Origin of the sequence: Streptomyces sp. PKU-EA00015 (assembly GCF_013387495.1) — a bacterium.
GTDB lineage: Bacteria > Actinomycetota > Actinomycetes > Streptomycetales > Streptomycetaceae > Streptomyces.
Genome location: NZ_JABZEE010000050.1, coordinates 57,672 through 113,680, shown reverse-complemented (window position 1 = coordinate 113,680; position 56,009 = coordinate 57,672). Strand labels below are relative to the sequence as shown.

Annotated in this window: 51 protein-coding genes and 2 pseudogenes (1 of these 53 only partly in view); 26 read left to right on the top strand and 27 right to left on the bottom strand. The window is 71.8% G+C overall.

What is annotated here, in order from left to right; genetic code table 11:
- Nucleotides 1-88: 88 nt before the first annotated feature.
- The 3 genes from HW130_RS27830 (at nucleotide 89) to HW130_RS27820 (ending at nucleotide 5,300) form a co-directional block, all read left to right on the top strand.
- On the top strand, nucleotides 89-1,534 hold the full coding sequence (locus HW130_RS27830; protein ID WP_177152490.1) for an FGGY family carbohydrate kinase: 1,446 nt from the start codon (nucleotides 89-91) through the stop codon (nucleotides 1,532-1,534).
- A gap of 104 nt (nucleotides 1,535-1,638) precedes the next feature.
- Nucleotides 1,639-3,372, top strand: coding sequence for an ABC transporter ATP-binding protein (locus HW130_RS27825; protein WP_177152510.1), 1,734 nt, complete (start codon nucleotides 1,639-1,641; stop codon nucleotides 3,370-3,372).
- The gene (locus HW130_RS27820) at nucleotides 3,369-5,300 is read left to right on the top strand and encodes an ABC transporter ATP-binding protein (RefSeq protein ID WP_177152489.1); all 1,932 of its coding nucleotides are present in this window, start codon (nucleotides 3,369-3,371) and stop codon (nucleotides 5,298-5,300) included. The genes HW130_RS27825 and HW130_RS27820 overlap by 4 nt, the downstream gene beginning before the upstream one ends.
- Before the next feature lie 141 nt (nucleotides 5,301-5,441).
- Here the strand turns inward: HW130_RS27820 and HW130_RS27815 are convergent, their stop codons facing one another.
- Nucleotides 5,442-6,581: an RNA polymerase sigma factor gene (locus HW130_RS27815; RefSeq protein ID WP_309140603.1), complete on the bottom strand. Its 1,140-nt coding sequence runs from the start codon at nucleotides 6,579-6,581 to the stop codon at nucleotides 5,442-5,444.
- A gap of 167 nt (nucleotides 6,582-6,748) precedes the next feature.
- On the opposite strand from HW130_RS27815, the gene HW130_RS27810 reads away from it, so the two are divergent.
- Together HW130_RS27810 and HW130_RS27805 are read left to right on the top strand one after the other, a co-directional pair.
- A complete protein-coding gene (locus tag HW130_RS27810; protein WP_309140601.1) occupies nucleotides 6,749-7,360 on the top strand; it encodes a hypothetical protein in 612 nt (203 codons plus the stop codon).
- Nucleotides 7,357-8,337, top strand: a complete 981-nt coding sequence (locus HW130_RS27805; protein WP_309140600.1) for a nucleotidyl transferase AbiEii/AbiGii toxin family protein — start codon at nucleotides 7,357-7,359, stop codon at nucleotides 8,335-8,337. The genes HW130_RS27810 and HW130_RS27805 overlap by 4 nt, the downstream gene beginning before the upstream one ends.
- A gap of 162 nt (nucleotides 8,338-8,499) precedes the next feature.
- Here HW130_RS27805 and dnaG read toward each other — a convergent pair whose 3' ends face one another.
- The 5 genes and pseudogenes from dnaG to HW130_RS27780 all read right to left on the bottom strand — a co-directional run bounded on the left by dnaG (nucleotide 8,500) and on the right by HW130_RS27780 (nucleotide 15,640).
- Nucleotides 8,500-10,410 carry a DNA primase gene (dnaG, locus tag HW130_RS27800; RefSeq protein WP_177152487.1) on the bottom strand — a complete coding sequence of 637 codons (1,911 nt, stop codon included), beginning with the start codon at nucleotides 10,408-10,410 and terminating at the stop codon, nucleotides 8,500-8,502.
- Between the two features lie 34 nt (nucleotides 10,411-10,444).
- A complete protein-coding gene (locus tag HW130_RS27795; protein WP_177152486.1) occupies nucleotides 10,445-11,707 on the bottom strand; it encodes an FAD-dependent oxidoreductase in 1,263 nt (420 codons plus the stop codon).
- 188 nt (nucleotides 11,708-11,895) lie between these two features.
- Nucleotides 11,896-13,305 carry a deoxyguanosinetriphosphate triphosphohydrolase gene (locus HW130_RS27790; RefSeq protein WP_177152485.1) on the bottom strand — a complete coding sequence of 470 codons (1,410 nt, stop codon included), beginning with the start codon at nucleotides 13,303-13,305 and terminating at the stop codon, nucleotides 11,896-11,898.
- 67 nt (nucleotides 13,306-13,372) lie between these two features.
- A pseudogene (locus tag HW130_RS27785) lies at nucleotides 13,373-14,325 on the bottom strand (sirohydrochlorin chelatase).
- 652 nt (nucleotides 14,326-14,977) lie between these two features.
- Entirely contained in the window at nucleotides 14,978-15,640 is a 663-nt protein-coding gene (locus HW130_RS27780; protein ID WP_256356382.1) for a hypothetical protein, read from the bottom strand.
- Between the two features lie 183 nt (nucleotides 15,641-15,823).
- Between HW130_RS27780 and HW130_RS27775 the strand changes: the two genes are divergently transcribed.
- A complete protein-coding gene (locus HW130_RS27775; RefSeq protein ID WP_177152507.1) occupies nucleotides 15,824-16,462 on the top strand; it encodes a vancomycin high temperature exclusion protein in 639 nt (212 codons plus the stop codon).
- Between the two features lie 241 nt (nucleotides 16,463-16,703).
- Here HW130_RS27775 and HW130_RS27770 read toward each other — a convergent pair whose 3' ends face one another.
- Nucleotides 16,704-17,288 (bottom strand): TIGR03086 family metal-binding protein, encoded by a 585-nt coding sequence (locus HW130_RS27770; protein ID WP_177152482.1) that lies wholly within the window; start codon nucleotides 17,286-17,288, stop codon nucleotides 16,704-16,706.
- Nucleotides 17,289-17,471: 183 nt separating this feature from the next.
- Between HW130_RS27770 and HW130_RS27765 the strand changes: the two genes are divergently transcribed.
- A complete protein-coding gene (locus tag HW130_RS27765) occupies nucleotides 17,472-19,574 on the top strand; it encodes a molybdopterin oxidoreductase family protein (RefSeq protein WP_177152481.1) in 2,103 nt (700 codons plus the stop codon).
- Between the two features lie 97 nt (nucleotides 19,575-19,671).
- Here HW130_RS27765 and HW130_RS27760 read toward each other — a convergent pair whose 3' ends face one another.
- The 3 genes from HW130_RS27760 to HW130_RS27750 all read right to left on the bottom strand — a co-directional run bounded on the left by HW130_RS27760 (nucleotide 19,672) and on the right by HW130_RS27750 (nucleotide 21,182).
- Nucleotides 19,672-20,112, bottom strand: a complete 441-nt coding sequence (locus HW130_RS27760; RefSeq protein WP_309140598.1) for a gamma-glutamylcyclotransferase family protein — start codon at nucleotides 20,110-20,112, stop codon at nucleotides 19,672-19,674.
- Nucleotides 20,109-20,450 (bottom strand): divalent-cation tolerance protein CutA, encoded by a 342-nt coding sequence (cutA, locus tag HW130_RS27755; RefSeq protein ID WP_177152479.1) that lies wholly within the window; start codon nucleotides 20,448-20,450, stop codon nucleotides 20,109-20,111. The genes HW130_RS27760 and cutA overlap by 4 nt, the downstream gene beginning before the upstream one ends.
- Before the next feature lie 108 nt (nucleotides 20,451-20,558).
- Complete coding sequence (locus tag HW130_RS27750) at nucleotides 20,559-21,182, bottom strand: NADPH-dependent FMN reductase (protein ID WP_177152478.1); 624 nt, start codon at nucleotides 21,180-21,182, stop codon at nucleotides 20,559-20,561.
- A gap of 251 nt (nucleotides 21,183-21,433) precedes the next feature.
- Here HW130_RS27750 and HW130_RS27745 point away from each other — a divergent pair, with 251 nt between their 5' ends.
- The 3 genes from HW130_RS27745 (at nucleotide 21,434) to HW130_RS27735 (ending at nucleotide 23,268) form a co-directional block, all read left to right on the top strand.
- Nucleotides 21,434-21,937 carry a hypothetical protein gene (locus HW130_RS27745; protein WP_177152477.1) on the top strand — a complete coding sequence of 168 codons (504 nt, stop codon included), beginning with the start codon at nucleotides 21,434-21,436 and terminating at the stop codon, nucleotides 21,935-21,937.
- A 114-nt stretch (nucleotides 21,938-22,051) separates the two neighbouring features.
- A complete protein-coding gene (locus HW130_RS27740; protein ID WP_177152476.1) occupies nucleotides 22,052-22,699 on the top strand; it encodes a class F sortase in 648 nt (215 codons plus the stop codon).
- Between the two features lie 113 nt (nucleotides 22,700-22,812).
- Nucleotides 22,813-23,268, top strand: coding sequence for a MarR family winged helix-turn-helix transcriptional regulator (locus HW130_RS27735; RefSeq protein ID WP_177152475.1), 456 nt, complete (start codon nucleotides 22,813-22,815; stop codon nucleotides 23,266-23,268).
- Nucleotides 23,269-23,279: 11 nt separating this feature from the next.
- Here HW130_RS27735 and HW130_RS27730 read toward each other — a convergent pair whose 3' ends face one another.
- Nucleotides 23,280-24,065: a TSUP family transporter gene (locus HW130_RS27730; RefSeq protein ID WP_177152474.1), complete on the bottom strand. Its 786-nt coding sequence runs from the start codon at nucleotides 24,063-24,065 to the stop codon at nucleotides 23,280-23,282.
- A 202-nt stretch (nucleotides 24,066-24,267) separates the two neighbouring features.
- Here HW130_RS27730 and HW130_RS27725 point away from each other — a divergent pair, with 202 nt between their 5' ends.
- Genes HW130_RS27725 through nirD form a run of 3 tightly spaced genes read left to right on the top strand, consistent with a single transcriptional unit; the run spans nucleotide 24,268 to nucleotide 28,432 of the window.
- Nucleotides 24,268-25,467, top strand: a complete 1,200-nt coding sequence (locus tag HW130_RS27725) for an NAD(P)/FAD-dependent oxidoreductase (RefSeq protein WP_177152473.1) — start codon at nucleotides 24,268-24,270, stop codon at nucleotides 25,465-25,467.
- Nucleotides 25,468-25,469: 2 nt separating this feature from the next.
- Nucleotides 25,470-28,073 (top strand): nitrite reductase large subunit NirB, encoded by a 2,604-nt coding sequence (gene nirB / locus HW130_RS27720; RefSeq protein WP_375256595.1) that lies wholly within the window; start codon nucleotides 25,470-25,472, stop codon nucleotides 28,071-28,073.
- A complete protein-coding gene (gene nirD / locus HW130_RS27715) occupies nucleotides 28,070-28,432 on the top strand; it encodes a nitrite reductase small subunit NirD (protein WP_177152472.1) in 363 nt (120 codons plus the stop codon). Before nirB ends, nirD begins: the two co-directional genes overlap by 4 nt.
- Before the next feature lie 22 nt (nucleotides 28,433-28,454).
- Here nirD and HW130_RS27710 read toward each other — a convergent pair whose 3' ends face one another.
- Nucleotides 28,455-29,450, bottom strand: a complete 996-nt coding sequence (locus HW130_RS27710) for a DMT family transporter (RefSeq protein ID WP_177152471.1) — start codon at nucleotides 29,448-29,450, stop codon at nucleotides 28,455-28,457.
- A 147-nt stretch (nucleotides 29,451-29,597) separates the two neighbouring features.
- On the opposite strand from HW130_RS27710, the gene HW130_RS27705 reads away from it, so the two are divergent.
- Entirely contained in the window at nucleotides 29,598-30,374 is a 777-nt protein-coding gene (locus HW130_RS27705; RefSeq protein WP_177152505.1) for an AraC family transcriptional regulator, read from the top strand.
- Nucleotides 30,375-30,414: 40 nt separating this feature from the next.
- Here HW130_RS27705 and HW130_RS27700 read toward each other — a convergent pair whose 3' ends face one another.
- Nucleotides 30,415-30,837, bottom strand: coding sequence for a VOC family protein (locus HW130_RS27700; RefSeq protein ID WP_177152470.1), 423 nt, complete (start codon nucleotides 30,835-30,837; stop codon nucleotides 30,415-30,417).
- A 291-nt stretch (nucleotides 30,838-31,128) separates the two neighbouring features.
- Here HW130_RS27700 and HW130_RS27695 point away from each other — a divergent pair, with 291 nt between their 5' ends.
- Entirely contained in the window at nucleotides 31,129-32,289 is a 1,161-nt protein-coding gene (locus HW130_RS27695; protein ID WP_177152469.1) for an alkaline phosphatase PhoX, read from the top strand.
- A gap of 206 nt (nucleotides 32,290-32,495) precedes the next feature.
- Here HW130_RS27695 and HW130_RS27690 read toward each other — a convergent pair whose 3' ends face one another.
- The 3 genes from HW130_RS27690 to dusB form a co-directional block, all read right to left on the bottom strand.
- Nucleotides 32,496-33,503 (bottom strand): helix-turn-helix transcriptional regulator, encoded by a 1,008-nt coding sequence (locus tag HW130_RS27690; protein WP_177152468.1) that lies wholly within the window; start codon nucleotides 33,501-33,503, stop codon nucleotides 32,496-32,498.
- A gap of 680 nt (nucleotides 33,504-34,183) precedes the next feature.
- The gene (ppdK, locus tag HW130_RS27685; protein ID WP_177152467.1) at nucleotides 34,184-36,892 is read right to left on the bottom strand and encodes a pyruvate, phosphate dikinase; all 2,709 of its coding nucleotides are present in this window, start codon (nucleotides 36,890-36,892) and stop codon (nucleotides 34,184-34,186) included.
- A gap of 404 nt (nucleotides 36,893-37,296) precedes the next feature.
- Nucleotides 37,297-38,448 carry a tRNA dihydrouridine synthase DusB gene (gene dusB / locus HW130_RS27680; RefSeq protein ID WP_177152466.1) on the bottom strand — a complete coding sequence of 384 codons (1,152 nt, stop codon included), beginning with the start codon at nucleotides 38,446-38,448 and terminating at the stop codon, nucleotides 37,297-37,299.
- A gap of 53 nt (nucleotides 38,449-38,501) precedes the next feature.
- Here dusB and HW130_RS27675 point away from each other — a divergent pair, with 53 nt between their 5' ends.
- A complete protein-coding gene (locus tag HW130_RS27675) occupies nucleotides 38,502-39,923 on the top strand; it encodes an MFS transporter (RefSeq protein WP_177152465.1) in 1,422 nt (473 codons plus the stop codon).
- A 166-nt stretch (nucleotides 39,924-40,089) separates the two neighbouring features.
- Here HW130_RS27675 and HW130_RS27670 read toward each other — a convergent pair whose 3' ends face one another.
- Entirely contained in the window at nucleotides 40,090-40,284 is a 195-nt protein-coding gene (locus HW130_RS27670) for a DUF6243 family protein (RefSeq protein WP_177152464.1), read from the bottom strand.
- Between the two features lie 233 nt (nucleotides 40,285-40,517).
- Between HW130_RS27670 and HW130_RS27665 the strand changes: the two genes are divergently transcribed.
- Nucleotides 40,518-41,537, top strand: coding sequence for an aldo/keto reductase (locus tag HW130_RS27665; RefSeq protein ID WP_256356377.1), 1,020 nt, complete (start codon nucleotides 40,518-40,520; stop codon nucleotides 41,535-41,537).
- Nucleotides 41,538-41,567: 30 nt separating this feature from the next.
- Nucleotides 41,568-42,152, top strand: coding sequence for a TetR family transcriptional regulator (locus HW130_RS27660; RefSeq protein ID WP_177152462.1), 585 nt, complete (start codon nucleotides 41,568-41,570; stop codon nucleotides 42,150-42,152).
- Between the two features lie 9 nt (nucleotides 42,153-42,161).
- Here HW130_RS27660 and HW130_RS27655 read toward each other — a convergent pair whose 3' ends face one another.
- Nucleotides 42,162-42,368 carry a hypothetical protein gene (locus tag HW130_RS27655; protein ID WP_177152461.1) on the bottom strand — a complete coding sequence of 69 codons (207 nt, stop codon included), beginning with the start codon at nucleotides 42,366-42,368 and terminating at the stop codon, nucleotides 42,162-42,164.
- Nucleotides 42,369-42,442: 74 nt separating this feature from the next.
- Nucleotides 42,443-43,822, bottom strand: a complete 1,380-nt coding sequence (locus tag HW130_RS27650) for a glycine--tRNA ligase (protein ID WP_177152460.1) — start codon at nucleotides 43,820-43,822, stop codon at nucleotides 42,443-42,445.
- Between the two features lie 144 nt (nucleotides 43,823-43,966).
- On the opposite strand from HW130_RS27650, the gene HW130_RS27645 reads away from it, so the two are divergent.
- Genes HW130_RS27645 through HW130_RS27630 form a run of 4 tightly spaced genes read left to right on the top strand, consistent with a single transcriptional unit; the run spans nucleotide 43,967 to nucleotide 47,160 of the window.
- On the top strand, nucleotides 43,967-44,950 hold the full coding sequence (locus HW130_RS27645) for a metal ABC transporter substrate-binding protein (protein WP_177152459.1): 984 nt from the start codon (nucleotides 43,967-43,969) through the stop codon (nucleotides 44,948-44,950).
- 47 nt (nucleotides 44,951-44,997) lie between these two features.
- Nucleotides 44,998-45,780 carry a metal ABC transporter ATP-binding protein gene (locus HW130_RS27640; RefSeq protein ID WP_177152458.1) on the top strand — a complete coding sequence of 261 codons (783 nt, stop codon included), beginning with the start codon at nucleotides 44,998-45,000 and terminating at the stop codon, nucleotides 45,778-45,780.
- A gap of 2 nt (nucleotides 45,781-45,782) precedes the next feature.
- Entirely contained in the window at nucleotides 45,783-46,673 is an 891-nt protein-coding gene (locus tag HW130_RS27635) for a metal ABC transporter permease (protein WP_177152457.1), read from the top strand.
- A 55-nt stretch (nucleotides 46,674-46,728) separates the two neighbouring features.
- Nucleotides 46,729-47,160, top strand: a complete 432-nt coding sequence (locus HW130_RS27630) for a Fur family transcriptional regulator (protein ID WP_177152456.1) — start codon at nucleotides 46,729-46,731, stop codon at nucleotides 47,158-47,160.
- Between the two features lie 366 nt (nucleotides 47,161-47,526).
- Here HW130_RS27630 and HW130_RS36590 read toward each other — a convergent pair whose 3' ends face one another.
- From HW130_RS36590 to recO, 4 genes are all read right to left on the bottom strand, one after another.
- Nucleotides 47,527-48,066 (bottom strand): YcxB family protein, encoded by a 540-nt coding sequence (locus tag HW130_RS36590; RefSeq protein ID WP_177152455.1) that lies wholly within the window; start codon nucleotides 48,064-48,066, stop codon nucleotides 47,527-47,529.
- A gap of 79 nt (nucleotides 48,067-48,145) precedes the next feature.
- Entirely contained in the window at nucleotides 48,146-48,667 is a 522-nt protein-coding gene (locus HW130_RS27620; RefSeq protein WP_177152454.1) for a YcxB family protein, read from the bottom strand.
- A gap of 34 nt (nucleotides 48,668-48,701) precedes the next feature.
- Nucleotides 48,702-49,547: an isoprenyl transferase gene (locus HW130_RS27615; RefSeq protein WP_177152453.1), complete on the bottom strand. Its 846-nt coding sequence runs from the start codon at nucleotides 49,545-49,547 to the stop codon at nucleotides 48,702-48,704.
- Nucleotides 49,548-49,561: 14 nt separating this feature from the next.
- Entirely contained in the window at nucleotides 49,562-50,308 is a 747-nt protein-coding gene (recO, locus tag HW130_RS27610) for a DNA repair protein RecO (RefSeq protein WP_177152452.1), read from the bottom strand.
- A 125-nt stretch (nucleotides 50,309-50,433) separates the two neighbouring features.
- Here recO and HW130_RS36265 point away from each other — a divergent pair.
- A pseudogene (locus HW130_RS36265) lies at nucleotides 50,434-50,520 on the top strand (VapC toxin family PIN domain ribonuclease); the annotation flags it as partial.
- Between the two features lie 82 nt (nucleotides 50,521-50,602).
- Nucleotides 50,603-51,115, top strand: a complete 513-nt coding sequence (locus HW130_RS27605; RefSeq protein ID WP_177152451.1) for a DinB family protein — start codon at nucleotides 50,603-50,605, stop codon at nucleotides 51,113-51,115.
- A gap of 6 nt (nucleotides 51,116-51,121) precedes the next feature.
- Here the strand turns inward: HW130_RS27605 and HW130_RS27600 are convergent, their stop codons facing one another.
- Nucleotides 51,122-51,337, bottom strand: a complete 216-nt coding sequence (locus HW130_RS27600; RefSeq protein ID WP_177152450.1) for a hypothetical protein — start codon at nucleotides 51,335-51,337, stop codon at nucleotides 51,122-51,124.
- 399 nt (nucleotides 51,338-51,736) lie between these two features.
- Between HW130_RS27600 and HW130_RS27595 the strand changes: the two genes are divergently transcribed.
- A complete protein-coding gene (locus tag HW130_RS27595; RefSeq protein WP_177152449.1) occupies nucleotides 51,737-53,104 on the top strand; it encodes an FAD-dependent oxidoreductase in 1,368 nt (455 codons plus the stop codon).
- Between the two features lie 65 nt (nucleotides 53,105-53,169).
- Here the strand turns inward: HW130_RS27595 and HW130_RS27590 are convergent, their stop codons facing one another.
- On the bottom strand, nucleotides 53,170-54,009 hold the full coding sequence (locus HW130_RS27590; protein WP_177152448.1) for a serine protease: 840 nt from the start codon (nucleotides 54,007-54,009) through the stop codon (nucleotides 53,170-53,172).
- A 255-nt stretch (nucleotides 54,010-54,264) separates the two neighbouring features.
- Between HW130_RS27590 and HW130_RS36260 the strand changes: the two genes are divergently transcribed.
- Nucleotides 54,265-54,402 carry a BBE domain-containing protein gene (locus HW130_RS36260; protein ID WP_375256594.1) on the top strand — a complete coding sequence of 46 codons (138 nt, stop codon included), beginning with the start codon at nucleotides 54,265-54,267 and terminating at the stop codon, nucleotides 54,400-54,402.
- A gap of 159 nt (nucleotides 54,403-54,561) precedes the next feature.
- Here HW130_RS36260 and HW130_RS27580 read toward each other — a convergent pair whose 3' ends face one another.
- The gene (locus HW130_RS27580; RefSeq protein ID WP_177152446.1) at nucleotides 54,562-55,221 is read right to left on the bottom strand and encodes a response regulator transcription factor; all 660 of its coding nucleotides are present in this window, start codon (nucleotides 55,219-55,221) and stop codon (nucleotides 54,562-54,564) included.
- Nucleotides 55,218-56,009, bottom strand: partial view of a sensor histidine kinase gene (locus HW130_RS27575; RefSeq protein ID WP_375256593.1) — the 3' portion only. Its footprint extends 441 nt past the window's final position; 792 of the gene's 1,233 nt are visible here — the last part of the coding sequence; its start codon lies off the right edge, out of view — the gene reads right to left on this strand; its stop codon occupies nucleotides 55,218-55,220. Before HW130_RS27575 ends, HW130_RS27580 begins: the two co-directional genes overlap by 4 nt.

Here is a 56,009-nt window from a genome sequence, read left to right as displayed (position 1 = left end):
CCGGTGAACCGGCGGCATCGCCGTTTTCCGGCGCCTGCCGGCTGCACATGGGACGAGACCGCTCCCGGCGTACGGCAGAATTCCGGACATGGGGATAGTCGCCGGATTGGACAGCTCGTCCGCGTTCACACGCATCGTCGTCTGCGACGCGGACACAGGCGCAGTGCTGCGCCAGGGATACGCGCCGCATCCCGTCGAGCCCAAGGCCACCGAGATCGATCCACAGGCGTGGCTGCTCTCGCTCGGCGAGGCGGCCGGCGGCGGTCTGCTGGAGGGCGTGGAGGCCATCGGCGTCTCCGCCCAGCAGCACGGCCTGATCACGCTCGACGCGCAGGGCGGCCTGGTGCGGCCCGCACTGCTCGGCAACGACAAGCGGGCTCAGGTCGCGGCGGCCGATCTGATCGACGCGCTCGGTGGGCGCCAGGCGTGGGCGGAGGCCGTCGGATCGGTTCCGCAGGCCGCCCAGCCCGTGGCCAAGCTGCGCTGGCTGGCCCGGAGCGAGGCGCAGGCCGCGCAGCGGGTGGCGGCCGTGATGCAGCCGCACGACTGGCTGGTGTGGCAGCTGCTCGGCCGCCCCGCCCGCCGGACCACCGACCGCGGCGGCGCCTCCGGCACCGGCTACTGGTCGGCCGGCACCGGCTCCTACCGTCCCGACCTCGTCGAGCTCGCGCTCGGGCACCCGTGTGCGCTGCCCGAGGTGCTGGGCCCCGCCGACGCCGCCGGGACGACGCCGGAGGGGCTGCTGATCTCGGCGGGCACCGGGGAGACCATGGCGGCCGCATTCGGGCTCGGCGTCGGCACCGGCGACGCGGTGGTGTCGCTGGGGGCCTCCGGTTCCGTGATGGCCGTGCACCACGAGGCGCTGGCCGACCCGACGGGAATGATCACCTCCTTCGCCGACGCGACGGGGATGCACCTGCCGGTCGTGCACACCCTCAATGCCGTACGGGCACTGCGCGGCACGGCCGAGCTGCTGGGCGCGGCCGACCTGGCCGAGCTGTCGGCGCTCGCCCTGAAGTCCACTCCCGGCTCGTCCGGCCTGGTGCTGCTGCCGTACCTGGAGGGCGAACGCACCCCCCAACTTCCCTACACGGCAGGCACCTTGAGCGGGCTGCGGCGTGAGTCGATGAAGCCCGAGCACCTGGCCCGGGCCTCGTTCGAGGGCATGCTCTGCTCGCTGGCCGACGCGCTGGACGTGCTGCGCGGGCGCGGGGTCGACGTGCGCCGCGTGTTCCTGCTCGGGGCGGCCGCCGAACTGCCGGCCGTCCAGGCCATCGCCCCCTCCATCTTCGGGACGCAGGTCGTCGTGCCGCAGCCCGCGGACTACGCGGCCCTGGGCGCGGCCCGGCAGGCCGCGTGGGCGCTGGGCACCGCGCGGGGGACGCTGTCCCCGCAGGCGCCGCCGGCCTGGCAGGGCGCCGCCGCACAGGTCTTCGAGCCGGGCGAGGATGCCGCGGTGGGCAAGGCGGTGCGCCAGCAGTACGGGGCGACGCGGGACCAGATCCACCCGGGGGCGTTCGGCTCCGCGGTATGACAATCTGCTTTTGACTCGGGCTTGGGGAAAACCCTTGGGGGTTCGGCGGCCGGGTGCCGGAAGATGAGGTGACCGCCGATCTTGCCGAGCCCGAGAGACCGCACGTGCTGATAAGACTGCTGCGGACCTACCTGAGTCCGTACAAGAAACCGATCGCCCTGCTGGTGGTGCTGCAACTGCTGCAGACCAGCGCCACCCTCTATCTGCCGACCCTCAACGCCGACGTCATCGACAACGGTGTCGTCACCGGGGACACCGGGCACATCCTGACCGTCGGCGCGCTGATGATCGGCATCAGCGTGGTCCAGGTGCTGTGCAACATCGGGGCCGTCTTCTACGGCGCCCGGACCGCCGCCGCCCTCGGACGGGACGTGCGGGCCGAGGTGTTCGCTCGGGTGCAGAGCTTCTCCGCCCGCGAGGTCGGCCACTTCGGTGCGCCGTCCCTGATCACGCGGACGACGAACGACGTCCAGCAGGTCCAGATGCTTGTGCTGATGGCGTTCACGCTGATGGTGTCGGCGCCGATCATGTGCGTCGGCGGCATCCTGATGGCACTCGGGCAGGACGTGCCGCTGTCGGTCGTGCTGCTGGCGGTCGTGCCGGTGCTCGGCATCGCCGTGTCGCTGATCGTCAAGACGATGCGCCCTCTGTTCCGCACCATGCAGGAGCGGCTCGACACGGTGAACCGCGTGCTGCGCGAGCAGATCACCGGCAACCGCGTGATCCGCGCCTTCGTCCGGGACACGTACGAGAAGGAGCGCTTCCGCGGGGCGAACGACGAGCTGACGGACGTGTCGATGTCCACCGGCCGGCTGATGGCGCTGATGTTCCCCACCGTGATGACCGTGGTGAACGTGTCGTCCATCGCGGTCGTCTGGTTCGGCGCGCACCGCATCGACAGCGGGGCCATCCAGATCGGCGCCCTGACCGCCTTCCTCGCGTATCTGATGCAGATCGTGATGGCCGTGATGATGGCCACCTTCATGTTCATGATGGTGCCGCGTGCGGAGGTGTGCGCCGAGCGCATCCAGGAGGTGCTGGACACCGACTCCAGCGTCGTTCCGCCGAGCGCGCCCGTGCGCGAGCTGCGCGCCAGCGGTCATCTGGAGGTGCGCGGCGTCGACTTCTGCTACCCCGGCGCGGAGGAGCCGGTGCTGCGCGGCATCGATCTGGTGGCGCGGCCGGGCGAGACCACCGCGATCATCGGGTCGACCGGCAGCGGCAAGTCGACGCTGCTGGGGCTGGTGCCGCGGCTGTTCGACGCGACGGGCGGCGAGGTGCTCGTCGACGGCGTGGACGTGCGGGAGCTGGACCAGGAGTTGATGGCCCGCACGGTCGGGCTCGTGCCGCAGAAGCCGTACCTCTTCTCCGGCACCGTGGCGACCAACCTGCGCTACGGAAATCCGGACGCGACCGACGACGAGCTGTGGCAGGCGCTGGAGGTGGCGCAGGCAGCCGACTTCGTGCGCGGACTCGAGGGCGGTCTGAACGCGCCCGTCGCCCAGGGCGGGACGAACGTCTCCGGCGGCCAGCGCCAGCGGCTCGCGATCGCGCGGACCCTGGTGCAGCGTCCGGAGATCTACCTCTTCGACGACTCGTTCTCCGCACTCGACTACGCGACGGACGCGGCCCTGCGGGCGGCGCTGGCGCGCGAGACCGCCGAGGCGACGGTCGTGATCGTCGCCCAGCGGGTGTCGACGATCCGTGACGCGGACCGGATCGTGGTGCTGGACGAGGGGCGGGTCGTGGGGGCGGGCAGCCACCACGAATTGATGCAGGGCAATGAGACGTACCGAGAGATCGTGCTCTCGCAGCTGACGGAGGCGGAGGCCGCATGAGCGGGGGACCTGCTGCACGGATGATGGCGGGCCAGAGTCCCGGCGAGCGGTCGATGGACTTCAAGGGCTCGGGCAAGCGGCTGCTGCGGCAGCTGGCGCCCGAGCGGGCCGCGCTGTGGTGGATGCTGGCGGCCGGTGTGCTGAGCGTCGCGCTGAACGTGATCGGGCCCAAGATCCTCGGAATGGCGACCGACCTCGTCTTCGCCGGCGTCGTCGGCCGGGAGATGCCCGACGGCACGACCAAGGAGCAGGCGGTCGAGGGCCTGCGGGCGAAGGGCGACGACGGACTCGCCGACATGCTCTCCGGAGTGGACTTCACCCCGGGCGAGGGCATCGACTTCACCGCCGTGGGCAACGTGCTGCTGGTGGCCCTTGCCGTGTACGTGGCGGCGGGCCTGCTGATGCTGGTGTCGACGCGGCTGTCGATCAAGGTGATCAACCGGACCGTGTACCGGATGCGCGAGGACGTGCAGACGAAGCTGTCGCGGCTGCCCCTGTCGTACTTCGACAAGGCCAAGCGCGGCGAGGTGCTCAGTCGTGCCACCAACGACATCGACAACATCTCGCAGACCCTCCAGCAGTCGATGGGCCAGCTGATCAACTCGCTGCTCACGATCGTCGGCGTGCTGGCGATGATGTTCTGGATCTCGCCGCTGCTGGCGCTGGTCGCACTCGTCACCGTACCGGTGTCGGTGTTCGTGGCGACGCGGGTCGGCAAGCGGTCGCAGCCGCACTTCGTCGCCCAGTGGAAGTCGACGGGCGCGCTGAACGCGCATGTCGAGGAGATGTACAGCGGTCATGCGCTGGTGAAGGTCTTCGGCCGCCAGAAGGAGTCGGCGCAGGGCTTCGCCGAGCAGAACGAGGCACTGTACGAGGCCGGGTTCAGGGCTCAGTTCAACAGCGGGATGATGCAGCCGCTGATGCTCTTCGTCTCCAATCTGAACTACGTGCTGGTCGCCGTCGTCGGCGGGCTGCGGGTCGCGTCCGGCTCCCTGTCCATCGGTGACGTGCAGGCGTTCATCCAGTACTCGCGCCAGTTCTCGATGCCGCTGACGCAGGTCGCCTCCATGGCGAACCTGGTGCAGTCGGGTGTCGCGTCCGCCGAGCGGATCTTCGAGCTGCTGGACGCGGAGGAGCAGGAGCCGGACGCTCCGTCCGTCGAGCGGCCCGAGCGGACCGAGGGACGGGTGTCGCTGGAGAAGGTGGCGTTCCGCTACGAGCCGGAGAAGCCGCTGATCGAGGACCTGTCACTCACCGTCGAACCCGGGCACACGGTCGCGATCGTCGGCCCGACGGGCGCGGGCAAGACGACGCTGGTCAATCTGCTGATGCGGTTCTACGAGGTGACCGGCGGGCGGATCTCGCTCGACGGGGTCGACATCGCGAAGATGTCCCGTGAGGACCTACGGTCGGGCATAGGCATGGTGCTGCAGGACACCTGGCTGTTCGGCGGCACGATCGCGGAGAACATCGCGTACGGTGCCTCGCGGAAGGTGTCCCGTGAGGAGATCGAGGAGGCGGCGCGCGCGGCGCACGCGGACCGGTTCATCCGCACGCTGCCCGACGGCTACGACACGGTGATCGACGACGAGGGCTCGGGCGTGAGCGCCGGCGAGAAACAGCTGATCACCATCGCGCGGGCGTTCCTGTCCGACCCGGTGATCCTGGTGCTGGACGAGGCGACGAGCTCGGTCGACACGCGTACGGAGGTGCTGATCCAGAAGGCGATGGCCCGCCTGGCCCACGGCCGCACGAGCTTCGTGATCGCCCACCGGCTCTCCACGATCCGGGACGCGGACGTGATCCTGGTGATGGAGGACGGATCGATCGTCGAGCAGGGGACGCACGAGGAGCTGCTGGCGGCGGAGGGTGCGTATGCGCGGCTGTACGCGGCGCAGTTCGCACAGGCGGTGGTCGAGGTGGAGTAGCCCCCACGCACCCCTTCCCGGAACCGGGGCTTCGCCCCGGACCCGGCCGGCGGCTGCGCACAGCCCCGGCCGGGAGGGGGCGCACCCGGCGGGGGCGCGGTGGTCTCGGGTGGTGGCCGGTCCCCCGCCGTCGGGGTGCGGTCAGTCGAGGTAGCCGCGGAGTTGGTCGGCGAACGCGTGGTCGCGGAGCTTGGTCAGGGTCTTGGACTCGATCTGGCGGATTCGTTCGCGCGTCACGCCGAAGAGGCGGCCGATCTCCTCCAGCGTGCGGGGGCGTCCGTCGGCCAGGCCGTAGCGGAGCTGGACCACCTTGCGTTCGCGCTCGCCGAGCGTGGACAGCACCGCCTCCAGGTGCTCGCGCAGGAGCAGGAAGGACGCCGATTCGACCGGCGACGCGGCGTCGCCGTCCTCGATCAGGTCGCCGAGGGCGACATCGTCCTCCTCGCCCACCGGCGCGTGCAGCGACACCGGTTCCTGCGCGAGGCGCAGCACCTCGCCGACCCGCTCGGGCGGCAGGTCGAGCTGGGCGGCGACCTCCTCGGGCGTCGGCTCGTAGCCCCGCTCCTGAAGCATCCGGCGCTGGACGCGGACCACGCGGTTGATCAGCTCCACGACATGGACCGGCACCCGGATCGTGCGGGCCTGGTCGGCGAGCGCTCGGGACATGGCCTGGCGGATCCACCACGTCGCGTACGTCGAGAACTTGTAGCCGCGCGCGTAGTCGAACTTCTCGACCGCCCGGATCAGGCCCAGGTTCCCCTCCTGGACGAGGTCGAGCATGGTGAGCCCGCGGCCCACGTAGCGCTTGGCGACCGAGACGACGAGGCGGAGGTTGGCCTCGATCAGGCGGCGCTTGGCGAGCCGGCCCATGACCACCAGCCGGTCGAGGTCGACCGCGAGCCGGGAGTCCGGGTCGGGCGTGTTCGCGAGCTTCTCCTCGGCGAAGAGGCCCGCCTCGACGCGCCGCGCCAGCTCGACCTCCTCGGCCGCGGTGAGCAGCGGGATGCGGCCGATCTCGCGCAGGTACTGGCGGAACAGGTCGGAGGACGGGCCCGATCCCTCGACGGCGCGGGCCACGGGCCGGGGCGGCTCGGGCAGTTCGAGTTCGTCGGCGGCCTCGTCCTCGGCCGCGCTCGCGTCCACGGGGTCCGGCACCGCCTCCGGGTGTCCCGCTGGCCGGCCCTGCGCGGGCACCTGCTCGACGGCGGCCGTGGCGACGGCCACGGCCGCGTCGGTCTCGGTCAGGGTCTGGGTCTGCACGGGGGCGACCTCCAGGGTGATCGCTGCCGGTCGGGGGCGTGCGGCAACTCCGAGGGCTCAGGCACCGCCCCCAGTGTGCGGTACGACACATCCCTGCCACGAGGGGCGTGCGGTGACTTTTTGCGACCCGTGCGTGACCGGTCGGTTACTCGAATGCCCGGCGTGCGGGAGTCTGGGAGTATCTGCCGGTGCACAAGAGCTGTGAGTACGAGACCCATGTGACCGTGCGCTGCGGCGCCGGCGGGGAGGAGAGGCTGGACGCCTGGGCGCACGCGGCCGGGCTGAAGGTGACGCACATCGAGCTGGCGCGGGGCCGGATGGTCTCCCAGCCGATGCTGACCCTGAAGGGCGGCGACGGCTTCGCGGCCCAACGGGCCACCGCCGCGCGGCTGGTGGAACGGCTGCGGTCGGCCGGCTTCGACCCGGTGCGCGTGAAGATCGAGACCACGCCCTGGTCACCGGAGGTGGCGGCGGCCGCGGACGGGTACTTCGAGCACCACCTGAAGCTGCTGCTGGACCGGGACTTCGACCGCGAGGCGCTCACCGCGCTGGCCGTGCGGCACGGGGCGCACTTGTCGTGGAACGCGCGGAGGGTGTCCGGCGGCGGACGGCACGAGCGGTTCGTGACGCAGCGCTGCCATGGGGTGTCCGCGGCGGAAGCGGGCAGGGCGTGTGACGCGCTGGTCGCGGCGTTGACGAAGCAGGGCTACGACATCCGGTCACAGGAGCGGGAGTTCGTGCTGTACGACAGTGATCTGTCGGTCGACGACGGATGGATCGAGGAGGGGGCGGCACAGTGACGCAGGCAGGCAGGCGGCCGATTCCGGGCGGGCCGGAGGATCCGGCCGAGTCAAAGGCGGACATCGAGCGGCGCACCACGGAACTGCCGCGGACCCTGCGGGTGGGCATGGACCACCAGGGTGCGCAGCACCAGGTCTTCGACCCTGCGCTCAAGCACTTCAGCAGGGCGTTCCGGCCGTTGGACGCTGTCACGACCGATACCGCGGCCTGGCAGTCGGCCCGGCGCACCGCGCTCGACACGGTCCTCGACGCCGTCTCGCGATCGGGGTGGGCCGATTCGCTGGTGCTGCGCGGCAGCATGCTGATGGCGGCCTGGTTCCCGGGTGAGGCACGCGAGCCGAAAGATCTCGACTTCGTGGTCGTGCCCGCCGACTGGGACATCGAGGAGGAGCGCACCGGCACCATGCTGGCCGGGATCGCGTCGGCCGCGCAGCGCGCGGCCGAGGAGCGGGGCGGTCCGCTGACGATCGACGCGAGCGGCGCCGAGTCCGAGTACATCTGGACGTACGACCGGGTGCCGGGGCGGCGGATGGTGCTGCCGTGGTCCGTTCCGGGCCTGCCCGGCGGTCAGGTCCAGCTCGACTTCGTCTTCAACGAGCGGCTGCCGAGTCAGGCGGTCCGCGCCACGGTCGCGGGCACCGAGCTGCAGGCGGCGAGCCCGGAACTGTCCTTGGCGTGGAAGCTCCAGTGGCTGCTCACCGACGCCTACACGCAGGGCAAGGACCTCTACGACGCCGCCCTCCTCGCAGAGCGCCATTCGTTGTCGTACGAGCTGCTCGACGAGGTGTTCCGGCTGACCGGCGAGTGGCCGTACCCGTACCGCGAGACGGTCCTGTTCGAGGATGTCGAGGAGGCCGTCGGGTACGTCGAGTGGGACCACTTCGCCGCGGACTACCCGCAGTTCGCGGACGGCGAGCGCGTGTACGCCGAACGGCTGCTGACGGCGCTCGCCCCGACGTTCGCGGACGAGCGGTGACTCCTGGGGGCCCGGCGGGGAACGTCGACGGCCGCCGGGTCAGTCCCCGCGCGGCCCCCGGAAGTCCACCGAGGTGACGCCGTCCGATACGGACCGCTCGTCGGCCTCGCGCCCGTCCTCGCGCCGGCCCTCGCGTCCCGCCGAGGCGGGCCGAGCGGTGCGCTACAGCGCCGCCGCGCCCTGGTTGCGCAGGGACTGGGCGTACTGCTGGAGCACCCACAGTTCGTTGGCCACGGCCGCGTACCGCTCGGGGTCGGCGTTGCTTCCCAGGCGGGCCATCGTGCCCTGGATGTCGCGGATACGGCGGTCCACCGCGCGCAGCCGGACCTGGACGAGCTGCTCGCCCGCGTACGCCTCGTCGACGGTCCTGCCGTGGACCGCCTCCACCGCCAGCTCGGTGACGAGCGCGCGCACCGTGTCGTTCGGCGCGGCGTCGCGGACGCGGGCCAGGTAGCCGGGGGTGTCCCCGGCGCCCTGCTCGGCGCCGCCGGCGTCCTCGATGGTCTGGCGGACGGCCGCGTACGGCGGGGCGGTGAACTCGTCGACGCCGTAGGCGTCGAAGGCCGGCGAGACCAGGGCCGGGTACTGGAGCGCGAGCTTGAGCAGTTCGCGCTCGGTGCGGTGGGCGGGGCTGCGCAGATTGAGCGCGGGCCCGGACACGTACTGGGGCGCCGGCGCTGCCTGGGCCTGCTGCTGCGAACGCGCGGCGCCGGGCCTCTCCGGGCCGCCGCGCCCGCCGCGCTCACGGGCCCAACGAGCCAGCTGCGCCACCCGCTTGACCACGAACTGCGTGTCGAGGATCCCGAGCATGCCGGCGAGCTGAACGGCCGACTCGTGCTGGATCGCGATGTTCTTGATGCCCGCGACGACCGGGGCCGCCTCGTCGAGGGCGGCGGCCCGCCCGGCGGGGGTCTCCAGATTGTGCCGGGCCACCATCTGCCGGATCGCGAACTCGAAGAGCGGAGTGCGGGATTCGACCAGCTTCTGCACCGACGCGTCGCCCTCGGCGAGCCGCAGCTCGCACGGGTCCATACCGCCGGGGGTGATCGCGATGGATGTCTCGGCGGCGAACTTCTGGTCGTCCTCGAAGGCGCGCAGCGCGGCCTTCTGACCGGCCGCGTCGCCGTCGAAGGTGAAGATCACCTCGGCGGTGGCGTTGTCCATCAGCAGCCGGCGCAGGATCTTGATGTGGTCGCCGCCGAACGCCGTGCCGCAGGTCGCGATCGCGGTGGTGACGCCCGCGAGGTGGCAGGCCATCACGTCCGTGTAGCCCTCGACGACGACGGCCCGGCTGGTGCGGGCGATCTCCTTCTTGGCGAGGTCGATGCCGTACAGGACGTGCGACTTCTTGTAGATCGCGGTCTCGGGGGTGTTCAGGTACTTCGGGCCGTTGTCGTCGTCGCGCAGCTTGCGGGCGCCGAAGCCGACGACCTCGCCCGTGATGTCGCGGATGGGCCACATCAGCCGGCCGCGGAAGCGGTCGATGGGACCGCGGCGGCCGTCCTGGGAGAGGCCGGAGAGGACGAGCTCCTTGTCGCTGAAGCCCTTGCCGCGCAGGTAACGGGTGAGGTGGTCCCAGCCGGCCGGGCTGTAGCCGACGCCGAAGTGCTGGGCGGCCGCCTGGTCGAAGCCGCGCTCGCCGAGGAACTTCCGGCCGATCTCGGCCTCGGGGCCGTCCAGCTGCTCGACGTAGAACTCGGCGGCGATCTTGTGCGCCTCGACGAGGCGGATCCGCTCGCCGCGCTGGTGGGTGGGGTTGTACCCGCCCTCCTCGTAGCGCAGGGTGATGCCCGCCTGTGCGGCGAGGCGCTCGACCGTCTCCGAGAAGGAGAGGTGGTCGATCTTCATCACGAAGTCGAGGGTGTCGCCGCCCTCCTGGCAGCCGAAGCAGTAGAACAGGCCCTTGCTGGGGCTGACCTGGAAGGAGGGTGACTTCTCGTCGTGGAAGGGGCACAGCCCCTTGAGGTTGCCGCCGCCCGCGTTGCGCAGCTGGAGGTACTCGGACACGACGGCGTCGATTGGGACCGCGTCCCGCACCGCCTTCACGTCGTCATCGTTGATCCTGCCTGCCACGCGTGAAGTCTACGGTGGCGCGGGGACAGCGCCCTCAGCCGCCGAGTTCCGTGAGCGGGACGCTCGGGTCGCCCAGCGCCTGGGCGTCCACGCGCGCCTTGGACCGGATGAGCTGCTGGACGTTCTCGGTGACGTCCCACACATTGACGTTCATCCCCGCCAGCACCCGGCCCCCGCTCAGCCAGAACGCGATGAACTCGCGCTTGCCGACGTCGCCGCGCAGCACGACCTGGTCGTACGACCCGGGGGGCGCCCAGCCGCTGTACTCCATGCCCACGTCGTACTGGTCCGAGAAGAAGTACGGGACGCGGTCGTAGGTGACGGCCTGGCCGAGCATGGCGCGGGCGGCGGCCGGGCCGCCGTTCAGCGCGTTCGCCCAGTGCTCGACGCGCAGGCGGGCGCCGATCAGCGGGTGCTGGGCCGCGGCGACGTCACCGGCCGCGTAGATGTCGGGGTCCGAGGTGCGCAGGCTCGCGTCGACGGCGATCCCGCCGCCGTGCGCCCGGTCGGCGAGCGCGAGGCCCGCGCCCTCGGCCAGCGCGGTGCGCGGGGCGGCGCCGATCGCGGCGAGGACCTCGTGGGCGGGGTGCTCCTCGCCGTCGTCCGAACGGGCGGCGAGCACCATGCCGTCCTGGCCGATGATCTCGGTGAGGCGGGCACCGAAGTGGAAGCGGACGCCGTGCTCCCGGTGCAGCTCGGCGAAGACCTGGCCGAGCTCGGGCCCGATGACCTGGTGGAGGGGGGTGGCCTCCGGTTCGACGACGGTCACCTCGGCGCCGTATCCGCGGGCCGCGGCGGCGACCTCCAGGCCGATCCAGCCGGCGCCCGCGATGACGAGGTGGCCGTTGTCCCGGCCGAGGGCGGCGAGGACGCCGCGCAGCCGCTCGGCGTGGGCGAGGCGGCGCAGGTGGTGGACTCCGGCGAGTCCGGTGCCGGGGATGTCGAGACGGCGCGGCTCGGCGCCGGTGGCCAGCAGCAGCTTGTCGTAGTGGACGACGGCCCCGTCGCCGAGGCGGACGGACTTGGCCGCGCGGTCGATGGACACGGCCGGCTGGCCGAGGTGGAGCTCGACGTCCGCCTGCGCGTACCAGCCCGGCTCGTGGACGAAGACGCTGTCGCGTTCCTCCTTGCCCGTGAGGAAGCCCTTGGACAGCGGCGGACGTTCGTACGGGTGGTCGCGTTCGTCGCCGATGAGGATCACTCGCCCGGTGAACCCCTCCGCACGGAGGGTCTCAGCGGCCTTGGCCCCGGCCAGTCCACCGCCGACGATGACGAAGGTCCGATGTGCGTCGACCACGTGATGCCTCCTGGAGTCCCTGGACTGTTTGTCTCTGCGAGTCCTTGCACTGTTTGTCTCTGCGCCGCTCGGCCTTCAGCGAGCGTCCCGCACGGAGCTTGGCGGCGGAAGAGGGAGTGCCCCTCTGGCGTGTCAAACCGGACGAATCGACAAACGATCACCGTACCCGGCGGGCCGGGTGCGGGGAGTCAGCGGCGCAGGAGCAGCCGGGCGTGCAGGGTACGTGCGGAGGCGTCGGTGAGCGAGGCGATCTGGTCGACGATCACACGCTTGCGGGCCCGGTCGTCGGGCGCGGCCTCGAACAGTGCCCGGAACTGCGGCTCCAGACTTTCCGGCGCCCGCGCGGTGAGCGCGTCGGCCAGCTCGGCCAGCACGATGCGCTGGTCGGCGCGGAGCGCCTCCTGCTCGGCACGCTGCATCACATAGCGGTCGGCGACGGCCTTGAGGACGGCGCACTCGTGGCGCGTGGCGCGCGGGACGACGAGCTCCGCCTCGTACCGGGTGAGCCCGCCGCCGCCGAACGCATGGCGGGTGGCGCCCTCGGCGGCCAGCGCGAACCGGCCGATGAGCTGGCTGGTCGCGTCCTTGAGCCGGGCCTGGGCGACGGCCGAGCCGTCGTAGTGGTGCGGCCACCACGGCGCGTCGATCAGCCGGTCGAGCGCCTCGGACAGCTCCTCGGGAGCGGTGTCCTTCGGCACGTAACGGCCAACGGCGACGGCCCAGATCCCCTCGCGCTCGGCCGGGGACAGCAGGCAGTTGGGGTCGATGTGCCCGGCGTGCAGCCCGTCCTCGAAGTCGTGCACCGAGTACGCCACGTCGTCGGACCAGTCCATGACCTGCGCCTCGAAGCACTTGCGGTGCGCGGGTGCGCCGCGGCGCACCCAGGCGAAGACCGGCAGGTCGTCCTCGTACACCCCGAATTTCCCCGAGGACGGGTCGGTGGGGTGCCCGCCGCGCGGCCAGGGGTACTTGGTGGCGGCGTCCAGCGCGGCCCGGGTGAGGTTGAGCCCGACGCTGACGGGCTCGTCGTGGCCGGCGACGGGGACGAACCGCTTGGGCTCGATACGGGTGAGCAGCCGCAGCGACTGGGCGTTGCCCTCGAAGCCGCCGCAGTCCTCGGCGAATTCGTTGAGCGCCTGCTCGCCGTTGTGGCCGAACGGGGGGTGGCCCAGGTCATGGGCGAGGCAGGCCGCCTCGACGAGGTCCGGGTCGCAGCCGAGCGCCGCGCCGATCTCGCGCCCGATCTGGGCGCACTCCAGCGAGTGCGTCAGCCGGGTGCGGGGGCTGGCGTCCCAGGCGTGGCTGCGGGTGCCAGGGGTGACGACCTGCGTCTTGCCGGCGAGGCGGCGCAGCGCCGAGGAGTGCAGGACGCGGGCCCGGTCGCGCTGGAAGGCCGTACGGCCGGGCCGTTTGTCGGGCTCGGGCGCGAAGCGCTCGGCGTCCGCGGCGCCGTAGCCGTCGGGAGCCGAGGGGTCCGAGGCGTACGACTCGGGGGTCTTGGTCCCGGGAGCGGGCGTCTCACGGGCGTGCGGGGTGGGTGCCTGGGGGTCGGGCGGCCAGGTGATGCCGTCGGTGCCGGTGGTGCCAGTGCCATCCATGCACCGAAGGTAACCGGCGGGGCCGACAGTGGGGACCAGGAAGGCCGCAGGCAGCCCCGGTGGTTGCTCAGGCGGCCGACAGCTCCTGCTCGCGCAGGGCGTACGGGCGCGTCCGCGCCTCGTCGTAACGGTGGAGCAGCAGACGGGCGAGCGCCGGGTGGGTGCCGAGCGGGTCGGCGGCGATCCACGGTGCGGCGGCGGCGCTGCTGGTCGCGAAGAGCCCCGGCGCGGCGAAGTAGGACGCGACGGCGATGCGGTGCCGGCCACGGGCGGTGAGCGCGCGGACGGCGGCGGGGACGGTGGGCGCGAGCGCGGAGGCGTACGCGGCGACGACGGGTACGCCGCCGAGGCGTTCGCCGAGCATCTCCGCCATGCGGCGGGTGTCCTCGGCGGATTCGGGGTCACGTGACCCGGCGGATGCGAGCACGACGCCGGTGCTGCGGCTGCTGCCGTCCGCGTCGCACCAGCCGGCCTCGGCGAGCCGGGAGCACAGGGCCTCGACCAGCAGGGGGTGCGGGCCGAGGGGGCGGGCGATGCGGATGTCCGCGCCGCCGCCGGGCGCGGCCGCGGCGGCCTGCGGCAGGTCGTGCTTCACGTGGTAGCCGCGGCTGAGGAGCAGCGGCACGAGCACGGCGGGCGCTCCCCGCAGCCCGGCGAGGGTGTCGGCGAGCAGCGGCTCGTTGAGCTCGATGTGCCCGAGCCGGACGTCGAGACCGGGCCGGAGCTCACGGACCCGCTCGAGGAGAGCGGAGACGGTGCGCAGGGCGCGCGGGTCGCGACTGCCGTGGGCTACGGCGACGAGGGCCGGCCGGCGGTGGGTCGGGTGGGAGTGGGGCGGGCGGTGGTGGGCCTCGGGCATGCGCTGCGGGTTCCGTTCAGTCGGACGTGACTCAGCTGGGTGCCGAGCTGAGCGGTGATGCGCGTCAGCAGCTGAGCGGTGGTGTCGAACTGCGCGGCGCTGTCGTGGGGCATCGCGGGCTGGAGGGGCAGGGACTCACGAAGGTGTTCCGGCTCCGTCATGGACCGATGGTGGCGGTCGGAGGTTGCCGGTGTGTTGCGCGGGGGTGACGGGTGTTTTCGCCGGGCTCACGGTTGGGGTGCGGGCGGTGCGCGGGGGCGGGCGGCAGGTGGGCGGGTGGCCGCCGCGCGAGGGCGCACGGCAGGTGGGCGGGTGGCCGCTGCGCGGGCCGTTTCCCCACCCCGCCCCTTCCCGGAACTGGGGCTCCGCCCCAGACCCCATGGCCCCGTGCCCCGGCGGGCACGGATGCCCTGCCGCGCTTCGCGTGGTGCCCCCTACGGCTTGGCGGCCCCGGCCCGCATCGTGGGCGTCGGCCCGGCGTCCCGCAGGCGCGTCAATGGGCTCCTGTGCCCGGCGGGCACGGGCTTCCGGCCCCTCTTATCGCGCTTCGCGCGGTGTCCACATGTTCCTACGGCCCGGCGGCCGCGGATGCGCCCCCGGCCCGCGTCGCCGACGTCGGCGCACCGGCGGGCACATCCGGCCCCGCCCGGCGCTTGAGGCGCGGGGTTCGGGCGGAACCCCGACAGGGGCGCGGCGCGGGGGGTCCGGGCCGAGCGGCAGGGCGCGGCGCGCACCGGGACGCCGGGCGAGGCCCGGCAGGGGGTGGGCGAGGCCCGGCAGGGGGTGGGCGAAGCCCGGCAGGGGGTGGGCGACTCAGGCGTTGGGCGTGGTGAGCAGCCAGACCCTCAGCGGTCCCGCCGGCTCGCAGCCCGACCGCAGTGCCGCCTCCAGGTCGTCCCCGTGTTCGTAGCCGACCACCGGGACGTCCGGGCAGCGCGAGGTCACCGCCGACAGGCAGCCCGCCCAGGCGGCGTCCAGGTCGCCATCCCGGGTGAACAGGTTGGAGATCCCCGCCGCCCCCGGGCTCGTGCTCAGCACCGCCCCCGCGCTCACCCGGCCGTCCGCGTCGCGTGCCGCCAGGACGGTCGTCGCCGGGTCGGACAGCAGCTCCGTGCAAAACACGCCGTCGAGGCCCTGTCCGCTGTCCCACGCCGTCGCCCACTCGGCGAGTTCCACGGCCGTCGCCACCGGGGACCACCGCGTGTCCTGCGGTGCCGCGGGCACGGGCAGGTCCGCCGGGCGGTACAGCCACTGCGCCTCGAAGAGCACCTCGAACCCCGCCGCCGTCAGGTCCAGGCACGCGAAGCTGTCCTTGACCGAGGCGCCCGCGGCCGAGGTGTCGATACCGGCGAGGACGTCGGCGGCGGACGCGTCGGGGGTCAGCGTCACCGCGTCCGGGTACAGCGGCGGTGTCCGGCGGGGGTTCGTCCAGGCGCGCGCAGCGAAGGCGCCCGGCCGGCCGTGGGCGCGGCACATGGCCTCGCACCACGCGGCATTGTTACGGGCCGCTCGCAGCGCCCTGTCGCTCGTCACGGCAGTGATCATGCCAACAGGGAAGGCCACGGGACGAACTGTTTTCCCGGGCACCGCGTCTGACGTCCCGTGAGGGGTTTCCGGAAGATCTCGCGCCGCGGACAGCGGCGAATCGTGCAGGCCGTCATGCTCGGCTGCGTGCTCGCGCTCGCGCCCGCGACATGGATGCACGCCGTCGCCGACAGCCGCGTCCGCGCCGTCGCGGACGTGCCCGCGCAGGAGGTCGCCGTCGTCTTCGGGGCCGGACTGTGGAACGGCCGGCCCACTCCGTACCTCGCGCACCGCCTCGACGCCGCCGCCGAGCTCTACCGGGCGGGCAAGGTCAAGGTCGTCCTGGTCACCGGCGACAACAGCCGTGTCGAGTACGACGAGCCCGACGCGATGCGCACGTATCTGACGGAGCGCGGCGTGCCGGACGGGCGGATCGTCAGCGACTACGCCGGTTTCGACACCTGGGACTCCTGCGTCCGGGCGAAGGAGATCTTCGGCGTCGAGCGCGCGGTGCTGGTGACGCAGGGCTTCCACATCCGCCGGGCCGTCGCCCTGTGCCGTTCCGCCGGGGTCGAGTCGTACGGGGTCGGCGTCGCCGAGCCGCACGACGCGACCTGGTACTACGGCGGGGTCCGGGAGGTGTTCGCGGCGGGCAAGGGGTCGCTCGACGCCCTGCTGCGGCCCGACCCGAGGTTCCTCGGCGCGAAGGAGCCGGGCGTACGGGACGCTCTCGAGTCGGCCCACCACGGTCACAAGCGACCGCTCGGGAACTAGGGCCTCTCGTTTGGATCAGGCCGGGCTCGCGGGCCCTGGCACGCACGCTCGCCGCGTTGTCGTCGGTCGCCATGGCTCCGCCATTGTCTCCCTCCTCCGCCTTGCGATCGCACGCACCAGACCCTCCCCCTACACCCTGCGGGCGTGGGGGGACCCCCACTCACTGATCCGGCCTGATCCAAACGAAAGACCCTAGGGCGTGATCTTGCTGGTCCGGCACCGCCCACGGAGCCGAGAGCTCCTAGGCCCGGCGGCCCAGCATCGCCAGCAGCCGGCACTGGGCGCTGTCGCCCGGCGGCGGCTCGACCGGCGGCGCGAACAGACCCGATTCGGCCAGCTGGTCCGCGTACGGGGTGACCTCCTCCAGTGCGAAGGCCACGAGCGCGTCGGGCAGCCGCTCGGGGGCCCCGATCGCCCGGGACAGGTCCCAGGCGTGCACCACCGCGTCCGCGGTCATCTGCGCGCAGTAGGCGACGGCCGGTGTCTCGCCGTACGAGAGCTGCACGGTCCGCTCCAGCGCGCCGTCCGCGGCGAACGCCTTGCGGGCCGCGCGCGCGGCCGCGTCCCACGCGGCGCGCGGGCGCGCGCCGAGCACGTCGCCGTCGTGGGCATCGCCCACGTCCGCGACGGCCGCCCCGCCCGTGACCAGGTCGGGAACCCACAGCTGCTCGGCCGTGAGGTGGTTGACCAGGTCGCGTACGGTCCACTCGGTGCACGGCGTCGGATCGTCCCACTGGTCCGTGCGCACCGCGTGCACCCGGTCGGTGAAGAGGGCGAGCGCCTCGGAGTGCCGGGCGAGGAGGTCTGCCGCGTCGTCGTTCGTCATGCGGCTCACTCTCGCGCGCCGGGCACCCGGATGCGAGCGTGCCGCACGCGTGTCAGCGCCCCGCCCGTGGCGCGTCGGCACCCTCGGCCTCACCGGTGACGGCTGCGCGTGCGGAGGGCGGCGTACCCCGCTTGTAATGCGCCGCGCCCGCCGACGTAACACGGATGTTCCACGCTGGGCGTCATGCGCGACGAGACCATCCCGACCCACTGTCCCTACTGCGCCCTGCAGTGCGGCATGAATCTGCGCGGCGGCAAGGCGGCCGATGCGGTCGTCGAGGTGGTGGAACGCCCCGATTTCCCCGTGAACCGGGGGGCGCTGTGCGGCAAGGGCCGCACCTCCCCCGCCGTGCTCTCCTCCCGGGTGCGCCTGACCGAGCCGCTCATCCGATCCCACGCCACAGGCCGGCTCGAGCCGGCCACCTGGGAGGAGGCTCTGCGTACGATCGCCGACGGGCTGCGCCGCACGAGGGACGCGCACGGCGCGGACGCGGTCGGCGTCTTCGGCGGCGGCGGGCTCACCAACGAGAAGGCGTACACGCTGGGGAAGTTCGCCCGGGTCGTGCTCGGCACCTCGCAGATCGACTACAACGGCCGTTTCTGCATGTCGTCGGCCGCCGCCGCGCACAACAAGGCGTTCGGCCTGGACCGCGGCCTGCCGTTCCCGCTGGAGGACATCCCGCGGACCGGGTGCGTGATCCTCGTCGGCTCCAACCTCGCCGAGACCATGCCGCCCGCGCTGCGGTACCTGACGGAGCTGAAGGAGAACGGCGGCACGCTGATCGTCGTCGACCCGCGGCGCACGCGGACCGCCGAACAGGCCGACCTCCATCTGGCGCCCCGCCCCGGCACCGACCTGGCGCTCGCCCTCGGGCTGCTGCACCTGGTCGTCGCCGAGGGGCGGACGGACGAGCAGTTCATCGAGGAGCGGACGAGCGGCTGGGCGGACGCCCGCGCCGCGGCGATGGCGCACTGGCCGGAGCTGGTCGAGCGGCTCACCGGCGTCGGCGTGCCCCAGCTGCGCGAGGCGGTACGGATGTTCTGCGACGCGCCCACGGGCATGGTGCTCACCGCGCGCGGACCCGAGCAGCAGTCCAAGGGCACGGACACGGTCAGCGCCTGGATCAACCTGTGCCTGGCCACCGGCCGGGCCGGCCGCCCGCTGTCCGGCTACGGCTGCCTGACGGGGCAGGGCAACGGGCAGGGCGGCCGCGAGCACGGCCAGAAGGCCGACCAGCTGCCGGGCTACCGCAAGCTGGACGACCCGGCCGCGCGGGCCCATGTCGCCGAGGTGTGGGGCGTGGCGCCCGAGACGCTGCCCGGCCCGGGGCGCAGCGCCTACGAGCTGCTGGACGCGCTCGGCACGGACGTGAAGTCGCTGCTGCTGATGGGCTCGAACCCGGTGGTGTCGGCGCCGCGCGCCGCGCACATCGAGGAACGGCTGAAGTCGCTGGACTTCCTGGCCGTGGCGGACGTGGTGCTGTCGGAGACCGCCGCTCTCGCGGACGTGGTGCTGCCGGTGACGCAGTGGGCGGAGGAGACCGGCACGATGACGAACCTCGAGGGCAGGGTGCTGCTGCGGCGCCGCGCGGTCGACGCGCCGCCCGGCGTGCGCAGCGATCTTCAGGTGCTCGGCGCCCTCGCGGGGCTGCTGGGGCACGAGAAGGGCTTCTCGTCCGACCCGGAGGAGGTCTTCGAGGAGCTGCGCCGGGCGTCGGCGGGCGGGCCCGCGGACTACTCGGGGATCAGCTACCGCCGGATCGCCGAGGAGAACGGGGTGTTCTGGCCGTGCCCCGCGCCCGCGCCGCAGGACGGGGCGGAGGTCCATCCGGGGACGCCGCGGCTGTTCCTCGACCGGTTCGCCACGGACGACGGGCGGGCGCGGTTCGTGCCCGTGGCGCACCGGCCCGCCGCCGAGGAACCGGACGCCGAGTACCCGGTGCTGCTGACCACCGGTCGGGTCGTCGCCCAGTACCAGTCGGGAGCGCAGACGCGCCGCGTCGACGAGCTGACCACGGCGGCGCCGGGCCCGTTCGTGGAACTGCATCCGCAGCTGGCCGAGCGCATCGGCGCCGCGGAAGGCGACCCGGTGGCGGTGGTCTCGCGGCGCGGGCGTGCGGTGGGACCGGCCAGGATCACCAACGGGATCAGGCCGGACACGGTGTTCATGCCGTTCCACTGGCCCGGCGAGGGCCGGGTGAACACGGTGACCAACCCGGCGCTCGACCCGACCTCGCGGATGCCGGAGTTCAAGGTGTGCGCGGTCCGCGTGGAACCGGCGGCCTGACCGGCCACTGTGCGCGCGGCCCGCGGACAACCGCCGACCCGCCACCGTGCGCGCGGTCCGCGTGGACCGGCCGCCTGACCGGTCGGCCGGCTCCCGTTCACACCCCCGCCGCTCCCGCACGGCCGCACCAGTCGCCGCCCGCGATGCGCCGCCCGCGTGCCGCGAGGTCGCGGGCCAGGCCGTCGGCGGCGACGTAGACCCAGGCGCGTGTCGCGGTGCCGTCCGCGAGGATCACCTCGCGGGCCACCCGCTCGTACATGTTGCGCGGGTGGCCGGGGGCGACGAAGTCCTCCAGCTGGTCGAGCGTCCTCAGCAGGCGGGCGTACTCCCCGTACGCGGGAGTCACGCACGCGCCCGCGACCGCGCCGCCCTCCCGCACGTCCTCGACCAGGTACGGGTAGCCCGGCCCGTCGTACAGCAGCGCGCCCGGCAGTGTCGCGGGCTCCTCGGCGGACGTGCGGCCGGCGAGGAACAGGTCGTGGTTGTGCTCGCCGGGGCGCAGGGTGCCGTAGACGAAGAAGGGCAGCCGCTCGGTCACAGCGTCTTCGTCTCCGCCCGTACCCAAGCCGCGTACGCGGCGCCCGCGCGCACCACCGGGAGGGCGATGATCTCCGGGGTGTCGTAGTCGTGCGCGGCGGTCAGGTGTGCTTCCAGGGCGTCGTAGCAGGCCGGGGTGGTCTTGAAGAGGATCTGCCACTCCTCGGCGCGCTCGATGGCGTTCTGCCAGCGGTACACGGAGGTGACCGGTGCGGAGACCTGCGCGCAGGCGGCGAGTCCGGCCTCCACCGCGCCCTGCGCGAGTTCGTGCGCCTTCTCGGCGCTGTCCGTGGTGGTCAGCACGGCGAGCAGCGGAGGCGCGGCGGGCTGTTGCTCCACGGCGGGGCTCCTTCGGTAGGCGACTGGGGCACGGGGACGGGGCCCGTGCCCGCCACGGTACGCACCTCCCGGCCCCTCGCGCCGCCGCCTCTGCCCCGGGCCCGGTCCTCAGGCCGCGTAGGGGTGCGCGGCCTTGGCGGACCGGAGTGCGGTGCCCCACCAGGCGAGCTGGTCGAGCATCGTCTTGGCGGCGGCGTCGGGGCCGGCGGGGTCGCGATGGTTGCCCTTGTCGTCGAAATGGGCGCCGGCGTTGTGGAAGGAGACCGTGTCGCGGACGGTGACGGCGTGGAGTTCGGCGAAGACCTGCCGCAGCTGTTCGACGGCGCGCAGCCCGCCGGACATGCCGCCGTAGGAGACGAAGCCGACCGGCTTGGCCTGCCATTCGCCGAAGTGCCAGTCGATGAGGGACTTGAGGGAGGCGGGGAAGGAGTGGTTGTACTCGGGGGTGAGGACGACGAAGGCGTCGGCGGCGGCCAGTCGGGGCGTGACCTTGGCGAGTTCGGCGGTGACGGCGGGCGACGGCTTGTAGGACAGGGACGTGGGCAGGTCCGTCTCGGCGAGGTCGACGAGGTCGACGGTGAAGTCCTCGCGACGGGCGGCGCGGGAGAGGAACCAGTCGGCGACGACGGGCCCGAAGCGTCCCTCTCGGTTGCTCCCGACGATGACGGCGAGCTTCAGCGGGGCCCGGTCGGCAGGGGTGACGGTCGTGTTCTCAGGCGTGGTGAGGTCCATGGGGAAGAGCGTGGTACCTCAAGCTTGGTTGAGGTCAAGCGCCCGTGCACGGTCACCCGTTCGGCACCGTCCGGAGCGCACGCCATCCGAAAGCGCCGTCACCCGCGGTGACCTGCCGCAACGCCCCGCGTCCAGCACGACACGCCGTTCCGGGCCGGTGAATCTGATGTGCCATCAGCAGGCATGCGGCGCGGCTTGGCCTTTACCTCGAAACAGAGGACCCACGCATTACGCGCTCCCGGAGGACCCCCATGCGCAGGATCGCCCGCCTGATGACCGGCTCCGCGCTGGTCATCGCGTCGACAGGTCTCGGCTCCGCGGCGTCCTTCGCCGGGGACTCCGGCTCCCTGGAGATCCACCCGTCGACGGCCGAACCGGGCGACACGGTCACCGTCGGCACCGAGGCCTGCGGCGGGAACGGGCGCGGCACCGGTGACGCGCGGGCGCTGGGCGCGGGCGAGTTCACGCTGTCGCGGGGCACGCACAAGGAGCTCGCGGCGGGCCGGTTCACGGTGCCCGACGACGCGCGGCCCGGCACGCACGGGATCGGCGTCCTGTGCAAGAACGGCAAGAAGGCCCGCGGCGACGTGACCATCCGTCATGGCGGCCCGAGCGGCCATGTGAGGACCGGTGTCGGCGGCAGCGTCGGACCGGACACCACCCAGATCGCGGCGGGCACGGCGGTCATCGCCGCGGCCGCCGTCGGCGGGACCCTGCTCCTGCGCCGCCGGGCGAGCGGCGCGCAGGACAGCTGACGGGCCGGTTCCACCGGATCCCGCACCGCCCGAGCCCCCGCTCCCGTCCGGCCCCGAGCCGACGGGGGCGGGGTGCGAGCCGTTTCCGGCTCCCCAGCACCTTCCGGAGGAGAGATGAACACCAGGGCCAAGGGCCTCGGTGTCGTCCTGGCCATGTGCGCGGGCCTGTGGCTGGTCCAGAACGGCGCGCGGGACGTGACGCCGCCGATGCCGTCGGCCGCCGAGGCGTTCGCCGCCGGCCCCGACCAGCACACCGACGCGGCCGCCGACCCCCTGCCCGCGTCCACGCCGCTGCGGCTGCGCATCCCCGAGATCGACGTGGACGCCCCGGTGAGGGGTCTCGGTCTGGCGCGGGGCGGCAGCCTGGAGGTGCCGCCGGCCGCCGACCGCAATCTCGCCGGCTGGTACGAGGACGGCACCGCGCCGGGCGCGAAGGGCACGGCGATCGTCGCGGGCCATGTGGACAACGCCGATGGCCCGTCCGTCTTCTACGACCTCGGCGCGCTCAAGAAGGGCCACCGGATCGAGATCACGCGGGAGGACGGCCGGACCGCGGTGTTCACCATCGACGCGATCGAGGTCTACGAGGCGCACGCGTTCCCCGACGAGAAGGTATACGGCCCCAGCGACCGCGCCGAACTGCGGGTGATCACCTGCGGCGGCGGCTTCTCGGAGAAGACGGGCTACCAGGGCAACGTGGTGGCGTACGCGCACCTGATCGGGGTGCGACAGGGCGAGGCGGGGCACGACAGAAAAAGCTAGCCATGGACATAGTAGCCATGTACTGTATTACTGCCGGACGCACCCCGTGCGCCCGCCGTCGAACCGCCGTCGAACCGTCGTCAAACCCTTCGTCGAGCCCTCCAGGAGCAGCCATGTCCGCCGCCCCCCTGCTGAACAGCCAGATACTCGGCCAGGCCCACTACGCCGCCCGCGCCCTGCTGGAGCGCGAGCTGGCCCGCACCGGCAACACCTTCTTCCACTCCATCGCGCTGAACACCCTGGCCGCGCAGGGCGGAACGGCCGCGCGCCAGGCGATCGTGGAGCGGATGGCCTTCACCGCGAAGATCGGCGGGAGCGAGGCGCTGAAGGCCCTGGCGGAGCTGGCCGGATCCGGCCTGGTCGAGACGTCCGCCTCGGCGGAGGACCGCATACAGCTCACCGAGGACGGCCGGGCCCTGCAGTCACGGCTAGCCGCGTTCGCGGCCGAGGTCGCGCCCCGCGTCTACGGCACCGTCCCCGAGGAGGACCTGGCCGTCGCCGCCCGCGTCCTGCTGCAGATCACCGAGCGCGCGAACGCCGTCTTCGCCGAGACCGCCGACCGCTCCTGAGTAGTCCCGTGCTACGCGCTCCACTGGTCGAAGCCGAGCTTGGCGACGAGGGAGAAGACGACGACGAGCAGGACACCGCGCACGAATTCGCTGCCCCTCCTCAGGGCCATGCGGGCGCCGATCATGCCGCCGGCCAGATTGAAGACGGCCATGACCGCGGCCAGCTGCCACAGCACGGTGCCCTGGTACGCGAACATCGCCAGCGCGCCCGCGTTGGTGCAGACGTTGACGATCTTGGCGGTCGCTGAGGCGGTCACCAGGTCCAGGTGGAGCACGGCGGTCAGCGCCAGGACCAGGAAGGTGCCGGTGCCCGGCCCGAACAGGCCGTCGTAGAAGCCGATGCCGCCGCCGACGAGGACGATCGCCGCGACGGTGCGGGCCCGGCTCACACGACGCCGCGCCTCGTCGGTCACCGTCCCGAACGTGGGGCGCAGCATCACGAAGGCCGCCACCCCGAGCAGCACGACCATGATCACGGGGCGCAGGACGTCGCTGCTGATCCCGGCGGCGAAGAAGGCGCCGCCCATGGAGCCGGCGACGGCCGCGAGCCCGATCTGCACGGCGGTTGTCACCTGGACGGGCGCCTTGCGTACATAGGTGACGGCCGCGCCCGTGGTGCCGACGATCGCGACGGCCTTATTGGTGCCGAGGACGTTGGCGGCCGAGACGTTCGGCAGTCCGAGCAGCAGGGCGGGCAGGAGCAGCAGTCCCCCGCCGCCCACCACCGCGTCGATCCAGCCGGCCGCGGCGGCGGCGAGACACAGGACGACCAGCGTGGTCAGTGATATGTCGGGCACGATGGCGACCCTACGAACGGGGTGCGTGCACCTCCAACGAACTTCTGTTTCTTGAGCGTTCCCTGAGCTTTCCGTGACCGGCGTGAATCCGCCTGTGAGCGGCGGCCCCTCACACCCGCCCGGCGCCCCCGCTGAGGGCAGCGTTCCTCACGGGAAACAGAAGGGAACCTGCCGGGTAACACCGACGACGCACGCTGCTTGCATGACTTCGGACATCGTGGTGATCGGCGGCGGGACGGCAGGCGCGCGGCTCGCGCGGCAGCTGGGCACGGGCGCCCGCGTCACCGTCATCGGCGAGGAGGAGCACGCCCCGTACAACAGGGTGCTGCTCGCCGAGGTGCTCGCCGGGCGGTACGGGCCCGAGGTGATCGCCCTGCCCGAGGTGCCCGTGCGGCGCGGCGTGCGGGCGACGTCCATCGACCGTGAACGCCGGCTCGTGCACTGCGCGGACGGCACGGAGGTCGGCTACGACCGGCTGGTCCTCGCGACGGGTTCCAACCCGGTGCTGCCGCCGCTGCGCGGCATCGGCCCCGGCCTCCCCGAGGGCGTGCACCCCTTCCGGACCATGGACGACTGCGAGGCCCTGTCGCGGGCCGTCCGTCCCGGCACCCGGGCCGTCGTCGTCGGCGGCGGGCTGCTCGGCGTCTCCGCGGCCCGGGCGCTCGCCGAGCGCGGCGCCAAGGTGGTGCTGGCCCAGCAGGGCGAGCACCTCATGGAACGCCAGCTCGACGTCTCCGCGTCGACGCTGCTGCGCAGCCACCTCGAGGCCATGGGCGTCGAGGTGCACACCGAGTGCCGGGTGCGCGGACTGCGCACCGACGCCGACGAGGCGGTCAGCGCCGTGGTGCTCGCCGACGGCTTCACGCTCGACGCCGAGCTCGTGGTGCTGGCCTGCGGGGTACGCCCCCGGGTCGGGCTCGCGGCGGACGCGGGGCTCACGGTGCGCCGCGGCATCGTCGTCGACGACGAGCTGCGCACCTCCGACCCGTACATCCACGCCATCGGCGACTGCGCCGAGCACAACGGCGTGGTCCACGGACTCGCGGGCCCGGCCCTCGAACAGGCCGACGTCCTCGCGTCCGTGCTCAGGTCCGGCGCCACCGCCCGCTACACCGGCACCCGTGCCCTGACCCGGCTCACGCTCGCCTCGGCGACGAGCCCGCTCGACCTCGCCGCCTTCGGCGACCCGACACCCCGTCCCGGCGACGACGTCGTCCAGCTCGCCGACGCCACCCGCGGCGCGTACCGCAAGGTCGTCGTCCGCGGGGACCGACTCGTCGGCGGAGTGCTGCTCGGGGACCTCGCCTCGGTCGGCGCACTCGCCCGGGCCTGGGAGGGCGACGAGGCCCTTCCCGACTCCGTGCCCCTGCTCCACCTGCTCACCAATGATGGAGGCCTCTGAACATGGCTGCGATGTCCACCCCCGCGATCACCCCCACCATCGTGGTCGTCGGCCACGGCATGGTCGGCCAGCGATTCCTGGAGGCCCTCGCCGACCGCGGCGTCACCGACCGGGCGCGGGTCGTCGTGCTGTGCGAGGAACCCCGCCCCGCCTACGACCGGGTCCGCCTCACCTCGTACTTCTCCGGGAACACGCCCGAGGACCTGTCCATGGTCGAGGCCGGCTTCATGGAGAAGCACGGCATCGAACTGCACCTGGGCGACCCGGCCGAGTCGGTCGACACCGCCGCCCGCACGGTCACCGCGCGCTCCGGCCTGACCCTCTCGTACGACACGCTCGTGCTGGCGACCGGCTCGTACCCGTTCGTCCCGCCGGTGCCCGGCAAGGACGCCGAGGGCTGTTTCGTCTACCGCACCATCGAGGACCTGCTCGCGATCGAGGAGTACGCGAAGACGGCCCGCGTCGGAGCGGTCGTCGGCGGCGGTCTGCTCGGTCTGGAGGCGGCGGGCGCGCTCAAGGGGCTCGGCCTGGAGACCCACATCGTGGAGTTCGCGCCGCGACTGATGCCGGTGCAGGTCGACGAGGGCGGCGGCGCCGCGCTGCTGCGCACCATCGAGAACATGGGCCTCACCGTCCACACCGGCGTCGGCACCCAGGAGGTCACCGCCGGCGAGAACGGCGCCGTGAACGGCATGGCCCTGTCGGACGGTTCGGTCCTCCCCACCGACCTCGTCGTCTTCTCCGCGGGCGTACGGCCCCGGGACCAGCTCGCCCGTGACGCGGGTCTCGCCGTCGGCGAGCGCGGCGGCATCGTCGTCGACGAGCAGTGCCGCACCTCCGACCCGGCCGTGTTCGCCATCGGCGAGTGCGCGCTCGCCTCCGACGGGCGGGTCTACGGACTGGTCGCGCCCGGCTACGAGATGGCCGAGACCGCGGCGGCCGCGCTGGAGGGCGAGGTGTCCTCGTTCACCGGCGCCGACACCTCCACCAAGCTGAAGCTGCTCGGCGTCGACGTCGCCTCCTTCGGCGACGCCCACGGAGCGGCCGACGGCTGCCTCGACGTCGTCTACTCGGACTCCCGCGCCGGTGTCTACAAGAAGCTCGTCATCGACCCCGAGGGCACGCTGCTCGGCGGCATCCTCGTCGGCGACGCGGAGGCGTACGGCACGCTGCGCGCGTTCACCGGCTCGGTGCCGCCCGTCTCCCCCGAGCAGCTGGTGCTGCCCGCGGGTTCCGGTGCGCCGGTCGCGCTCGGCCCGGCCGCCCTGCCCGACGACGCGGTCGTCTGCTCCTGCCACAACGTCACCAAGGGCACGATCCGCGGCGCCGTCACCGAGCACTCCTGCACCACCGTCCCCGAGGTCAAGAAGTGCACCAAGGCGGGTACCGGCTGCGGCAGTTGCGTCAAGGTGCTGGGCCAGCTGGTCAACGCCGAGCTGGAGGCCGCGGGCGTCGAGGTCGACAAGGGCCTGTGCGGATGCTTCGCCCAGACCCGCCAGGAGTTGTACGAGATCGTGCGCGTCCTGCGCATCACCTCGTACCAGGAGCTGCTGGACGGGCACGGCCGGGAGGCGGCGCGCGGCACCAACGGCTGCGAGGTCTGCAAGCCGACCGTCGGCTCCATCATCGCCTCGCTGGCACCCACGATCGGCGCCTCCGGCTACGTGCTGGAGGGCGAGCAGGCGGCGCTCCAGGACACCAACGACCACTTCCTCGCCAACCTGCAGAAGAACGGCTCGTACTCGATCGTGCCGCGTATCCCGGGCGGTGAGATCACCCCCGAGAAGCTGATCGTCATCGGCGAGGTGGCCCGCGACTTCGGCCTCTACACGAAGATCACCGGCGGCCAGCGCATCGACCTGTTCGGCGCGCGGGTCGACCAGCTGCCGCAGATCTGGGGGCGGTTGGTGGACGCGGGCTTCGAGTCCGGGCACGCGTACGGCAAGGCGCTGCGGACCGTCAAGTCCTGTGTGGGACAGACCTGGTGCCGCTACGGCGTGCAGGACTCGGTCCGCATGGCGATCGACCTCGAGCTGCGCTACCGCGGCCTGCGCTCCCCGCACAAGCTGAAGTCGGCGGTCTCCGGCTGCCAGCGCGAGTGCGCGGAGGCCCAGTCGAAGGACTTCGGCGTGATCGCCACGGCCAACGGCTGGAACCTGTACGTCGGCGGCAACGGCGGCGCGACCCCGCGCCACGCCGACCTGCTGGCGCAGGACCTGTCCGACGCCGAACTGGTCCGGCTCATCGACCGGTTCCTGATGTTCTACATCCGCACCGCCGACCGGCTGGAGCGCACCTCGACCTGGCTGGAGCGGATCGAGGGCGGCCTCGACCATGTGCGCGACGTCGTCGTGCACGACTCGCTGGGCATCTGCTCCGAGCTGGAGTCCCTGATGGCCGACCACGTCGCCGGCTACCGCGACGAGTGGGCCGAGACGCTGAACGACCCGGAGCGGCTGCTGCGCTTCGTGTCGTTCGTCAACGCGCCCGACGTGCCGGACCCGACGGTGAAGTTCGTGCCCGAGCGCGATCAGGTCAAGCCCGACCTGCCGCTGCTGTCCATCCGTCCTCTGGACGAAGCCCTGGAAGGTACTGCCGCCCGATGACCATCGCCCCTGAGAAGACGCAGCTGTCGACGGACACGCAGATCCAGCTCCGGATCGGCGACGAGTGGCTGGCCGTGTGCCCGCTGTCCCGGCTCACGCCGGGCCGCGGGGTCGCCGCCCTGCTGCCGGACGGCCGCCAGGCCGGGCTGTTCCTGGACCGTGACGGCGTGCCGTACGCGATCGACAACCGCGACCCGTTCACCGGCGCGCAGGTGCTCGCTCGCGGCCTGATCGGCACGGCGGCGGGCCGGCCGTTCGTCGCCTCCCCGCTGCTCAAGCAGCGGTTCGACCTGGAGACCGGGCGCTGCCTGGACGACGAGACGGTCTCAGTAACCGCCTACGAGGTCCGCCTCCACTGACGGCGGGCACACCCGGCTCCGCTCACGCGTCGTCTGTCACTGCCCTGACTCTTCGCGACGCGTGAGCGGCACCACCCTCTCCTGCCGGGCCCCGGCGGCCCGGCAGGCGCCCCTGGGTGACGGCGAGCACCGCGCCGGCGAGCAGCACCACGGCGCCGGCCGCCTGGACGGCGCCGAAGGACTCGCCCAGGAAGACCACGGCCGCCGAGCTGCCGAGGACGGGCACGAGGAACATCATCACGGAGGCCGAGGCGGGGCCGACCGCGCCGACTCCGCGGTAGTAGAGGAGATTGGCGAGGGCCGTCGGCCCGACGGCGAGGAACACCACGTTCAGCCATATCCCGGCGGGCAGTTCGCCCCAGCTCACGTCGCCCAGGTCGGGGGCCGAGAACAGGCCGAGGGCCACGGCTCCGGCGCAGGTCGCGTACGTCGTGGCCCGCAGCGGTTCGATGCCGGCCAGCACGCGCGGTCCCGCGAGCGTGAACGAGGTCCAGCAGACGGCACTGAGCAGGAACAGCAGATCCCCGGTCAGCCGCGTCGCGCCCCCGCCGCCGGTGCCCGCCCCGACGAAGAAGACCACCGCGCCCACCACGCCCAGGCCGAGCCCGGCGATACGCGCGGGCGACGCCGACTCCCTGCGGGTGAGCAGCAGGAACGCGGTCGTCAGGACCGGGCTCACGACCGGGACGATCACGCCGGCGTCCATCGAGGGTGCCAGCGAGAGTCCCCAGAAGAAGCTCAGGTTGTACGCGAAGACGCCGAGCAGCCCGGCGAGCGCCGCCCTCCCCCGGTCGCGCGCGGCGACCCGTGCGCCGCGCCGGCCGAAGAGGCGCACGGCGACCAGCAGGGCGAGCGCGCCGCCGCCGAAGCGCAGGAACGCCGCGACACCGTGGGGCAGTTGCTCCACGACCACCTTGGAACTGCTGAAGGCGCTCCCCCACAGCACCATCGTCACCGTCAGCAGCAGATACGGGTTGTCCTTGCCCTTGACCGGGTGCGCCGTCTTCGCCGAGTTCATGGGCCCAGCGTCGCCCGTCCCGCCCTCCCCTGTCTTGTACATTCGTGCGGGCACAATGAGGCGGTGGACACAGCTCACGGCTCACCGGGCGCACACGGCGACGGATGGGCACGCTACTGGCGCGACCCGGACCGTTCGCTGGAGGCCATGCACGCCCACTTCTTCGACCACGTCTACCACCCGCACAGCCATGACGCGTACTCGTTCGGGATCACCGAGGCGGGCGCCCAGCGCTTCAGCTGCCGGGGCGGCGCGCACACCAGCGGTGCGGGCATGGTGATGGCGTTCAACCCGGACGATCCGCACGACGGGCGGGCGGCGGCCGACCTCGGGTACCAGTACCGGATCGTGCACATCGGCCCCGACGTCGTGCGCGAGGTGCTGGCGGACATGGCCGACGGGCGGGCGGTCATGCCGCTGTTCGTGGAGCCGGCGCTGAGCGACCCGGTGCTGCGCGACGCCCTGTTGCGGCTGCACACCGCGCTCGTCGGCGACGCGGAGCCCCTCGTGCGCGACGAGCGGCTGACGGCGGCGGTCACCGCCATGATCGCCCGTGGCACGGCACGCCCGCCGCGGGCACGCGTCCCGGGGCGGGACGGCCCGGCACGGTTCGCGGCGCGCCGGGCACGGGCGCTGCTGGAGGAGGCGTACGCGGAGAAGGTGACGGCCGAGGCGCTCGCCGAGGCGGCGGGCTGCAGCCGGTTCGCCCTGTACCGGGCCTTCCGGGCCGAGTACGGGATGTCACCGGCGGACTGGCAGCGGCTGGTGCGCCTGCGCCGGGCGCGCGGGCTGCTCGCTGCCGGTACGCCGGCGGCGGACGCGGCCGTCACGGTGGGTTTCACCGACCAGAGCCACTTCCACCGGTGGTTCGTGCGCTGTTTCGGCGTGACACCGGGGCTGTACCAGCGGGCGGGCCGGTCGTGACGCGTCCGTCACGACCGGCCCGCCGCCTCCCCCGCCGGAGTCACTCGCCCGGTGCCATGGCCTCCTTGGCGGCCTCCTCGTCCATCCAGACGACCTCCCACTGGTGGTGGTCGGGGTCCTGGAAGGAACGGCCGTACATGAAGCCGTAGTCCTGCGGGTCGTTGGCCGGCGAGCCGCCGGCGGCGAGGGCCGCGTCCACGAACTCGTCGACCTTCTCCCGGCTCTCGGCGCTCAGCGCCAGGATCACCTCGGTGGAGCCGGCGGCGTCCGCGATCTCCTTCTTGGTGAAGTCCTTGAACCGGGGCTTGGTCAGCAGCATCGCGTAGATGGTGTCGCTGATGACCAGGCACGCGGCGTTCTCGTCGGTGAACTGCGGGTTGAAGGAGTAGCCGAGCTTGCCCCAGAAGGCCTTGCTGGTCTCCAGGTCGTTCACGGGCAGGTTCACGAAGATCATCTGGGGCATGGCCGTCTCTCTCTCGTGCGCTCTCGTCGGGTGCTCCGCCGTGCGGTGTCTTCGAAGGGGTAGACGGGGGCGGTGGTCCGTACTCATCGCTCGGGCGCGGAAAAGTTTCGGCCATCTCCTGGGGCTCCTGTGACGGCCGGGAACGAACGCGCCGGTACTCCCTGGAGTCGACGCCTCCGAGTCACTGTCCGTTGCCGTGGCGTCAATTCACCCCTCCTAGGTTCTCCGACTGCGCGACCCCGTGGCGCCGGCCGGCGCCGCGGGGCGGTCATCCCACCCTTGGAGTGACAAGTGGAACGTCGTAGTTTCCTGCGTGGCGCGGTCGTCGGCACGTCGGCCGCCGCATTCGGCTTCACCCTGTGGCAGGGCGCCGCGTCCGCGGCTCCGGCCCAGCCCGGCGCCGGCCCGTACGGGGCGCTCGGTGCGGCCGACGCGAACGGCATCCAGCTCCCGGCCGGGTTCACCAGCCGGGTGATCGCCCGGTCCGGCCAGAGGGTCGGTTCCACGTCGTACACCTGGCACAACGCCCCGGACGGCGGCGCCTGCTTCGCGGACGGCAGTGGCTGGATCTACGTCTCCAACTCGGAGATCTCCTCCACCGGCGGCGCGAGCGCGGTCAAGTTCTCCTCGACCGGCGCGATCACCGGCGCGTACCGCATCCTGTCCAACACCAACCGCAACTGCGCGGGCGGCGCGACCCCCTGGAACACCTGGCTCTCCTGCGAGGAGGTCAGCACCGGCTATGTCTACGAGACGGACCCGTGGGGCGTGAACGCCGCTGTACGCCGCGACGCGATGGGCCGCTTCAACCACGAGGCCGCTGCGGCCGACCCCGTGCGCAGAGTGATCTACCTGACCGAGGACGCGTCCGACGGCTGCCTCTACCGGTTCGTCCCCACCACCTGGGGCAACCTGTCCTCCGGCACCCTCCAGGTGCTCAAGGCCGGAACGGGCACCTCCGGCTCCTTCACATGGGCGACCGTGCCGGACCCCGACGGCTCCCCGACCCCCACCCGCGACCAGGTGTCCGGCGCCAAGCTGTTCAACGGCGGCGAGGGCTGCCACTACGCCAACGACACCGTGTGGTTCACGACCAAGGGCGACAACCGCCTGTGGCAGCTGAACCTGCTCAACAGCACCTACGAGCTGGCCTACGACGATTCCCTCGTCGTCGGCGGCGGCGCCCCGCTGACCGGTGTCGACAACGTGACCGGGGCCACCTCCGGCGATCTCTTCGTCGCCGAGGACGGCGGCAACATGGAGATCTGCGTGATCACGCCGGACGACGTCGTCGCGCCGTTCCTGCGGATCACCGGGCAGTCCTCGTCGGAGATCTGCGGCCCGGCCTTCTCGCCCGACGGGCGCCGGCTGTACTTCTCCAGCCAGCGCGGCACCACGGGCAGTTCCTCGGGCGGCATCACCTACGAGGTGACCGGACCGTTCCGCTCGTAGGGCTCGGGGGTGTCCGGTGGATCAGGCCGGATAGGACGCGGTGTCCGGTGCATGGGGTCTCCCCGGGCCCGCAGGGCCTGGGGGACGCCTCGCAAGGCGGCGGAGTGACCTGACAGCGGAGCTGTTCGGGCATTTCGGCAGCGCAGCGAGTGCCGTCGCCTGGGGGCACCCCCAGGCGACGCTCTGGGGGAGCGTCGTGGCCCCGGTCAAGATCCGCCGGGCGCCCCCGAGGGCTCCGCACAGGAGCCGCCGCGCAGCAGGGCGGCGCCCAGCGGGGTGAGCGTGTGCAGGACCGCGTTGCCGTGGCGCAAGGTCACGACGAGTCCGGCTTCGCGGAGGACCGCGGCGTGCTGGCTCGCGGAGGCGAGGGAGACCCCTGCCCTGCGGGCCAGTTCGCTGGTGGTGCAGCCGTTGCGGATGGCCTGGAGCACGGCGGAGCGCGTGTGGCCGACGAGGCGGCCCAGGGAGGGGCCGGCCGACTCGCCGAAGGCCGGCTCGGCCCCGTGCGAGACGGGGTAGACGAGCACCGGCGGCAGCGAGGCGTCGCGCAGCACGACCGGTGTGCCGCGGCAGAAGAACGACGGCTGGAGCATCAGTCCCCGCCCGTTCAGGTTCAGTTCGCGGTCGACCGGGTAGTCGGCCTCCAGCACGGGGGCACGCCAGCGCAGCACGGGCGGCAGCGAGGCGAGGAGCTCGCCCGCGCCACCGTCGAGCAGCGCTCGGCCGCGCACGGCGCGGTCCGCCTCGACGCGGGCCTGGATGTGGGGCCAGTACGGCTCGACGGCGGACCGGTAGTAGGCGTGGAGGGCGGCCACGAGACGGGCGACGGCCTCCGAGCGGCCCTCGGCGAGGGCGAGGAGCCGGGCGGGCAGCACGCGCAGCGGCGAGCGGTGGGCGACCGCGAGGGCCAGCTCGGTGTGCAGCCGTGCGGGCGGAGTGGCGCGGAGCGCCTCCAGCCCGGCCTCGAGGCCGTCACGGCCCTCCGCGGGCGTCAGAAAGTCCGGGAAATAGCCCCGAGGCGGTACGAGCTGCGCGAGCAGGCGTGTTTCACCTTTCAACCGGGCGCGGGCTTCCGAGCGCCATTCACCGAAGGTGAGTGCGCCTCTGCGGTCACGCAATCGGTGAAAACTGAGAATGGATTCCCACAACGCGTCGGGCCTGGCGGCCATGCGCACTTTCGCCAGGTCGTCCGCATTGAAATGAATTCGAAGCACCGAACCCCCACTTGTTGCACCTGCAATCGCCCCCCATCACTGAGTATGCATGCAATCACAGGTTGTTACCACGGTGTTTCAGCCACAGTTGAAACGCCTCGCGGGAGCACGGGGGCAACCGAAAGGCTGTACGGCGTCGGGCATGAAACCTACTTCACCGATGTGACGCAGCAAGGACCGTGGGGGGCCTTCGCGTCCGGCGGCGGTGGCGGAGGTTGCGGCTCCGTGTCCGGCACGGGTAATGGAGTGCGGTCGGCGGGTGGGGATCCGCCGGCCGCGCTCCGCCGGTTTCTTCGTGCGGAGAATGTCGAGAATTCGATTCCCGTTGGACGTACGAAATTCAACTGAACGAATGGTCAGCAGGGGCGGTCCCTGCGGCACGGACCGCGTTTCTCGGATGCGAGCAGTCCGACGGACAGCCCTCGGCGAGGCACACGGCTCGGCGGTCGGCCCTCGATGGACGAAGCGGCGGAACGGACAGCGCGGAAGGGGCAGGCGCCTCGCACAGGGCGCCTGCCCCTTCCGCTGGAGTTCCGGGACCGTCACCGGGACGCCGGTGAGGGTCGAGGTTCCGGACTGCGGGTTTTCGTGCCCCGCTCCCGGATGACGGCCCCGGAAGTATGTGTCCGCGCTCGGACGCGTGGGGTGCTCGGACGCCGTCGGCCGAGCACCGCCCCGCGTCAGCGCGAGTCGCTGCCCGTCGACTGGGCCGCCGCCCGGCCCGCCTCGAGGCGGGCCACCGGGATGCGGAACGGGGAGCAGGAGACGTAGTCCAGGCCCACCTCGTGGAAGAAGTGCACCGACTCCGGGTCACCGCCGTGCTCGCCGCACACGCCCAGCTTCAGGTCCGGGCGCGTGGCCCGGCCCGCCGCCACCGCGCTGCGCACGAGCGAGCCCACACCGTCCTTGTCGATCGTCTCGAACGGCGACACCCCGAAGATGCCCTTCTCCAGGTACGCCGTGAAGAAGCTCGCCTCCACGTCGTCCCGCGAGAAGCCCCACACCGTCTGGGTGAGGTCGTTCGTGCCGAAGGAGAAGAACTCGGCGGCCTCGGCGATCTGACCGGCGGTCAGCGCGGCGCGCGGCAGCTCGATCATCGTGCCGAGCGCCAGCTTGAGCTCGACGCCCGTCGCCGCCTGCACCTCCGCGATGACCTGCTCGGCCTCGTCGCGGACGATCTCCAGCTCCTGGACCGTGCCCACGAGCGGAATCATGATCTCCGCGCGCGGGTCGCCCTTCGCCTCGATGCGCTCGGCCGTGGCCTCCGCGATCGCCCGCACCTGCATGGTGAACAGGCCGGGGATGACCAGGCCGAGGCGTACACCGCGCAGACCCAGCATCGGGTTCTGCTCGTGCAGCCGGTGCACGGCCTGGAGCAGACGCAGGTCGTTCTCGTGCGGGTCCTTGCGGGCCTCGGCGAGCGCGACGCGCACCGACAGCTCGGTGATGTCGGGCAGGAACTCGTGCAGCGGCGGGTCGAGCAGACGCACCGTCACCGGCAGCCCGTCCATCGCCTCGAACAGCTCGACGAAGTCCTTCTTCTGCAGCGGCAGCAGGGCCCGCAGGGCCTCGGCGCGCTCGTCGTCGGTGTCGGCGAGGATCAGCTTCTCGACCATCTCGCGGCGCTCGCCGAGGAACATGTGCTCCGTGCGGCACAGGCCGATGCCCTGCGCACCGAACCGCCGTGCGCGCAGCGCGTCCTCGGCGTTGTCCGCGTTCGCACGCACCCGCAGCCGGCGCACCCTGTCCGCGTAGGCCATGATCCGGTGCACGGCGGCGACCAGCTCGTCGGCGTCGTCGGCGCCCGCGTGCATGCGGCCCTCGAAGTACTCGACGACCGGGGACGGCACGACCGGGACCTCACCGAGGTACACCTTGCCGGTGGAGCCGTCGATGGAGACGACGTCGCCCTCCTCGATGACCTGGTCGCCCACGGTCATCCGGCGGCGCTTGGTGTCGACCTCCAGCTCCTCGGCGCCGCAGACACAGGTCTTGCCCATGCCGCGCGCCACGACGGCCGCGTGCGAGGTCTTGCCGCCGCGCGAGGTCAGGATGCCCTCGGCGGCGATCATGCCGTCCAGGTCGTCCGGGTTGGTCTCGCGGCGGATCAGGATGACCTTCTCGCCGGAACGCGACCACTTGACCGCGGTGTAGGAGTCGAAGACGGCCTTGCCGACGGCCGCGCCCGGGGAGGCGGCGATGCCGCGGCCGAGCAGGTCGGTCTTCGCCGTGTCGTCGAAGCGGGGGAACATCAGCTGCGCGAGCTGCGCGCCGTTGACGCGCTGGAGCGCCTCGGCCTCGTCGATCAGGCCCTGGTCCACGAGCTGCGTGGCGATGCGGAACGCGGCTCCGGCGGTGCGCTTGCCGACGCGGGTCTGCAGCATCCACAGCTGGCCGCGCTCGATGGTGAACTCGATGTCGCACAGGTCCTTGTAGTGCGTCTCGAGGGTTTCCATGATCTGCATCAGCTGGTCGTACGACTTCTTGTCGATCGACTCGAGCTCGGCGAGCGGCACGGTGTTGCGGATACCGGCGACGACGTCCTCGCCCTGCGCGTTCTGCAGGTAGTCGCCGTAGACGCCCTGGTGGCCGGAGGCCGGGTCACGGGTGAAGGCGACGCCGGTGCCGGAGTCCGGGCCGAGGTTGCCGAAGACCATGGAGCAGACGTTGACCGCGGTGCCGAGGTCGCCGGGGATGCGCTCCTGACGGCGGTAGAGCTTGGCGCGGTCGGTGTTCCAGGAGTCGAAGACCGCGTGGATGGCGAGGTCCATCTGCTCGCGCGGGTCCTGCGGGAAGTCGCGGCCGGCCTCGGCCTTGACGATCTTCTTGAACTGCTTGACCAGCTTCTTCAGGTCGGCGGCGTCGAGGTCGGTGTCGACGGTGACCTTCTTCGCGGCCTTGGCCTCGTCGAGGGCGTCCTCGAAGAGCTCGCCGTCGACGCCCAGCACGGTCTTGCCGAACATCTGGATGAGGCGGCGGTAGGAGTCCCAGGCGAAGCGCTCGTCGCCGGCCTGCGTGGCGAGGCCCGCCACAGACTCGTCGGAGAGACCGATGTTGAGGACGGTGTCCATCATGCCGGGCATCGAGAACTTGGCGCCCGAACGTACGGATACCAGCAGCGGGTTGTCGGCCTGGCCGAGCTTCTTGCCCATGGACTGCTCCAGGGCCTCGAGGTGGGCGGTCACCTCGTCGCGGAGCGCCGGGGGCTCCTCGCCGCTTTCGAGGTAGACCTTGCAGGCCTCGGTGGTGATCGTGAAGCCCGGAGGGACCGGAAGACCGAGGTTGGTCATCTCGGCGAGGTTCGCACCCTTCCCGCCGAGCAGGTCCTTGAGGTCCTTGTTGCCCTCGGTGAAGTCGTAGACGAACTTGTGATCTTTGTTTTCCGACACGGGTCTCGACTCCTCGAGGACTCGGTGGCTGCCCTGACGGCGAGGAACATACCCAGATCGAAGGCACCTCGGTACGTCCACTTGCGCGTCATACGGCCTTAACCACTCGTCCGCCAGCAGATCGAAAGTGCCCCCGGCCTCCGGAGATGCAGCCGCATAACTTCAAGTACTGAAGGCATCAGCGCGAAGAGTGACAGTCATGAGCGGCACCATGGACAGAGAGCGAGCGAAGGATCCAGGAGACGAAGACCAAAAGGGTGGCACTGAGTGCCACCCTTTGAAAGGTGCAATCGTCCGAATATCGCTCATCTGAGCGCACCCCCTATCAGGGGTGGCGAGGATCACGCCCGGGAACCTGACGGAATTCCATCATCCGGACCGGCACGGGAGGTGCCGACGAGCGCTCAGCCGCCCGAAGTGTCCAGTTCCGCATCGGCGGTGACCCCCGCGCAGTCGTACGGATCCTTCAGCCAGCCGTCCGGCAGCACCACACGGTTGTTGCCCGACGCCCTGCCCCGGGGCCCGTCCGCGCCCGACGGCCACGACTGGTCCAGATCGAGCTCGCTCAATTGAGCGCCGAGCTCGTCCAGGGAGGACGTGACCGCCAGCTTCTTGCGCATCTGCGAACCGACCGAGAAACCCTTGAGGTACCACGCCACGTGCTTGCGGAAGTCGATCACCCCGCGCGACTCGTCGCCGATCCACTCGCCCAGCAGCGTCGCGTGCCGCAGCATCACGTCCGCGACCTCGCGCAGCGACGGCCGTGCGTAGGCGTCCGTGCGCCCCTCGAAGGCCGCCACCAGGTCGCCGAAGAGCCACGGCCGCCCGAGGCAGCCGCGCCCCACGACCACCCCGTCGCAGCCGGTCTCGCGCACCATCCGCAGCGCGTCGTCCGCCGACCAGATGTCGCCGTTGCCGAGCACCGGGATCTCCGGGACGTGCTCCTTGAGACGCGCGATCGCGTCCCAGTCGGCCGTGCCGCCGTAGTGCTGCGCCGCCGTGCGCCCGTGCAGGGCGATCGCCGTGACACCCTCGTCGACCGCGATACGGCCCGCGTCGAGATACGTGATGTGGTCGTCGTCGATGCCCTTGCGCATCTTCATCGTGACCGGCAGGTCACCCGCGTTGGTCACGGCCTCGTGGAGGATCGCCCGCAGCAGCGGCCGCTTGTACGGCAGGGCCGAGCCGCCGCCCTTGCGGGTCACCTTGGGGACCGGGCAGCCGAAGTTCAGGTCGATGTGGTCGGCCAGGTCCTCGTCCACGATCATGCGCACGGCCTTGCCGACGGTGACCGGGTCCACGCCGTACAGCTGGATCGAGCGCGGGGTCTCGGTCGCGTCGAAGTGGATGAGCTGCATCGTCTTCTCGTTGCGCTCGACCAGCGCCCGCGTCGTGATCATCTCGCTCACGAACAGGCCCTTTCCCCCGCTGAACTCGCGGCAGAGGGTGCGGAAGGGGGCGTTGGTGATTCCGGCCATGGGAGCGAGCACCACAGGCGGCTGCACGGTGTGCGGCCCGATCCGGAGCGTGGCGGCAGCAGGGGCGAGCGTGGTCATGGGCCCCATTGTCGCTCACCGGCGCGGTCCTTAGTTAGCCGTACTATGCGCCCATGGACGAGATCGGCCGTCGGCACCGGATCCTGATCCTGGCGATCTGCTGCACCAGCCTGCTGATCGTCAGCCTCGACAACACCGTCCTGAACGTCGCCCTCCCCTCCCTGCGCGACGAACTGGGCGCCTCCGTCGCGGGGATGCAGTGGACGATCGACGCCTACACCCTCGTCCTCGCCTCTCTGCTGATGCTCGCCGGCTCCACCGCCGACCGCATCGGCCGCCGCCGGGTCTTCAAGGCGGGGCTCGTGCTGTTCACCCTCGGGTCCCTGCTCTGCTCGCTGGCGCCCAGCCTCGACCTGCTCGTCGCGTTCCGCATGGTGCAGGCCGTCGGCGGCTCGATGCTCAACCCCGTGGCCATGTCGATCATCACCAACACCTTCACCGACCCGCGCGAACGTGCCCGCGCCATCGGCCTCTGGGGCGGCGTCGTCGGCATCTCGATGGCCGCGGGACCGCTGGTCGGCGGCGTGCTCGTCGACACCGTGGGCTGGCGGTCCATCTTCTGGGTCAATCTGCCCGTCGGCCTCGCCGCCCTCCTGCTCACCTGGCGTTACGTCCCGGAGTCCCGGGCCCCCCGGCCCCGCCGCGCCGACCCCGTCGGCCAGCTCCTCGTGATCGTGCTGCTCGGCTCGCTCACGTACGCGATCATCGAGACCGATCCGGCCTTCGCCGCGCTCTCGGCCGCGGCCCTGGCCGGCCTCCTCCTCTACGAGCCGAGGTGCCGCGAGCCCCTCATCGACCTGCGCTTCTTCCGCAGCGCGCCGTTCAGCGGGGCCACCGTCATAGCGGTGTGCGCGTTCGCTGCGCTCGCCGGCTTCCTCTTCGTCAACACCCTCTATCTGCAGGACGTGCGCGGCTACTCCGCCCTGCACGCCGGCCTCTACATGCTGCCGATGGCGGGCCTCACCCTCGTGTCCGCGCCCCTGTCGGGCCGGCTCGTCGGCAGCCGGGGCCCGCGCCTGCCGCTGCTGATCGCGGGCACGACCATGGCCGCGAGCGGAATCCTGTTCGCCGCGTTCGAGGCCGAGACCTCGCAGGTGCTGCTGTTCACCGGCTTCATGCTGTTCGGCCTCGGCTTCGGCATGGTCAACACGCCGATCACCGACACCGCCGTCGCCGGCATGCCCCGCGCCCAGGCCGGAGTCGCCGCCGCCGTCGCCTCCACCAGCCGCCAGATCGGCCAGACGCTCGGCGTCGCCGTCATCGGCGCCGTACTCGCCGCCGGAGTCCCCGCCACGGCGCCCAGCGAGGGCTTCGTCGCCGCGAGCCGGCCCGCCTGGTGGATCATCGCGGGCTGCGGCCTGTGCGTGCTGGTCGTCGGCGCGCTCACCAGCGGCCGTCGCGCGCAGGAGTCCGCTCGCCGCACGGCCCGGCTCCTCGCGCCTCCCACCGAGGAGGACGCCCGCGCCCACCGGTGACCCGCCCCGGGTCGCGGAGCAGGCGGCCGTAGGTCATGCCGCGGGCGCAGCTCGGCGTCGTCGTGCCGACGGCGCGCTCAGCCTGCGCCTGCCGCGCTCGGTGGCCTGAGACCGGACACGCGAAGGCCCGGACCGCGCAGCGCGCGGCCCGGGCCTGTTCATGCGATCAGGACGCGTCCTCCTGCGGCTGCTCCTGGCCGCCCTGAGCGCGCTCGCGCATCTTGCGCAGCAGCTCCTGCTTCTGGTCGGCGGCCGCCTTGCGGTCCGCGCTGCGCGCGGGCCCGTTTCCGTGCTGGTCGGCGCGGGACAGCCTCTTGCGCTGTCCGCCCACGCCGAGCAGGTTGTTGCGGCTCTTGGCCATGGGGTTCTCCCATCGGGGGTGAGAAGGGTGAGAGGTGACTCGGATTCCGGGGGCGGCCAGGCCGCCGCCGTCTCACTCGTAGATCTGGAAGAACGAAGACATGGCACGGACGGTAGCGCGCGGCCGGCTCCGGAGCACCCGATTTTCCGCCCACCCAGAGAATGACAGATATTGAAATCTGTCAGCAGTCACGTCATAGTCGTCAGCACGAGATCCGACGAACGGGAGCCCTCATGACCTCCGTCCCGCACGCCCTCCGTCCCCTCGGCAGCACCGGCCCGCGCGTCTTCCCGCTGGGCCTCGGCTGCATGGGCATGTCCGCCCTCTACGGCGAGACCGACCGCGCCGAGTCGATCGCGACGATCCACGCCGCCCTCGACGCGGGCGTCACGCTCCTCGACACGGGCGACTTCTACGGCATGGGCCACAACGAGCTGCTGATCAACGAGGCCCTGCGCAGCGCGGGCGCGTCCGCGCGGGAACAGGCCCTGATCAGCGTCAAGTTCGGCGCGCTGCGCACCGTCGAGGGCGGCTTCAGCGGCTACGACGGCCGGCCCGCCGCGGTCAGGAACTTCGCCGCGTACAGCCTCCAGCGCCTCGGCGCCGACCACATCGACATCTACCGGATCGCCCGCGTGGACCCGGACGTGCCGATCGAGGAGACCGTCGGCGCCATCGCCGAGCTGGTCGAGGCCGGCCACGTCCGCCACATCGGACTGTCGGAGGTCGGGGCGGAGACCATCCGCCGGGCCGCCTCCGTCGCCCCGATCGCCGACCTCCAGATCGAGTACTCCCTGATCTCGCGCGGCATCGAGGAGGAGATCCTGCCGACCCTCCGTGACCTGGGCATCGGCGTCACGGCGTACGGCGTGCTCTCGCGCGGGCTGATCAGCGGCCACTTCACCCGTGACCACTCCTTCGCCCCCGGCGACTTCCGCGGGATGAGCCCCCGTTTCCAGGGCGACAACCTCCAGCGGAACCTGGACCTGGTGGAGCAGCTGCGCAAGGTGGCCGACGACAAGGGTGTGAGCGTGGCGCAGACGGCGATCGCCTGGGTGCTCTCGCGCGGCGAGGACGTCGTGCCGCTGATCGGCGCCCGTACCCGTACGCGCCTGGCCGAGGCGCTGGGTGCGCTGGACGTGGAGCTGTCGGCCGACGAGCTGGCGGCCGTCGAGCAGGCGGTTCCGGCCGGTGCCGCGGCCGGCGAGCGCTACCCCGCGGCCCAGATGGCCCACCTGGACAGCGAGCGCTGACCCCGCCGCCACGCCGGGTACTGTCACACCATGCCCACCGAGACCCTGACCGCCGAGCGCATCCTCGAAGCCACCGAGGAGGTGCTGCGACGCTACGGCCCGGCCAAGGCCACGGTCGTCGACGTCGCGCGGGCGCTCGGGGTCTCCCACGGCAGCGTCTACCGCCACTTCCGCACCAAGGCGGCGCTGCGCGAGGCGGTGACCGACCGCTGGCTGGCCCGTGCCGAGGTCGCTCTCGCAGCGCTCACCGAGGCGAGGGAGCGCACCGCCCCTCAGAAAGTCGCCGACTGGCTCTCCGCGCTCTTCGAGGCCAAGCGCCACAAGGCGGGCGACGACCCCGAGCTGTTCGCCACGTACGGCGTGCTGATCGACGAGAACAGCGGCGTGGTGGACCGGCATCTGGAGGTCCTGATCGGCCAGCTGCGGCAGATCGTCGAAGAGGGCGTCCGCACCGGGGACTTCACCGCCGACGACCCGGCGGCCACCGCCCGCGCGCTGTTCGACGCGACGACCCGCTTCCACGACCCGGCGTACGCGCCGGAGTGGCGAAAGCCCACCGTCGACGCCGAGTTCGACGCCGTGGTGGGCCTCCTGCTGCGCGGCCTGCGCGCCTGAGGGCGTCCGCTAGGAGGCCGTCGGGTCGACCGTCGCCTGGTGCTGCTGGACCAGATGCTCCTCCGCCTTCAGCCAGGGAAGAAACTGGGCGCTCCTGCGCCACCCACAGGTGTCGCAGCGCAACTGCCGCTGCACACCGGACCGTCGGACGCGCACGACGTGTTCCCTGCCGTGCCCGTCCCATCTGCTGACCTTGCTGGTGGTCATCGACACCATGGGCCCCAGTGTGCACGCGAGCCCCCGGTTCCGTACCCGGAACCGGGGGCTTCGTGACGAACGTCGGACGAACGTCAGCAGCCGAGCAGGCGGCTGCCCAGGTAGCCCTGGATCTGGTCCAGGGAGACGCGCTCCTGCTTCATGGTGTCGCGCTCGCGGACCGTGACCGCGTTGTCGTCGAGGGTGTCGAAGTCGACCGTGACGCAGAACGGGGTGCCGATCTCGTCCTGGCGGCGGTAGCGGCGGCCGATGGCGCCGGCGTCGTCGAACTCGATGTTCCAGTTCTGCCGGAGGTCGGCGGCGAGGCCCTTGGCCTTCGGCGACAGCTGCGGGTTGCGGCTCAGCGGGAGCACGGCGACCTTGACGGGCGCGATGCGCGGGTCGAGGCGCATGACCGTGCGCTTCTCCATGACGCCCTTGGCGTTGGGGGCCTCGTCCTCGTTGTAGGCGTCGAGGAGGAAGGCGAGCATCGTGCGGCCGACACCGGCCGCGGGCTCGATGACGTACGGGGTCCAGCGCTCGCCGGCCTCCTGGTCGAAGTACGACAGGTCGGTGCCGGACGCCTTGGAGTGCGCGGAGAGGTCGTAGTCGGTGCGGTTGGCGACACCCTCGAGCTCGCCCCACTCGTTGCCGCCGAACTGGAAGCGGTACTCGATGTCGGCGGTGCGCTTGGAGTAGTGGGAGAGCTTCTCGGCCGGGTGCTCGAACCAGCGCATGTTCTCCTCACGCAGGCCGAGGCCGGTGTACCAGTTCCAGCGCTGCTCCATCCAGTACTCGTGCCACTGCTCGTCCTCGCCCGGCTTGACGAAGAACTCCATCTCCATCTGCTCGAACTCGCGGGTGCGGAAGATGAAGTTGCCCGGCGTGATCTCGTTCCGGAAGGACTTGCCCATCTGCGCGATGCCGAACGGGGGCTTCTTGCGCGAGGTCTGCTGGACCTGGGCGAAGTTGGTGAAGATGCCCTGGGCGGTCTCGGGGCGCAGGTAGGCGATGGAGCCGGAGTCCTGCGTGGGACCGAGGTGGGTGGAGAGCAGGCCGGAGAACTGCTTGGGCTCGGTGAACTGGCCCTTGTTGCCGCAGTTGGGGCAGTTGACCTCGGCGAGGCTCTCCGGGAGGCGGCCGTGCTTCGCCTCGAAGGCCTCCTCCAGGTGGTCGGCGCGGTAGCGCTTGTGGCAGGAGGTGCACTCGGTGAGCGGGTCGGTGAAGGTGGCGACGTGACCGGAGGCCTCCCACACCTCGGTGGCCAGGATGACCGACGAGTCGATACCGACGACGTCCTCGCGGGAGGTGACCATGTAGCGCCACCACTGGCGCTTGATGTTCTCCTTGAGCTCGACACCCAGCGGTCCGTAGTCCCAGGCGGCCTTCTGGCCGCCGTAGATCTCGCTGCACGGGTAGACGAAGCCACGGCGCTTGCTCAGGCTGACGATGGTGTCGATCTTGTCGGCGGCCACGGTGCTCTCTTCATTACGACGACGACGAACGGAGAATGCTTCAGGTTACCGGCGGCCGCACCCCCCGGATCAAATCGGTCCGGTGAATGGCCAGGCCACAAGGTTTATTGACAATCGTTTCCGTTTTTGTTGAAAATGACTGTCATGAACGTACGACGCCTCATACCCACCACCGCCGTCGCCGGAGCCGTCACGCTCGGCCTCCTGGCCGTCTCCGCATGCTCCTCCTCCGACGCTGCCGAGGGCGACAGCGACGGCAAGCTGAAGGTCGTGGCGTCTTTCTATCCGATGCAGTATCTCGCCGAGCAGATAGGTGGCGCCAACGTCTCCGTCACCACGCTCACCAAGCCGGGCGTCGAGCCGCACGACCTCGAGCTCAAGCCCCGCCAGACCGCCGAGCTGAACGACTCCGGCCTGATCCTCTACCTCAAGGGCATCCAGCCCGCCGTCGACGACGCGATCGCCGAGTCCGGTGTGGAGCACAAGGTCGACGCCGCCACGCTGACCGAGCTGGAGAACCACGGCACCGGGGACGGGCACGAGGAGAGCGGCCACGAAGAGCCCGCCCACGAGGACGAGCACGGCCACGAGGGCGAGAGCGAGGCCGGCGCCGACCCGCACATCTGGCTGGACCCGGTGAAGTACGCCGAGGTCGCCGAGGGCGTCGGCAAGGCGCTCGGCAAGGCCGATCCGGACCACGCCGCCGACTACACGAAGAACGCCGACGCGCTGGTCTCGAAGCTGAACGGCCTGAACACCGACTTCGAGCAGGGCCTGAAGAACTCGTCCACGAAGACGTTCATCACCACGCACTCCGCCTTCGACTACCTCGCCGAGCGCTACGGCCTCGACCAGGAGGGCATCGCGGGCATGGACCCGGAGTCCGAGCCCAGTCCGGCGCGGATCAAGGAACTGCAGACGATCGCGAAGGAGGAGAAGGTCACCACGGTCTTCTTCGAGACCCTCGCGAGCGACAGGACGGCGAAGACGCTCGCGGACGACGCCGGCCTGAGGACGGACGTCCTCGACCCGCTGGAGGGAATCACCGACAGGTCAAAGGGCGATGACTACATGGAGGTCATGCGCTCCAACCTCGCCGCGCTGCAGAAGGCTCTCGGCACGAAGTGATCCCGCACGACGCGACACCCACCCCGCACGCAACGGAGGCACACGCCATGGAGCCCGTCACGGACCCGGCCGTCGATCCGGTCATATCCGTCAGCGGTGCCCGGGCCACGCTCGGCACGCGCCCCGTGCTGCGCGGCGTGGACCTCACCGTCGGGCACGGTGAGGTCGTGGCGCTGCTCGGCGCCAACGGCTCCGGCAAGTCGACCGCGGTGCGCTCCGTGATCGGCCAGGTGCCGCTGACAAGCGGCTCCATCGAGCTGTTCGGCACGCCCCTGCGCCGCTTCCGGCAGTGGGCGCGGGTCGGCTACGTGCCCCAGCGGACGACGGCCGCGAGCGGCGTGCCGGCGACCGTGCGGGAGGTCGTGTCCGCCGGCCGCCTCTCCCGCACCCGTTTCGGTCTCTCCTCGCGCGCCGACAAGGCGGCCGTGGAGCGGGCCATCGCTCTGGTAGGTCTCGCCGACCGGGCCAGGGACTCGGTGACCGCGCTGTCGGGCGGCCAGCACCAGAGGGTGCTGATCGCGCGGGCGCTGGCCTCCGAGCCCGAACTGCTGATCATGGACGAGCCGATGGCGGGCGTGGACCTGGTGAGCCAGGAGATCCTCGCGTCGACGCTGCGCGACCAGGTCGCGGGCGGCACGTCGGTGCTGCTCGTGCTGCACGAGCTGGGGCCGCTGGAGCCGCTGATCGACCGGGCCGTGGTGCTGCGCGACGGCTGTGTGGTGCATGACGGGCCGCCGCCGACGGCGGTGGGCCAGCACGCCCTGCCGGGCCACGACCACGTACATCCGCACGCGGCCGACGAGCCGCTCCGCACGGGACTGCTGACCTGATCATGGAAATCCTGGAAACCGCATTCATGCAGCGGGCGCTGCTCGCGGCGCTGCTGGTCGGCATCACCGCCCCGGCGGTCGGCATTCATCTGGTCCAGCGCCGGCAGGCACTGATGGGCGACGGAATCGGCCATGTCGCGATGACCGGTGTCGGTCTCGGCTTCCTGCTGTCCACCAACCCCGTGTGGATGGCGACGCTGGTGTCGGTGCTCGGCGCGGTGCTGATGGAGCTCATCCGCGCCTACGGGCGCACGCGCGGCGACATCGCGCTGGCGATGCTGTTCTACGGCGGCATGGCCGGCGGCGTGATGCTCGTCAACCTCTCCGACACGGGGTCGACGGCGAACCTGAGCTCGTTCCTGTTCGGCTCGCTGTCCACGGTGTCGCAGGAGGACCTGACGGCCATCGCGATCCTGGCCGGCTTCGTGGTGCTGGTCTCGCTGGGGCTGCGCAGGCAGCTGTTCGCGATCAGCCAGGACGAGGAGTTCGCGCGGGTGACCGGCCTGCCGGTCCGCGCGCTGAATCTCCTGGTCGCGGTGACCGCGGCGGTCACGGTCAGCGTGGCGATGCGCGTCGTGGGCCTGCTGCTGGTCAGCGCGCTGATGGTGGTGCCGGTGGCGGCCGCGCAGCAGGTGACGCGCTCGTTCCGGGCGACGTTCGCGCTCGCGGTGGGGATCGGGATCGCCGTGGCCTTGACCGGAACCAGCACCTCCTACTACCAGGACGTGCCGCCCGGAGCGACGATAGTCCTGCTGGCCATCGGCGTCTTCGTCGTGCTCACCGCGCTGGCGCTGCCACTGGCACGCCTGCGGGCGAAACCGGCGGCGGGCGACGCCGAGTGCACAGCGGACATGCCGGGTACGCGACGGCCGAGTGACGACGTCAAGGTCTGAGCGCGGGCCTGGCAGAATGGCCCGACACATGTGCGGGCGAGGCAAGGAGGCTCCTGTGACCACGGCGCCAACCGGCGGGAACACCGCCCCGGTACGAGGCCGGTCCACCCGGCAGCGTGCCGCGGTAGCGGCGGCGCTGGACGAGGTGGACGAGTTCCGCAGTGCGCAGGAGCTGCACGACATGCTCAAGCACCGCGGCGACTCGGTGGGCCTGACGACGGTCTACCGCACGCTCCAGTCGCTCGCCGACGCGGGCGAGGTGGACGTGCTGCGCACGAGCGACGGCGAGTCGGTGTACCGGCGCTGTTCGACGGACGACCATCACCACCACCTGGTGTGCCGGATGTGCGGCAAGGCGGTGGAGGTCGAGGGCCCGGCCGTGGAGCAGTGGGCGGAGACGATCGCCGCCCAGCACGGATACGTGAACGTGGCGCACACGGTCGAGATCTTCGGCACGTGCGCGGAGTGCGCGGCGAAGGCGAACTGACCGTCCGCGCTTGTCCCGCGCGGCGTGAGCGCCGCCTTCGTGGCGTGCCGCGCGGCCCCGTCGCGTGGGCCGCGCCGTACGGCCCCGCCTCGTGACCGGCGGGGTCGATCCCCGGCCGTCGCCACCGTGTGCGGCCTGTGAGAACGGACACACGTGCCGCCCGTACGTCATGCCGGCGGCCGCGGACGAGGGCGGGTCGAGGATCGCGGGGGCGGGCGTGTTCGTGTCCCACACCTGCCGCCGCTGCCGCCGGCGTCTGTGACACGCTGATCGCCCGCCCGGTGCCGGGGCGGCCGAGGCCCGCCGTCCCGAAGGCCCGGCACGACGCGGAGGCGGTCCTCGCCCGGTCCTGACGGTCCCGGCCGGTCACACCCGCCGGACGTGCTCGTCGAGCAGGGCGCGCAGGCGGTCGACGTCGTCCGGGGCGGAGACGCCCCGCTTGGGGAGGACCATCACGCCGACGCTGTGCTTGTCGGCGGTGAGCAGCACGAACAGCTCGTCGGTCTCGGCATAGCGGGGGTACATCTCCCACTTGGTGGTGCTCGTGCTGTCGCGCGTGGTCAGGCGTATGCCGGTGTCGTCGACGACGGCGCCGAACTCGCCCTGCCGGGCGGCCAGCGGGTGGAGCTGGCGGGCCTGGAGCGAGGGCAGCAGATACAGGCTGCCGAAGGCGAGGACGGTGAGGGCCACACCGGCGACGAGGACGGTGAGGTCACCGTCGCCGACGGCGGCCTGCAGGGCGACGACGCCGATGCCCATGACACCGGCGAAGAGCAGCAGGCGGCGGGTGCGGCGGCCGGAGGGGGTGGCGCGCATCCGGGCGTTCAGGGCGCCCGCCATGTCAGCGACGGTGGGCTCGTAGCGGAGCGCCACCGTCTGTCCGTCCTGCTGCTGCACCTCTGCCACGGTCCCTCCCGTACCCGACTGCCGAGCCGTGATCGTATCGGCGGGCACGCTCAATTCCCACGGGGGGTGCGGGCGTTGCTCACAGCCTCGGCAGGTGCCGGTCGAGCGTCGCGCGGAGCCGGTCGGCGTCTTCGGCATCGCGCAGGCCGCGCTTGGGCAGGACCTCCACCCACATCACGCCCCGGTCCCGGCTGAGCAGGACGAAGCTGTCGGCAGTCTCGCGGTGGCCGCGGAAGAGCGTCCAGCGCTGGGTGAGCGCGCAGTGGTCGTTCACGGCCGTGACGCCGTCCTCGGTGACCGTCGTGCGGTAGTCGCCCTGCCACCCGACGATGCGCAGCACCTGCGAGGCGTACAGGTGCGGGATCGCCCACACGAAGACGCCTAGCAGCACGGGCACCACGGCGGGCCCGCGCGAGGCGGGAGCGAACGCCGGCAGGATCCCCCAGGCCAGGAGAAGGGCGGTCACGATCCACCGCACCCACGTCATCCGCCGGTGTCTCTCGCGCACACGGACCGCGGTCAGAATGTCGGCGCGCGTCGGCCGGTAGACCAGCTCGACCGCTTCCGCCGTGTGTTCGGTGTCCCGCCCCTGGTGATCCATGGGCGGGACCCTAACGGCTGCCGGTCCGCGCCGGTCAGCCGGTCTCCTCGTCCGGCCGGCCCTGCATGGCCAGCAGTTCCTCGTTGGGGATCGCGCCGCCGAAGCGGCGGTCGCGCTGGGCGTACTCGAGGCAGGCGCGCCACAGGTCGCGGCGGTCGAAGTCGGGCCACAGCACGTCCTGGAAGACCATCTCGGCGTACGCGCTCTGCCAGAGCAGGTAGTTGGAGGTGCGCTGCTCGCCGCTCGGCCGCAGGAACAGGTCCACGTCCGGCATGTCCGCGTAGTACAGGTACCTGGCGAAGGTCTTCTCCGTGACCTTCGCCGGATCGAGCTTCCCGGCCTTCACGTCCTCCGCCAGCGCCTGTGCCGCGTCCGCGATCTCGGCACGGCCGCCGTAGTTCATGCAGAAGTACAGCGTGAGCCGGTCGTTGTCCTTGGTCTGTTCCTGGGCGATCTGGAGCTCCTTCGCCACCGACCGCCACAGCTTGGGCATCCGGCCCACCCAGCGCACCCGGATGCCGAGTTCGTCGAGCTGGTCGCGTGTCTTGCGGATGAAGTCCCGGTTGAAGTTCATCAGGAAGCGCACCTCGTCGGGCGAGCGCCGCCAGTTCTCGGTGGAGAACGCGTACAGGGAGACGCTTCCGACACCCATCTCGATCGCGCCCTGCAGCACGTCCAGCACGCGCTCGGCGCCGACCTTGTGGCCCTCGGTGCGCGGCAGGCCGCGGTCCTTGGCCCAGCGGCCGTTGCCGTCCATGACGATCGCCACGTGCTTCGGCACGAGCTCGCCGGGAATCCTCGGCGGGCGCGCCCCCGACGGGTGCGGCTCGGGGACCTTGTACTCGCGGCGGGACCGGCCCAGGATTCCGCGTCGTGCCATGCGGCTCACATCTCCTATTTCTCTACGTATCTGAGCGAGCGCAGGCCGCGCTCCAGGTGCCAGTGCAGATAGGCGGACACGAGTCCGCTGCCCTCCCTGACATGACGCGCCTCGCACGCGTCCGCCGTCGCCCAGTCGCCGGTGAGCAGCGCGCTGAGCAGGCCGATGGCCTCCGCCGAGGGTACGACGCTGCCCGGTACCCGGCAGTCGCCGCATATGGCGCCGCCCGCGGCGACGGAGAAGAAGCGGTTGGGGCCGGGCAGTCCGCAGCGGGCGCAGTCGTCGAAGCTGGGGGCGTAGCCGTTGACCGCGAGGGACCGCAGCAGGAAGGCGTCGAGCACGAGCCCCGGCGCGTGCTCGCCCCGGGCGAGGGTCCGCAGGGCGCCGACGAGCAGGAGGTACTGCTGGACGGCCGGCTCGCCCTCGTGGTCGGTGAACCGCTCCGCGGTCTCCAGCATCGCCGTGCCGGCGGTGTAGCGGGCGTAGTCGGTGACGATGGCGCCGCCGTAGGGCGCGATGGTCTCCGACTGGGTGCACAGCGGCAGCCCGCGGCCCACGAGCTCGCTGCCCCGGGCGAAGAACTGCACGTCGACGTGCGAGAACGGCTCCAGCCTGGCCCCGAACTTGGACTTGGTGCGCCGCACGCCGCGCGCGACGGCGCGTACCCGTCCGTGACCGCGAGTGAGCAGCGTGATGATGCGGTCCGCCTCACCCAGCTTCTGGGTGCGCAGGACGACGCCGTCGTCGCGGAACAGGCTCATGGGCCCATTCTCCCGTACCCCGGGGGCCCGCCGACACGGGCCGTGAACGAGCATTTCCCTGTCCATGAAGGAGGACCGGCGCGGGCGCCGGAAAGACAGCGACCGACCGCCGATGCATACGCGACCTCACGCTCCTCCACTACGACCGGGACTTCGAAACGATCGCCCGGACCACAGGGCAGCCGACCCGCATGATCGACCTGCGGAACTGACACGGGCAGCCGGCGCCGCGCCGCACGGACCGGCCGATAATCCGGTGCCGCCGGGGCCCGGACCGCGCTAGCGTCCGCGCCCATGACGCCTTCCCGCACCCGTCCCCCCTTCTCCGCGGACGAACGGACGCAACTCCTCGGCTGGTTCGACATGCAGCGCGCGATCGTGCACTACAAGTGCGAGGGCCTGTCCGACGAAGACGCCCACCGTGCGGTCCTGCCCTCCTCGCCCCTGATGACCATGGCGGGGATCGTCTCCCACCTGCGCTGGGTCGAGCACACCTGGTTCGAGGTCCTGTTCCTGGGCCGCCCGGCCGAGGGACCGCAGTTCGTCAACGAGCCCGAGGACGCGGACATGCGGGCGGAGGGCATCCCGCTCGCGCAGCTCCTGGACGAGTACGAGAAGCAGTGCGGGGTCTCCGACGAGATCATCGCCGCCCACGGCTTCGACGAGGTCGGCCGCCATCCCGACTTCGCGTCCGGCCAGGCGTCGCTGCGCTGGATGCTGATCCACATGATCGAGGAGACCGCCCGTCACGCGGGACACATGGACGCGATAAGGGAGCTCCTGGACGGCGAGACCGGTTACTACTGACCCGAGTCAGGGCAGTTCGCCCCGGCTGCGGGCGTTCACGTACGCCGTCGTCGCGCTGATCCGCTCCGCCGCCGTCGCGGGCCGCACCTCTTCCGGGGAGCACTCCCACTCCCGGCCCCCGCCGACGGGTCTCAGCGAGAGGAACGGGCCGGCCGGCCCCATGAGCCGGCCCACCCGGCCGGTGCGGGTGTCGACGACGTACGTACCGATGGGCAGGGTCATGGCGTACGGTCCCCTTCCCTGGGCAGAGCTGCCGCGATCAGGCGGACAGTGTCCACCGCGCGGCACCCTGATTCGACGAGCGGACACGGCGTGTCCCGAGCGTTCCCATTCTGCTCCGGATTCACCTTTCGCATGCGGAGCGTCACGCTGAGCAAGTACGCTGGACGGGTCCTGTGCCCGCGCCAAACGAGCAGCGGGGCAAGGGTGTTGCCCCATGGCCAAGGCCGCGTGCACCGCAATCCCCGGTGGCGATCTCTCGCGGCCAGTCATCAAGCAGGCCTTTGAGCACCCATAAGCCTGCCTTATGAGCCCATAGAATGGGACCGGGTACTGACTTAGGCTTGCCTTTGTTTAGGGTTGCCGACGAGCCAGTTGTCGCCGCTCGAAGGGAACCTGAACATGCCCCGCCCCCTGCGGGTAGCCATCGTCGGAGCCGGCCCCGCCGGGATCTACGCCGCTGATGCGCTGCTGAAGTCCGAGGTGGCCGCCACCGAGCCCGGTGTGTCGATCGACCTCTTCGAGCGGATGCCCGCGCCCTTCGGCCTCATCCGGTACGGCGTCGCCCCCGACCACCCGCGGATCAAGGGCATCATCACCGCCCTGCACCAGGTGCTCGACAAGCCGCAGGTGCGGCTCTTCGGCAACGTCGACTACGGGACCGACATTCACCTGGACGACCTGCGCGCCTTCTACGACGCCGTGATCTTCTCCACCGGCGCGATGGCCGACCGCGAACTGCGGATCCCGGGCGTCGAGCTGGACGGCTCGTACGGCGCCGCCGACTTCGCGTCCTGGTACGACGGCCACCCGGACGTGCCGCGCACCTGGCCGCTGGAGGCCGAGAAGGTCGCCGTCCTCGGCGTCGGCAACGTGGCCCTCGACATATCCCGGATCCTCGCCAAGACGGCCGACGAGCTGCTGCCCACCGAGATCCCGCCGAACGTCTACGAGGGCCTCAAGGCGAACAAGGCCGTCGAGATCCACGTCTTCGGCCGCCGTGGTCCGGCACAGGCGAAGTTCAGCCCGATGGAGCTGCGGGAGCTCGACCACTCGCCGAACATCGAGGTCATCGTCGACCCCGAGGACATCGACTACGACGAGGGCTCCATCGAGACCCGCCGCGGCAACAAGCAGGCGGACATGGTCGCGAAGACCCTGGAGAACTGGGCGATCCGCGACACCGGCGACCGCCCGCACAAGCTGTTCCTGCACTTCTTCGAGTCCCCGGCCGAGATCCTCGGCGAGGACGGCAAAGTCACCGGCCTGCGCACCGAGCGCACGCAACTCGACGGCACGGGCAACGTGAAGGGCACGGGCGAGTTCAAGGACTGGGACGTCACCGCGGTCTACCGCGCGGTCGGTTACCTCTCCGACGAGCTGCCCAAGCTCCCCTGGGACGTCGCCTCCGGCACCGTCCCGGACGAGGGCGGCCGGGTGATGGAGGAGACCGGTGAGCACATGGACTCGACGTACGTCACCGGCTGGATCCGGCGCGGCCCGGTCGGCCTGATCGGCCACACGAAGGGCGACGCGAACGAGACCGTCGCGAACCTGCTGGACGACCACGCGAACGGGCGTCTCCTGACGCCGGCTTCGCCGGAGCCGGAGGCGGTGGAGTCCTTCCTCGCGGACCGGAACGTCCGCTACACGACGTGGGACGGCTGGTACCGGCTGGACGAGGCCGAGAAGGCGCTGGGCGAGCCGCAGGGCCGCGAGCGCGTGAAGATCGTCGAGCGCGAGGACATGCTCCGGGCGAGCGGCGCGTAACGCGCGCGGACCGTGCGGACGGCCGGTTCCGGGGCTCACGGCCCCGGAACCGGCCGTCCTTCGCGTCACGGCTTGGGGACCGCGCAGCCCGCCCGGTTCAGGTCGATCCGGCTTCCGGGGCCGATGCAGGGCACGAGCGTGTGGGTCTGCTGCCCGTAGTTGATGCCCTCGCGCACCGTCACGTTGCCGCTCTCGTCGACCTCGCACGGGTTGTTGTCCGTGCAGCGTCCGCCATCCTCGTTGCCCGTGTTGTTGACGGCGACGACCTTGCCGGTGGCGGCGTCCACGACCGGGGAGCCGGAGGTTCCGCCGATGGTGTCGCAGCTGGAGGTGTAACGGATCGAGTCCTTCCAGGTCCAGGCGCCTTCCTTGAGAAGGTAGGCGAAGCCGTCGACGTCGCAGCTGTAGATCCGCTTCCAGTAGCCCGAGACGACCTTGATGGCCGTGCCCGCGGCCGGACGGGCGTCGTTCAGCTCCAGCGCCTTGATGCCGTAGCGGGACTCGATCTGCCCGTAGGTGCTGGTGAGTTGGTACAGCGAGACGTCGGTGTCCGTCATCGTCCCGTACGCGATCTTGCTTGCGCGCAAGGTGGCGACGCGGCTGCCCGCCGAGTCGAGCAGGCCGAAACTGCGCGAGGACCGCTGGTCGACCACGACCTCACCGGGCGCGGGGAAGCCCGTCTCCAGGCAGTGGCCGTTGGAGAGCACGAGTGCGGGGTCGCTCGGCTGAGAGGCGGCCGTCCTGACGACGGAGCCGGAACAGTTGCTGAGCGCGACGGTTCCGGCGAAGTCCACCGCCTGCGCCTCGACCGCGGGTTCGCCGGCGGTCTCGGCGGCGACTGCCGGCGCGGCGCCCACCCCGAGGAGGGCGAGGGCGAGCAGGGTGCCGGCGAGAGGCTTGTTCATGTGGGGGGTCCCCTCAATGCGACGTGAGTGGCCGATGTGACGGCCCGAGTTGTCATGCGCATTGTTGGTATGACGGGATGCCCCGACAAGGCGTGCTTTTCGGCCACGCGTGACGGGGCGGGCCGGTGCGGTCCGTGCCGGGCGGGCCGGTGCCGGCTTCGCGGGCGCGCCCGGAGGCGGCAAGGCCCCGCCCCGCAAGAGACGCGGTGTCCCGGCCTGCCAGGTGCTGCCCCGGGTCCCGGCCCGGCAACGGCGGTGGGCAGCGGCGCCTACGGCGCGACGCTGCCCTCGATGCGCGCCAACTACCGGCAGAACTACGACCGGCTGCGCGCGGTCAAGCGGCGGTACGACCCCGGGAACCCGTTCCGGCTCGACCACATCATCGCGCCGTGAGGGCCTGCGCCCGCTCGTTGCCCTCACGGTGACAGACTGTCAGGATGCCGCGAGCCGCACCTGGGCGCAGAGCACGGCAGCGCCGTCCTCCACCGCACGGGCCCCGGACGTCGAGGCCGCCGCCGTCACCGGACGGGCCCGGCTCCGCCTCGGCCGGCGCTACTCGCCGCCCGGCGTCACCAGGCCCGACTCGTAGGTAGCGATGACGAGTTGGGCCCGGTCACGGGCGCCCAGCTTGCCCATGATCCGGCTCACGTGCGTCTTGGCCGTGAGCGGGCTCAGGCCCAGGGACTCGGCGATCTCCGTGTTGTTGAGGCCGCGGGCGACCAGGGTCAGGACCTGGCGCTCGCGGTCCGTGAGACCGTCGGGGCCGCCCGTGGACGGCAGCCGGGGCGCGCTCAGGACACGGGCGATCAGGCGGGACGTGGGCCCCGGGGAGAGCAGCGACTCCCCCGCCGCGACAGTCCGGATCGCGGCCAGCAGATCGGCCGGCCTGGTGTCCTTCACCAGGAACCCCGACGCGCCCGCGCGCAGCGCCTCGACGATGTGCTCGTCCGTGTCGTACGTCGTGAGCACCAGGACCTTCACGCCCGCGAGGTCCTCGTCGGCGGCGATCAGCCGCGTGGCCTCGATGCCGTCGAGCTCGGGCATGCGGATGTCCATGACGACGAGGTCCGCCCGTTCGCTGCGGGCCAGTTCAACGGCCTCGGCACCGGTCCCGGCCTGACCGACGACCTCCATGTCACGGGCCGACTCGACGAGCATCGCGAACGCGGCGCGTACAAGGGTCTGGTCGTCGGCGAGCAGTACGCGGATCATGCGGCGGCCTCCGTGGGCTGCAGGGGCAACATCGCGGCGACCTCGAAGCCGGCCGCGTCCGTGCGCGGGCCGGCCGACAGCGTCCCTCCGACGCTGCGGGCCCGTTCCCGCATCCCGATGATGCCGAAGCCGGAGGACCCGTACGGCTTTTCGGCCGCGGGAGACGATGTGCCGTCGTCGGTGACCGTGACATGCAGTTCCTCTCCGCGCCGCTCCAAGGCGACGTCCACACGGGCCCCCGCGCCGCCGTGCCGTACGGCGTTGGTCAGCGACTCCTGCACGATCCGGTACGCGGCGGCCTCCACCGCGGGCGGCAGTGCCCCCTCCCCGGCGTCCAGGGTCAGCCGCGCCCCCGCTGCGCGTACGAGACCGGGCAGCGCGGCCAGGCCGGGCAACGGCCCGTCCCCGTCGGGTCCGTCGGCGCGCAGCACCTCCAACGTGGCGCGCAGTTCGCCGCGCGCGGTGCGGCACGTTTCGGCGATGTCGTCGAGCGCCTCGGCGATCTGGGCGCGGTCGAGGCGGTCGGGGTCGACGGTCAGGACGTGGGACGCGACCGAGGTCTGCACGCCGATGAGGGTGATGGAGTGCGCGAGCAGATCGTGCAGGTCCCGGGCGATGCGCAGCCGTTCCTCCGCGACCCGCCGGGCCGCCTCCTCCTCGCGGGTGCGTTCGGCACGCTCGGCACGGCCGACGACGGAGGCGATGTAGAGGCGGTAGACGCGCACGTCGACGCCGAAGACGAGGACGGCGAGGATCCAGCCCGTTGTCCGCAGGGCCTCCAACCCCTC

Coding starts and splice junctions, on each gene's coding strand:
- HW130_RS27640 (WP_177152458.1), top strand. CDS start 44,998: ATGGAGCCCGTCACGGACCCGGCCGTCGATCCGGTCATATCCGTCAGC.
- HW130_RS27735 (WP_177152475.1), top strand. CDS start 22,813: ATGTCCGCCGCCCCCCTGCTGAACAGCCAGATACTCGGCCAGGCCCAC.
- HW130_RS27580 (WP_177152446.1), bottom strand. CDS start 55,221: ATGATCCGCGTACTGCTCGCCGACGACCAGACCCTTGTACGCGCCGCG.
- HW130_RS27745 (WP_177152477.1), top strand. CDS start 21,434: ATGCGCAGGATCGCCCGCCTGATGACCGGCTCCGCGCTGGTCATCGCG.
- HW130_RS27790 (WP_177152485.1), bottom strand. CDS start 13,305: ATGGATGGCACTGGCACCACCGGCACCGACGGCATCACCTGGCCGCCC.
- HW130_RS27655 (WP_177152461.1), bottom strand. CDS start 42,368: ATGGTGTCGATGACCACCAGCAAGGTCAGCAGATGGGACGGGCACGGC.
- HW130_RS27830 (WP_177152490.1), top strand. CDS start 89: ATGGGGATAGTCGCCGGATTGGACAGCTCGTCCGCGTTCACACGCATC.
- HW130_RS27725 (WP_177152473.1), top strand. CDS start 24,268: ATGACTTCGGACATCGTGGTGATCGGCGGCGGGACGGCAGGCGCGCGG.
- HW130_RS27665 (WP_256356377.1), top strand. CDS start 40,518: ATGACCTCCGTCCCGCACGCCCTCCGTCCCCTCGGCAGCACCGGCCCG.
- HW130_RS27780 (WP_256356382.1), bottom strand. CDS start 15,640: ATGTGCCGCGCCCACGGCCGGCCGGGCGCCTTCGCTGCGCGCGCCTGG.
- nirB (WP_375256595.1), top strand. CDS start 25,470: ATGGCTGCGATGTCCACCCCCGCGATCACCCCCACCATCGTGGTCGTC.
- HW130_RS27740 (WP_177152476.1), top strand. CDS start 22,052: ATGAACACCAGGGCCAAGGGCCTCGGTGTCGTCCTGGCCATGTGCGCG.
- HW130_RS27705 (WP_177152505.1), top strand. CDS start 29,598: ATGCACGCCCACTTCTTCGACCACGTCTACCACCCGCACAGCCATGAC.
- HW130_RS27710 (WP_177152471.1), bottom strand. CDS start 29,450: ATGAACTCGGCGAAGACGGCGCACCCGGTCAAGGGCAAGGACAACCCG.
- HW130_RS27675 (WP_177152465.1), top strand. CDS start 38,502: ATGGACGAGATCGGCCGTCGGCACCGGATCCTGATCCTGGCGATCTGC.
- HW130_RS27645 (WP_177152459.1), top strand. CDS start 43,967: ATGAACGTACGACGCCTCATACCCACCACCGCCGTCGCCGGAGCCGTC.
- HW130_RS27775 (WP_177152507.1), top strand. CDS start 15,824: ATGCTCGGCTGCGTGCTCGCGCTCGCGCCCGCGACATGGATGCACGCC.
- dusB (WP_177152466.1), bottom strand. CDS start 38,448: ATGACCACGCTCGCCCCTGCTGCCGCCACGCTCCGGATCGGGCCGCAC.
- HW130_RS27635 (WP_177152457.1), top strand. CDS start 45,783: ATGGAAATCCTGGAAACCGCATTCATGCAGCGGGCGCTGCTCGCGGCG.
- HW130_RS27765 (WP_177152481.1), top strand. CDS start 17,472: ATGCGCGACGAGACCATCCCGACCCACTGTCCCTACTGCGCCCTGCAG.
- HW130_RS27620 (WP_177152454.1), bottom strand. CDS start 48,667: ATGGATCACCAGGGGCGGGACACCGAACACACGGCGGAAGCGGTCGAG.
- HW130_RS27770 (WP_177152482.1), bottom strand. CDS start 17,288: ATGACGAACGACGACGCGGCAGACCTCCTCGCCCGGCACTCCGAGGCG.
- nirD (WP_177152472.1), top strand. CDS start 28,070: ATGACCATCGCCCCTGAGAAGACGCAGCTGTCGACGGACACGCAGATC.
- recO (WP_177152452.1), bottom strand. CDS start 50,308: ATGAGCCTGTTCCGCGACGACGGCGTCGTCCTGCGCACCCAGAAGCTG.
- HW130_RS27595 (WP_177152449.1), top strand. CDS start 51,737: ATGCCCCGCCCCCTGCGGGTAGCCATCGTCGGAGCCGGCCCCGCCGGG.
- HW130_RS27600 (WP_177152450.1), bottom strand. CDS start 51,337: ATGACCCTGCCCATCGGTACGTACGTCGTCGACACCCGCACCGGCCGG.
- HW130_RS27700 (WP_177152470.1), bottom strand. CDS start 30,837: ATGCCCCAGATGATCTTCGTGAACCTGCCCGTGAACGACCTGGAGACC.
- HW130_RS27615 (WP_177152453.1), bottom strand. CDS start 49,547: ATGGCACGACGCGGAATCCTGGGCCGGTCCCGCCGCGAGTACAAGGTC.
- HW130_RS27590 (WP_177152448.1), bottom strand. CDS start 54,009: ATGAACAAGCCTCTCGCCGGCACCCTGCTCGCCCTCGCCCTCCTCGGG.
- HW130_RS27670 (WP_177152464.1), bottom strand. CDS start 40,284: ATGGCCAAGAGCCGCAACAACCTGCTCGGCGTGGGCGGACAGCGCAAG.
- HW130_RS27820 (WP_177152489.1), top strand. CDS start 3,369: ATGAGCGGGGGACCTGCTGCACGGATGATGGCGGGCCAGAGTCCCGGC.
- HW130_RS27605 (WP_177152451.1), top strand. CDS start 50,603: ATGACGCCTTCCCGCACCCGTCCCCCCTTCTCCGCGGACGAACGGACG.
- HW130_RS27750 (WP_177152478.1), bottom strand. CDS start 21,182: ATGGACCTCACCACGCCTGAGAACACGACCGTCACCCCTGCCGACCGG.
- HW130_RS27660 (WP_177152462.1), top strand. CDS start 41,568: ATGCCCACCGAGACCCTGACCGCCGAGCGCATCCTCGAAGCCACCGAG.